Annotated in this window: 57 protein-coding genes, 1 tRNA gene, 1 other RNA gene and 3 pseudogenes (1 of these 62 cut by a window edge); 30 read left to right on the top strand and 32 right to left on the bottom strand. The window is 61.0% G+C overall.

All coding sequences use genetic code 11. From position 1 onward, the window contains the following. From ACXADQ_RS17745 to rnd, 7 genes are all read left to right on the top strand, one after another. Positions 1-267: the end of a cupin domain-containing protein gene (locus ACXADQ_RS17745; RefSeq protein ID WP_475324149.1), read on the top strand. The gene continues 771 nt to the left of window position 1, outside the view; only the last 267 of its 1,038 coding nucleotides appear in the window; its start codon lies off the left edge, out of view; it ends in the stop codon at positions 265-267. Further along, entirely contained in the window at positions 264-962 is a 699-nt protein-coding gene (locus tag ACXADQ_RS17740; protein ID WP_475324145.1) for a fumarylacetoacetate hydrolase family protein, read from the top strand. The genes ACXADQ_RS17745 and ACXADQ_RS17740 overlap by 4 nt, the downstream gene beginning before the upstream one ends. A gap of 84 nt (positions 963-1,046) precedes the next feature. Next, the gene (locus tag ACXADQ_RS17735; protein ID WP_475324142.1) at positions 1,047-1,484 is read left to right on the top strand and encodes a hotdog fold thioesterase; all 438 of its coding nucleotides are present in this window, start codon (positions 1,047-1,049) and stop codon (positions 1,482-1,484) included. Between the two features lie 27 nt (positions 1,485-1,511). After that, positions 1,512-1,901, top strand: a complete 390-nt coding sequence (locus tag ACXADQ_RS17730) for a carboxymuconolactone decarboxylase family protein (RefSeq protein ID WP_420567791.1) — start codon at positions 1,512-1,514, stop codon at positions 1,899-1,901. Positions 1,902-1,971: 70 nt separating this feature from the next. Then, a complete protein-coding gene (gene purM, locus ACXADQ_RS17725; RefSeq protein WP_475324141.1) occupies positions 1,972-3,018 on the top strand; it encodes a phosphoribosylformylglycinamidine cyclo-ligase in 1,047 nt (348 codons plus the stop codon). Continuing rightward, positions 3,015-3,608, top strand: a complete 594-nt coding sequence (purN, locus tag ACXADQ_RS17720) for a phosphoribosylglycinamide formyltransferase (RefSeq protein WP_475324140.1) — start codon at positions 3,015-3,017, stop codon at positions 3,606-3,608. Before purM ends, purN begins: the two co-directional genes overlap by 4 nt. Before the next feature lie 96 nt (positions 3,609-3,704). After that, a complete protein-coding gene (rnd, locus tag ACXADQ_RS17715) occupies positions 3,705-4,862 on the top strand; it encodes a ribonuclease D (protein ID WP_475324139.1) in 1,158 nt (385 codons plus the stop codon). Between the two features lie 18 nt (positions 4,863-4,880). Here the strand turns inward: rnd and ACXADQ_RS17710 are convergent, their stop codons facing one another. Next, a complete protein-coding gene (locus tag ACXADQ_RS17710; protein WP_475324138.1) occupies positions 4,881-5,384 on the bottom strand; it encodes a hypothetical protein in 504 nt (167 codons plus the stop codon). 139 nt (positions 5,385-5,523) lie between these two features. On the opposite strand from ACXADQ_RS17710, the gene ACXADQ_RS17705 reads away from it, so the two are divergent. Continuing rightward, complete coding sequence (locus tag ACXADQ_RS17705) at positions 5,524-5,931, top strand: SufE family protein (protein WP_475324137.1); 408 nt, start codon at positions 5,524-5,526, stop codon at positions 5,929-5,931. A 115-nt stretch (positions 5,932-6,046) separates the two neighbouring features. On the opposite strand, the gene ACXADQ_RS17700 is transcribed toward ACXADQ_RS17705, so the two are convergent. Continuing rightward, entirely contained in the window at positions 6,047-6,685 is a 639-nt protein-coding gene (locus ACXADQ_RS17700; protein WP_475324136.1) for a DUF1638 domain-containing protein, read from the bottom strand. 45 nt (positions 6,686-6,730) lie between these two features. Further along, the gene (locus ACXADQ_RS17695; RefSeq protein ID WP_475324135.1) at positions 6,731-7,432 is read right to left on the bottom strand and encodes a corrinoid protein; all 702 of its coding nucleotides are present in this window, start codon (positions 7,430-7,432) and stop codon (positions 6,731-6,733) included. A gap of 210 nt (positions 7,433-7,642) precedes the next feature. Between ACXADQ_RS17695 and ACXADQ_RS17690 the strand changes: the two genes are divergently transcribed. Beyond that, a complete protein-coding gene (locus ACXADQ_RS17690) occupies positions 7,643-8,731 on the top strand; it encodes a PA0069 family radical SAM protein (protein ID WP_475324134.1) in 1,089 nt (362 codons plus the stop codon). 6 nt (positions 8,732-8,737) lie between these two features. Here ACXADQ_RS17690 and ACXADQ_RS17685 read toward each other — a convergent pair whose 3' ends face one another. The 3 genes from ACXADQ_RS17685 to ACXADQ_RS17675 all read right to left on the bottom strand — a co-directional run bounded on the left by ACXADQ_RS17685 (position 8,738) and on the right by ACXADQ_RS17675 (position 10,664). After that, complete coding sequence (locus ACXADQ_RS17685) at positions 8,738-9,013, bottom strand: hypothetical protein (RefSeq protein WP_475324133.1); 276 nt, start codon at positions 9,011-9,013, stop codon at positions 8,738-8,740. A 135-nt stretch (positions 9,014-9,148) separates the two neighbouring features. Beyond that, on the bottom strand, positions 9,149-10,171 hold the full coding sequence (gene bmt / locus ACXADQ_RS17680) for a betaine--homocysteine S-methyltransferase (protein WP_475324131.1): 1,023 nt from the start codon (positions 10,169-10,171) through the stop codon (positions 9,149-9,151). Between the two features lie 178 nt (positions 10,172-10,349). Further along, positions 10,350-10,664, bottom strand: a complete 315-nt coding sequence (locus tag ACXADQ_RS17675; protein ID WP_475324127.1) for a DUF1476 domain-containing protein — start codon at positions 10,662-10,664, stop codon at positions 10,350-10,352. 179 nt (positions 10,665-10,843) lie between these two features. Here ACXADQ_RS17675 and purC point away from each other — a divergent pair, with 179 nt between their 5' ends. The 6 genes from purC to ACXADQ_RS17645 are packed head-to-tail and all read left to right on the top strand — an operon-like array spanning position 10,844 to position 16,494. Continuing rightward, positions 10,844-11,602, top strand: a complete 759-nt coding sequence (gene purC / locus ACXADQ_RS17670; protein ID WP_475324122.1) for a phosphoribosylaminoimidazolesuccinocarboxamide synthase — start codon at positions 10,844-10,846, stop codon at positions 11,600-11,602. Between the two features lie 26 nt (positions 11,603-11,628). Then, positions 11,629-11,859: a phosphoribosylformylglycinamidine synthase subunit PurS gene (purS, locus tag ACXADQ_RS17665; RefSeq protein WP_475324118.1), complete on the top strand. Its 231-nt coding sequence runs from the start codon at positions 11,629-11,631 to the stop codon at positions 11,857-11,859. A 20-nt stretch (positions 11,860-11,879) separates the two neighbouring features. Beyond that, entirely contained in the window at positions 11,880-12,548 is a 669-nt protein-coding gene (gene purQ / locus ACXADQ_RS17660; RefSeq protein WP_475324115.1) for a phosphoribosylformylglycinamidine synthase subunit PurQ, read from the top strand. A 35-nt stretch (positions 12,549-12,583) separates the two neighbouring features. Then, on the top strand, positions 12,584-14,353 hold the full coding sequence (locus tag ACXADQ_RS17655) for a sensor histidine kinase (protein ID WP_475324110.1): 1,770 nt from the start codon (positions 12,584-12,586) through the stop codon (positions 14,351-14,353). Between the two features lie 7 nt (positions 14,354-14,360). Beyond that, on the top strand, positions 14,361-15,698 hold the full coding sequence (locus ACXADQ_RS17650; RefSeq protein WP_475324106.1) for a sigma-54-dependent transcriptional regulator: 1,338 nt from the start codon (positions 14,361-14,363) through the stop codon (positions 15,696-15,698). Between the two features lie 40 nt (positions 15,699-15,738). Next, on the top strand, positions 15,739-16,494 hold the full coding sequence (locus tag ACXADQ_RS17645) for a hypothetical protein (RefSeq protein ID WP_475324102.1): 756 nt from the start codon (positions 15,739-15,741) through the stop codon (positions 16,492-16,494). A gap of 117 nt (positions 16,495-16,611) precedes the next feature. Here the strand turns inward: ACXADQ_RS17645 and ACXADQ_RS17640 are convergent, their stop codons facing one another. Then, positions 16,612-17,817, bottom strand: coding sequence for a glycerophosphodiester phosphodiesterase family protein (locus tag ACXADQ_RS17640; RefSeq protein ID WP_475324098.1), 1,206 nt, complete (start codon positions 17,815-17,817; stop codon positions 16,612-16,614). A 554-nt stretch (positions 17,818-18,371) separates the two neighbouring features. Between ACXADQ_RS17640 and ACXADQ_RS17635 the strand changes: the two genes are divergently transcribed. The 4 genes from ACXADQ_RS17635 (at position 18,372) to ACXADQ_RS17620 (ending at position 24,830) form a co-directional block, all read left to right on the top strand. Continuing rightward, positions 18,372-21,332 carry an Rne/Rng family ribonuclease gene (locus tag ACXADQ_RS17635; RefSeq protein WP_475324094.1) on the top strand — a complete coding sequence of 987 codons (2,961 nt, stop codon included), beginning with the start codon at positions 18,372-18,374 and terminating at the stop codon, positions 21,330-21,332. Positions 21,333-21,460: 128 nt separating this feature from the next. Next, positions 21,461-22,216, top strand: coding sequence for a cytochrome c biogenesis CcdA family protein (locus tag ACXADQ_RS17630; protein ID WP_475324090.1), 756 nt, complete (start codon positions 21,461-21,463; stop codon positions 22,214-22,216). A gap of 50 nt (positions 22,217-22,266) precedes the next feature. Next, positions 22,267-23,475 (top strand): hypothetical protein, encoded by a 1,209-nt coding sequence (locus ACXADQ_RS17625; RefSeq protein WP_475324086.1) that lies wholly within the window; start codon positions 22,267-22,269, stop codon positions 23,473-23,475. Next, positions 23,472-24,830, top strand: a complete 1,359-nt coding sequence (locus ACXADQ_RS17620) for a cytochrome P450 (protein WP_475324082.1) — start codon at positions 23,472-23,474, stop codon at positions 24,828-24,830. The genes ACXADQ_RS17625 and ACXADQ_RS17620 overlap by 4 nt, the downstream gene beginning before the upstream one ends. Here the strand turns inward: ACXADQ_RS17620 and ACXADQ_RS17615 are convergent. The 8 genes from ACXADQ_RS17615 to ACXADQ_RS17580 form a co-directional block, all read right to left on the bottom strand. After that, positions 24,827-25,045: a ribbon-helix-helix domain-containing protein gene (locus tag ACXADQ_RS17615; RefSeq protein WP_475324077.1), complete on the bottom strand. Its 219-nt coding sequence runs from the start codon at positions 25,043-25,045 to the stop codon at positions 24,827-24,829. The genes ACXADQ_RS17620 and ACXADQ_RS17615 overlap by 4 nt on opposite strands. Then, complete coding sequence (locus ACXADQ_RS17610; protein ID WP_475324072.1) at positions 25,042-25,215, bottom strand: DUF4169 family protein; 174 nt, start codon at positions 25,213-25,215, stop codon at positions 25,042-25,044. The genes ACXADQ_RS17615 and ACXADQ_RS17610 overlap by 4 nt, the downstream gene beginning before the upstream one ends. After that, on the bottom strand, positions 25,215-26,609 hold the full coding sequence (fumC, locus tag ACXADQ_RS17605) for a class II fumarate hydratase (protein WP_475324068.1): 1,395 nt from the start codon (positions 26,607-26,609) through the stop codon (positions 25,215-25,217). The genes ACXADQ_RS17610 and fumC overlap by 1 nt, the downstream gene beginning before the upstream one ends. Before the next feature lie 53 nt (positions 26,610-26,662). After that, on the bottom strand, positions 26,663-27,220 hold the full coding sequence (locus tag ACXADQ_RS17600) for a class I SAM-dependent methyltransferase (protein ID WP_475324063.1): 558 nt from the start codon (positions 27,218-27,220) through the stop codon (positions 26,663-26,665). Between the two features lie 79 nt (positions 27,221-27,299). Beyond that, positions 27,300-27,767, bottom strand: coding sequence for an SspB family protein (locus tag ACXADQ_RS17595; RefSeq protein ID WP_475324060.1), 468 nt, complete (start codon positions 27,765-27,767; stop codon positions 27,300-27,302). Positions 27,768-27,853: 86 nt separating this feature from the next. Next, on the bottom strand, positions 27,854-28,279 hold the full coding sequence (locus tag ACXADQ_RS17590; RefSeq protein ID WP_475324056.1) for an ester cyclase: 426 nt from the start codon (positions 28,277-28,279) through the stop codon (positions 27,854-27,856). Positions 28,280-28,351: 72 nt separating this feature from the next. Next, positions 28,352-28,698: a transfer-messenger RNA gene (gene ssrA / locus ACXADQ_RS17585) on the bottom strand. 12 nt (positions 28,699-28,710) lie between these two features. Beyond that, a complete protein-coding gene (locus ACXADQ_RS17580; RefSeq protein WP_475324052.1) occupies positions 28,711-29,430 on the bottom strand; it encodes a FadR/GntR family transcriptional regulator in 720 nt (239 codons plus the stop codon). A 148-nt stretch (positions 29,431-29,578) separates the two neighbouring features. Here ACXADQ_RS17580 and ACXADQ_RS17575 point away from each other — a divergent pair, with 148 nt between their 5' ends. The 9 genes from ACXADQ_RS17575 to ACXADQ_RS17535 all read left to right on the top strand — a co-directional run bounded on the left by ACXADQ_RS17575 (position 29,579) and on the right by ACXADQ_RS17535 (position 39,411). After that, complete coding sequence (locus tag ACXADQ_RS17575) at positions 29,579-30,094, top strand: DinB family protein (RefSeq protein WP_475324048.1); 516 nt, start codon at positions 29,579-29,581, stop codon at positions 30,092-30,094. A gap of 24 nt (positions 30,095-30,118) precedes the next feature. After that, positions 30,119-31,111, top strand: coding sequence for an acryloyl-CoA reductase (gene acuI, locus ACXADQ_RS17570; protein WP_475324044.1), 993 nt, complete (start codon positions 30,119-30,121; stop codon positions 31,109-31,111). Positions 31,112-31,184: 73 nt separating this feature from the next. Continuing rightward, complete coding sequence (locus ACXADQ_RS17565) at positions 31,185-31,607, top strand: HIT family protein (RefSeq protein ID WP_475324039.1); 423 nt, start codon at positions 31,185-31,187, stop codon at positions 31,605-31,607. Between the two features lie 92 nt (positions 31,608-31,699). Further along, on the top strand, positions 31,700-33,118 hold the full coding sequence (locus tag ACXADQ_RS17560) for a cryptochrome/photolyase family protein (RefSeq protein WP_475324035.1): 1,419 nt from the start codon (positions 31,700-31,702) through the stop codon (positions 33,116-33,118). A 77-nt stretch (positions 33,119-33,195) separates the two neighbouring features. After that, positions 33,196-34,407, top strand: a complete 1,212-nt coding sequence (locus ACXADQ_RS17555) for a class I SAM-dependent methyltransferase (RefSeq protein WP_475324031.1) — start codon at positions 33,196-33,198, stop codon at positions 34,405-34,407. Next, on the top strand, positions 34,407-34,850 hold the full coding sequence (locus ACXADQ_RS17550) for a TrgA family protein (RefSeq protein ID WP_475324027.1): 444 nt from the start codon (positions 34,407-34,409) through the stop codon (positions 34,848-34,850). The genes ACXADQ_RS17555 and ACXADQ_RS17550 overlap by 1 nt, the downstream gene beginning before the upstream one ends. 15 nt (positions 34,851-34,865) lie before the next feature. Then, complete coding sequence (locus ACXADQ_RS17545; RefSeq protein WP_475324024.1) at positions 34,866-35,990, top strand: NUDIX domain-containing protein; 1,125 nt, start codon at positions 34,866-34,868, stop codon at positions 35,988-35,990. Positions 35,991-36,041: 51 nt separating this feature from the next. Then, positions 36,042-37,073 carry a cysteine synthase A gene (locus ACXADQ_RS17540; RefSeq protein ID WP_475324021.1) on the top strand — a complete coding sequence of 344 codons (1,032 nt, stop codon included), beginning with the start codon at positions 36,042-36,044 and terminating at the stop codon, positions 37,071-37,073. 16 nt (positions 37,074-37,089) lie between these two features. Continuing rightward, positions 37,090-39,411, top strand: a complete 2,322-nt coding sequence (locus tag ACXADQ_RS17535; RefSeq protein ID WP_475324019.1) for a DUF3772 domain-containing protein — start codon at positions 37,090-37,092, stop codon at positions 39,409-39,411. Here the strand turns inward: ACXADQ_RS17535 and ACXADQ_RS17530 are convergent. After that, entirely contained in the window at positions 39,408-40,475 is a 1,068-nt protein-coding gene (locus ACXADQ_RS17530; RefSeq protein ID WP_475324015.1) for an AI-2E family transporter, read from the bottom strand. The genes ACXADQ_RS17535 and ACXADQ_RS17530 overlap by 4 nt on opposite strands. Before the next feature lie 208 nt (positions 40,476-40,683). On the opposite strand from ACXADQ_RS17530, the gene ACXADQ_RS17525 reads away from it, so the two are divergent. Continuing rightward, positions 40,684-40,773, top strand: a tRNA-Ser gene (locus ACXADQ_RS17525). Between the two features lie 493 nt (positions 40,774-41,266). Here the strand turns inward: ACXADQ_RS17525 and ACXADQ_RS17520 are convergent. From ACXADQ_RS17520 to ACXADQ_RS17500, 5 genes and pseudogenes are all read right to left on the bottom strand, one after another. After that, a pseudogene (locus tag ACXADQ_RS17520) lies at positions 41,267-42,289 on the bottom strand (recombinase family protein); the annotation flags it as partial. Then, positions 42,286-42,636 (bottom strand): hypothetical protein, encoded by a 351-nt coding sequence (locus ACXADQ_RS17515; RefSeq protein ID WP_475324011.1) that lies wholly within the window; start codon positions 42,634-42,636, stop codon positions 42,286-42,288. The pseudogene ACXADQ_RS17520 and the gene ACXADQ_RS17515, both read right to left, overlap by 4 nt. A 138-nt stretch (positions 42,637-42,774) precedes the next feature. Next, entirely contained in the window at positions 42,775-42,999 is a 225-nt protein-coding gene (locus ACXADQ_RS17510; RefSeq protein WP_475324007.1) for a hypothetical protein, read from the bottom strand. A gap of 20 nt (positions 43,000-43,019) precedes the next feature. Further along, a pseudogene (locus ACXADQ_RS17505) lies at positions 43,020-44,253 on the bottom strand (integrase core domain-containing protein); the annotation flags it as partial. A gap of 22 nt (positions 44,254-44,275) precedes the next feature. Next, positions 44,276-45,435 (bottom strand): IS3 family transposase gene (locus ACXADQ_RS17500; RefSeq protein ID WP_475324003.1). Its coding sequence is split into 2 segments (ribosomal slippage): positions 44,276-45,186 and positions 45,186-45,435, totalling 1,161 coding nucleotides; the frame shifts between segments, so codons are not numbered across the junction. Positions 45,436-45,665: 230 nt separating this feature from the next. Between ACXADQ_RS17500 and ACXADQ_RS17495 the strand changes: the two are divergent. After that, positions 45,666-47,006, top strand: a pseudogene (locus ACXADQ_RS17495) (integrase core domain-containing protein). A gap of 56 nt (positions 47,007-47,062) precedes the next feature. Here the strand turns inward: ACXADQ_RS17495 and ACXADQ_RS17490 are convergent. Genes ACXADQ_RS17490 through thiD form a run of 11 tightly spaced genes read right to left on the bottom strand, consistent with a single transcriptional unit; the run spans position 47,063 to position 55,073 of the window. Next, positions 47,063-47,797, bottom strand: coding sequence for an ABC transporter permease (locus ACXADQ_RS17490; RefSeq protein ID WP_475323999.1), 735 nt, complete (start codon positions 47,795-47,797; stop codon positions 47,063-47,065). After that, a complete protein-coding gene (locus tag ACXADQ_RS17485; protein WP_475323996.1) occupies positions 47,794-48,459 on the bottom strand; it encodes a TenA family protein in 666 nt (221 codons plus the stop codon). Before ACXADQ_RS17485 ends, ACXADQ_RS17490 begins: the two co-directional genes overlap by 4 nt. Then, positions 48,459-49,181: an ABC transporter ATP-binding protein gene (locus ACXADQ_RS17480; RefSeq protein WP_475323993.1), complete on the bottom strand. Its 723-nt coding sequence runs from the start codon at positions 49,179-49,181 to the stop codon at positions 48,459-48,461. The genes ACXADQ_RS17485 and ACXADQ_RS17480 overlap by 1 nt, the downstream gene beginning before the upstream one ends. Next, positions 49,178-49,849, bottom strand: coding sequence for a thiaminase II (gene tenA, locus ACXADQ_RS17475; RefSeq protein ID WP_475323990.1), 672 nt, complete (start codon positions 49,847-49,849; stop codon positions 49,178-49,180). The genes ACXADQ_RS17480 and tenA overlap by 4 nt, the downstream gene beginning before the upstream one ends. After that, complete coding sequence (locus ACXADQ_RS17470) at positions 49,846-50,784, bottom strand: ABC transporter substrate-binding protein (RefSeq protein ID WP_475323986.1); 939 nt, start codon at positions 50,782-50,784, stop codon at positions 49,846-49,848. Before ACXADQ_RS17470 ends, tenA begins: the two co-directional genes overlap by 4 nt. Positions 50,785-50,799: 15 nt before the next feature. Next, on the bottom strand, positions 50,800-51,756 hold the full coding sequence (locus tag ACXADQ_RS17465; protein WP_475323982.1) for a HesA/MoeB/ThiF family protein: 957 nt from the start codon (positions 51,754-51,756) through the stop codon (positions 50,800-50,802). Further along, the gene (locus tag ACXADQ_RS17460; protein ID WP_475323980.1) at positions 51,753-52,349 is read right to left on the bottom strand and encodes a thiamine phosphate synthase; all 597 of its coding nucleotides are present in this window, start codon (positions 52,347-52,349) and stop codon (positions 51,753-51,755) included. Before ACXADQ_RS17460 ends, ACXADQ_RS17465 begins: the two co-directional genes overlap by 4 nt. Next, complete coding sequence (locus ACXADQ_RS17455; RefSeq protein WP_475323976.1) at positions 52,346-53,116, bottom strand: thiazole synthase; 771 nt, start codon at positions 53,114-53,116, stop codon at positions 52,346-52,348. Before ACXADQ_RS17455 ends, ACXADQ_RS17460 begins: the two co-directional genes overlap by 4 nt. 1 nt (position 53,117) lies before the next feature. Beyond that, the gene (gene thiS, locus ACXADQ_RS17450) at positions 53,118-53,315 is read right to left on the bottom strand and encodes a sulfur carrier protein ThiS (RefSeq protein WP_475323972.1); all 198 of its coding nucleotides are present in this window, start codon (positions 53,313-53,315) and stop codon (positions 53,118-53,120) included. Then, the gene (locus ACXADQ_RS17445) at positions 53,299-54,279 is read right to left on the bottom strand and encodes an FAD-dependent oxidoreductase (protein WP_475323969.1); all 981 of its coding nucleotides are present in this window, start codon (positions 54,277-54,279) and stop codon (positions 53,299-53,301) included. The genes thiS and ACXADQ_RS17445 overlap by 17 nt, the downstream gene beginning before the upstream one ends. Next, the gene (gene thiD, locus ACXADQ_RS17440; RefSeq protein ID WP_475323963.1) at positions 54,276-55,073 is read right to left on the bottom strand and encodes a bifunctional hydroxymethylpyrimidine kinase/phosphomethylpyrimidine kinase; all 798 of its coding nucleotides are present in this window, start codon (positions 55,071-55,073) and stop codon (positions 54,276-54,278) included. The genes ACXADQ_RS17445 and thiD overlap by 4 nt, the downstream gene beginning before the upstream one ends. Positions 55,074-55,076 lie beyond the last annotated feature (3 nt).

Below are 55,076 nucleotides of genomic sequence, written 5' to 3'. Positions count from 1 at the left end.
ACGATGGGATTCACGGCGATGATGCTGAATGCCGGGCAGGTGGTGAAACCTGTGCTGCAATCGGCCTCGGCTGCCTTTCATGTGGTCAAAGGGCGTGGCAAGACCACGATTGACGGCGAGACTTTCGAATGGGGTCCCAAGGACACGTTCAGCGCCCCGGTCTTTGCCGAAATCACGCATGAGGCCGAGGAGGAAAGCTTCCTTGTCCGCGTGCACGACCGCCCGCTACAGGAAAAACTAGGTTACTACGAGGAACGCGCAAGATGAGCAGCTATCTGTTCAAGACCCCCGACATTCAATCCATCCCCGTACAGGGAGAGGACGCCCAATATCCGATCAACCGCATTTTCTGCGTGGGACGCAACTATGCCGCCCATGCCGCTGAAATGGGGGTCGAGGTGGACCGCGAGGCGCCGTTTTACTTCACCAAATCGCCCTCGGCCAATCTGGCCAGCGGGGAAACCCTGCCGTATCCGCCGGGCACCGAGAATTTCCATTACGAGATGGAACTGGTGCTGGTGATCGGCAAGCCCGTGTTCCGGGTCTCGGTCGCGGACGCTGACGACGCGATCTATGCCTATGGCTGCGGTCTGGACATGACCCGGCGCGATTTGCAATTGGTGGCGCGCGCCAAGCAGCGCCCCTGGGATCTGGGCAAGGATGTCGAAGGCTCGGCCGTGTTCGCTCCGTTGACCAAGGCCGCTGAGATTGGTGCGCTGGGCGAACAGCGTATCCACCTGGAGGTCAACGGCGAGGTCAAGCAAGAGGCCCAACTGAAAGACCTGATCCACAACGTTCAGGAAATCGTGGCCGATCTGTCCAAATACTATCACCTGGTGCCCGGTGACGTGATCATGACCGGCACCCCGGCTGGCGTTGGCCCTGTGGTGGCTGGGGATGTGATTACTGGCGGTGTGGATGGGCTGGAGCCCATTGAACTGACGATCGGCGCCCCCGAATAAAGTGACGCATGGTCACTTGCCCTTGGTCTTGCGGCTGTACGTTCCGGCGGGAACACTGGTCGCAAGAACCAACGGAGAGCACGCATGACCGACACGATCTGGACCACCCCCATTGACCTCAAGTTTCTCGAGGCGCTGGGCAAGGATTGTGCCAACACCCATATGGGGATCGAGGTGATCGAAGCGGGGCCGGACTATCTGAAGGCCCGTATGCCCGTGGATCACCGTACGAAACAGCCGATGGGCCTGCTGCATGGCGGGGCCTCGGTGGTGCTGGCCGAAACGCTGGCCTCGATTGGTGCGAATTTCGTGCTGGAGGACCGGGAAAACCACGCCTGCGTCGGGCAGGAGATCAACGCCAACCACATCCGCTCAGCCACCGATGGCTGGGTGTATGGGGTGTCCAAGCCCGTGCATATCGGGCGGCGCACACAGGTCTGGGAAACCCGCATCACCGACGAACAGGACCGGCTGGTCTGCATCTCTCGGATGACGCTGGCGGTCGTTCGCCACTCGGGCTAGGCTGCCCCGAAAAACGGAGCCACAACTATGAGCATTTTCGACGAAGACCTGTTCCTGCAAGGCATGGAGCAGCGCAAAGGCACGCTGGGCGCGGAATATGTCGAGAAGAACCTTGCCGCCGCTGATGATTTCACCCGTCCGTTCCAAGAAGCCATGACCGCCTGGTGCTGGGGCTTTGGCTGGGGCGACGATGTGATTGATGCCAAGACCCGCTCGATGATGAACCTGGCCATGATCGGGGCGCTGGGCAAGATGCACGAATGGGAGCTGCACTGCCGTGGCGCCCTGAACAACGGTGTGACCCCCGAACAGATCCGCGCCATCGTCCATGTGGTCGCGATCTATTGCGGTGTGCCGCAGGGGTTGGAGTGTTTCCGCGCGGCCCGCAAAGTGCTGGAAGAGGCCGGACACCTGTAAAGCCAGCGCACCCGTGGACACCGGACGCGCAATGGTCTATCGGGGGCGCGAGAAACTCGGGGATATGCTGATGACCACTGGCAAGAACGGCCTGACCTATGCAGACGCAGGCGTGGATATTGATGCAGGCAACGAATTGGTGGACCGGATCAAACCGGCGGCCAAGCGGACCACACGCTCGGGCGTGATGTCGGGCCTGGGCGGATTTGGCGCTCTGTTCGATCTGAAAGACGCTGGCTATCAGGATCCCATTCTGGTGGGCGCGACCGACGGTGTGGGCACCAAGCTGCGCATCGCCATCGACACCGGCAATGTGGATACGATCGGTATCGATCTGGTCGCCATGTGCGTCAACGATCTGGTGTGTCAGGGCGCTGAGCCACTGTTTTTCCTGGATTATTTCGCGACGGGCAAGCTGGAGCTGGATCAGGCCGCCCGCATCGTCGAAGGCATCGCCGAGGGCTGCGTGCAGTCCGGTTGCGCGCTGATCGGCGGTGAAACCGCTGAAATGCCCGGCATGTATTCCGAAGGCGATTTCGATCTGGCCGGCTTCGCCGTTGGCGCGATGGAGCGCGGCGCAGACCTGCCCGATGGCGTGACCGAGGGCATGGTTCTGCTGGGCCTTGGCTCGAACGGGGTGCACTCGAACGGCTATAGCCTTGTGCGCAAACTGGTCGAGGTCTCGGGCCTGGGCTGGGACGCAGATTGCCCCTGGGGCGAGGGCACGCTGGGCGCGGCCCTGTTGGCGCCGACTCGGCTGTATGTGAAACAATCGCTGGCGGCTGTCCGCGCGGGCGGCGTGCATGCGCTGGCCCATATCACCGGCGGTGGCCTGACCGAAAACCTGCCGCGTGTTCTGCCCGAAGGCATGGGCGCGACCATCGACCTGAATAGCTGGGACCTGCCGCCCGTGTTCAAATGGCTGGCTGCGACCGGCGGCATGGAAGAATCCGAGCTGTTGAAGACCTTCAACTGCGGCATTGGCATGATTCTGGTGGTCGAGGCCGACCGGGCCGCCGCACTGACCGAATTGCTGAGCGATGCGGGCGAAACCGTCACCACGCTGGGCACCATCGGCGCAGGCGAGGGCGTGACCTACGAGGGATCGCTGCTGTGACCAAACGGGTGGCCATCCTGATTTCGGGCGGTGGCTCGAACATGGTGAAGCTGGTGGAAAGCATGGTCGGGGATCACCCGGCCCGCGCGGTGCTGGTGGGCTCGAACGATCCCGAGGCCGGTGGCCTGAAGAAAGCCGCCGAAATGGGCGTGGACACCTTTGCCGTGGATCACCGCCCCTTTAAAGGCGATCGCGAGGCCTTTCAGGCCGAGCTGCTGCAACACCTAAAGGCCGCGCAGCCCGATATCGTTTGTCTGGCCGGCTTCATGCGGGTGCTGACCGAAAGCTTTGTGCGCGAATTCGAGGGCCGGATGCTGAACATCCACCCCTCGCTGCTGCCCAAATACAAAGGCCTGCACACCCATGCCCGCGCGATCGAGGCTGGCGATACCGAGGCAGGTTGCACTGTCCATCTGGTGACACCGGCGCTGGATGATGGCCCGATCCTGGGTCAGGCGCGTGTGCCGATCCTGGCCGGGGATACCCCCGATGCGCTGGCCGCGCGGGTTTTGGTGCAGGAACACCAGCTGTACCCGGCCGTTTTGCGCCGTTTTGCAGCAGGTCAAACCGAAGCTTTGATGCTGGGCTAAGGTGACGCGGGGCATTGGCTTTCCATTGCCGGGGCTTTGGCGTATACGCAGAAAACCGCATACATCCGCACTTAGGCAGAGACGATACCCGCCCGCATGAAAACACTGACGACCACGCAAGAGCTGGCCGATTTTTGCGCCCAAGCCCGCACCCATGATTACGTCACCCTGGACACTGAATTCCTGCGCGAGCGGACGTATTATTCCAAGCTGTGCCTGATTCAGATGGCCATGCCGGGCACCACCGATGACAACGCCGTTCTGGTCGATCCGCTGGCCAAGGACATGTCACTGGAACCGCTGTACGATCTGTTCCGCGATACCTCGGTGGTCAAGGTGTTCCACGCCGCGCGCCAGGACCTCGAGATCTTTTTCATCGACGCGGGTGTCTTCCCCGATCCGCTGTTTGACACGCAGGTCGCCGCCATGGTCTGCGGCTTTGGTGAGCAGGTGGGCTATGAAACCCTGGTGCGCAAGATCGCCAAGGGCAGCCTGGACAAATCGCACCGCTTTACCGATTGGTCGCGCCGTCCGCTGACGGACAATCAGAAAACTTATGCGCTGGCGGATGTGACCCACCTGCGCCAGATCTACGAATTCCTGGCTGCGCAGCTGCAAAAGAACAAACGCGCGAAATGGGTGCAGGAAGAGCTTCAGGTTCTGACCAACAAAAGCACCTATATCGTTGACCCTGAAAACGCCTGGAAGCGCGTGAAAACCCGCACCACCAGCGGTAAATTTCTGGCCATTGTGCGCGAATTGGCGAAGTTCCGCGAAGGCTATGCCCAGTCGCGCAATGTACCGCGCAATCGGGTGTTCAAGGATGATGCCTTGGTCGAACTGGCCTCGACCAAACCGGCCACGCCCAACGATCTGGGCCGTTCGCGCCTGTTGCTGCGCGAGGCGCGCAAAGGCGACATCGCAGACGGAATTCTGAAGGCCGTGAAGGCGGGGATGGACTGCGATCCGGCGACCTATCCCAAGGCGGATAACAGCCGCGACAAGTTGCAGGTGAACCCGGCGCTGGCCGATTTGCTGCGCGTGCTGCTGAAGGCCAAGACCGAACAGGCGGGCGTGGCCTCGAAACTGATCGCGCCGGCCTCGGATCTGGATGCGATTGCGGCGGGTCAACGGGATGTGCCCGCGCTCAGCGGTTGGCGCCGCGAGGTGTTCGGAGAGGACGCCCTGCGCCTGTGCGAAGGTCAGATCGCGCTGGCCGCCAAGGGCAAGACTGTCAAGATCGTCGAATTGTAAAAGAGACGCGCCGCAGGATTAGCGGCGCGATTCCAAGGCGTTAGATGCGGCCTCGACCCGGATTTTGCGCACGCCTGCCAGTTCATTGTCTGTCAGATAGACCGCCGCAGAAATCTGACGGCTGCTGCTCGTCCCGGTCACGCGCTTGCCCGCAGGGGGCACATAGGCGCGGAATTGGAAGGTCTGCACGCCATTCACCGCCTGTTTGTCGGTGGGCGAGGTCAGCTGCACATCAAAGCTTTGCTGGAAATGACCAATGCCGGTGGCGCGCACGATCGCTCCGCCGGGGATACGTTCAACCCGCACCTCAGTGACCTGCGCAATCAAGGCGCCGGCATAGGGGGCCTCTTTCTTGAGCGGACGCCCATTTCGGCCCAGAGGGATCAAGGGGTTGGTCTCTGTGGTGGCGACCACCGGGGCCGGTTGCGCACGTCCGAACCAGTTCATTGGGTTCAGACGGGAATTGCCACAGCCAGCCAAAATCAGAGCGGCCACGGTCAGGGTCAGAAGAGATTTGCGCATCACATTCGCCTTTGTCGCTTTCTCAAACGGGTTACCCTATCCGGCGGGGCTTGAAAAGACGCAAGGCGGGGCTGGACCTTCGGGCATGGGGGCGCTAGGCCATGGACACGCCAATAGCCGCCGCCGGAGAGACATGAAAATGGCCACCGAAGCATTTGAAGAGATTGTCGAAGATTTCGAATTCCTGGAGGACTGGGAAGACCGGTACCGCTATGTGATCGAACAAGGCAAGGCGATGGAGCCGCTGGACGACGCGCTGAAAGTGCCCGCCACCAAGGTGGATGGCTGCGCCAGCCAGGTCTGGTTGCATCCCAAGATCGAAGGCGGGGTGTTTTCCTTTGACGGGGACAGCGATGCGTTGATCGTGCGGGGGTTGATCGCGGTGCTGCGCAGCCTGTTCAACGGGCTGCCTGTGGCCGATGTCGCCGCCGTGGATGCCCATGGCGAACTGGCGCGGCTGGGGCTGAATGATCATTTGTCGGCGCAACGCTCGAACGGTTTGCGGGCGATGATCGAGCGGATTGGTCAGGTCGCCGCCGCGGCGTGATCCAGCGGAGTGGCTGCGCCACGCATGGGGAGCTTCGGCCTGCGCCGAAGCGGATTGGGGCTTTGCCCCCTGCGCCTGCGGCGCATTCCCCCAGGATATTGCCAAAAAGAAGAAGTTATGAGTTTTGTTTTAGGGCTGTTGCGAGCTCGCCATAGCCGGTGAAACGGCGTTCGAAGTCGAGGCCCAGGCGGAGGGCGCAGTGTTGCGCTTTGGCGGTCAGGGCCGGGTCTTCGGTTTGAGCCTGGAAGACCAGCTTGGTGTAGTGGCCGAAATACATCTCTAGCAAGTCGGGATGTCGGTCCAATCCCAGGGGTTTCCACACGAAGGCGTCAAATTGGCGGGTCAGAAAATCAGTGAGGTAGAAGGCTGTGATTTCGTCTTCATGGCTGGCGAACTGATCAACACCTTCGAAAAACGCATAGCAGTGCGGGCCGCGGATCATGGGGACATTGTGCCGGTCACAGATCTGTTGCAGCGCGCCTCCGGTGCCGCAATCGGCGTAGGCGACAAACAGGTGGTCGTGCGAGCCCCGGTGCTTGAGGATGGCCTGTTCGACGGCCCCAGGGATGCGATCGGGGTAATTGTGCAGGATAGCGGGCAGGCAGGTCAGGTCCATATGGGACCAGGCGTTCAGGCGGATCAGCGCCAGAATTTCATGCGCCAGTGCCCCGCAGGCGATAATCATCACCTGGCCTGACGTTTTGGTGGGCGGCAGGCCGGTTTCGGTCAGGCTTTGATCATCGGGGCTTTGCATGATGGAGGAGGGCCCGCGTTGGGGGCGGGCCCGGTCTCGGTTGGATCAGGCGCTAAGCTGGTTGTGCTTGCGCGCGATGAAATCCTTGGCGGTTTCCACGGCCACCGCCGCGTCGCCGCAATAGGCATCGGCTCCGATGGCTTTGCCGAATTCCTCGTTCAGCGGGGCGCCACCCACCAGCACGATATAGTCGCCGCGCTTGCCCTTTTCGGCCAATGCGTCGATCACCGTCTTCATATAGGGCATGGTGGTGGTCAGCAGGGCGGACATGCCAAGGATATCAGCGCCTTCGGTTTCCAGTGCGGTCAGGTATTCATCGGCGTCGGTATTGATACCCAGATCGACCACTTCGAAACCTGCGCCTTCCATCATCATCGAGACAAGGTTCTTACCGATATCGTGGATGTCGCCTTTGACGGTGCCGATGACCATCTTGCCCATGCGCGGCGCGCCGGTTTCGGCCAGCAGAGGTTTCAGGATGGCCATGCCGCCCTTCATCGCCTGAGCGGCCAGCAGAACTTCGGGGACGAACAGGATGCCATCGCGGAAATCATTGCCCACGATGGTCATGCCGCCGACCAGGGCCTCGGTCAGAATGCGGTAGGGTTCCCATCCGCGCTCCAGCAGGATGTCGACGCCTTCTTCGATTTCTTCCTTCATGCCATCATAGAGGTCGTCGAACATTTGTTCGACCAGCTCTTCGTCGTTCAGGTCAGCCAGGATGAGGTCGTCTTGATCTTCTGACATTGCGCAATTCCTTGATGAGGGCGGCGGGCCGCCATGATCTTATTCTAACTCTAGAAATCAGCCGTTTCGCGCGCGTTGACTGCGCAGATTGCGACAGGCCGTGTTCTGGTTCCGACGTATATACGGGAAAGTCAGAAAGGTGGATTGAAAAATCTTCACCATCATTGTGATGTGAATTGCAAATGTTCTTGTTTTGTTCATAATTTGCGGATGAACTGGGATGAACAGGATGAGGTCGAGGCGCAGCGCCGGCGCGCGCGGGGCGCTGTCAGCAATCGGACCGGCCGGTTTGAGGGGCATGCGCGGGTGCGGGCACATGATGGCTGGGATCTGCCGGAAGAGCTGCCTGTCTTTCGGACCGAGGTGCGCAGGGAACGTCCGCGCAGTGTGATCAACTATGTCCGCTCGCCCGATTTGCCGTTTGATCGGACGCTAAATCCGTATCGCGGGTGCGAACATGGCTGTATCTATTGTTTCGCCCGGCCCACCCATGCCTATTTGGGCTTGTCGCCGGGGCTGGATTTCGAAACGCAACTGGTGGCCCGCCCCGAGGCCCCTGTGGTGTTGGATCGCGAGCTGCGCAAACGGTCGTATTCAGTCGCGCCAATCGCGATTGGCACCAACACGGACCCCTATCAGCCGATCGAGCGGGACCACGGGGTGATGCGCGCGTGTTTGAAGGTGTTGCAGGCGTTCAATCACCCGGTGGCGATTGTCACCAAAGGCACATTGATCGAGCGTGACCTGGATATTCTGGCCCCGATGGCGGCGCAGGGGCTGGTGCGGGTTGGGATCTCGTTAACCACGTTGCAGGCCGGGTTGGCGCGCAAGATGGAGCCCCGGGTCCCGTCCCCCAAACGTCGGCTGGCGACAATGCGGGCGCTGACCGGGGCAGGGGTGCCGGTGCGGGTGATGACCTCGCCCATTGTGCCGATGCTGAACGACCATGAAATCGAGGCGCTGCTGGAGGCGGGCAAAGAGGCCGGTGCGGATGCCGCCAGCTGGATCATGCTGCGCCTGCCGCTGGAAGTGTCGCCGTTGTTTCAGGAATGGCTGCACGCACATTTCCCGCAGCGAGCGGACCGGATCATGGCGCGGGTGCGCGATATGCATGGGGGGCAGGACTATGACGCGCAATGGGGGCGCCGGATGCGCGGGGCGGGGCCCTACGCCGAAATGATTGCCGCGCGGTTCAAAATCGCCGCGCGCCGCTTGGGTCTGGATCTGAAACAACCCGATCTGCGCTGCGATCTGTTCCGGCCGCCACCCAAGTGCGGCGACCAGATGTCATTATTTTAGAAAGGCTTAGCAGTTCGAGCAGCACTTGGTCAGTTTGGATCGCGCCGCCGCCTTGCAAGTGGCCGGATCGGGGCTGTCTTTGCATTTTTCGACGGCCTCGTCATAGGCCTCTTCGCATTTACACAGACAATCCATCATGTCGCGCAACTCGGGCAGGTGGGGAAAATCGCCCAGCCGGTCCGCAGGCAATTTCCCCGAGGCGCGCACGGCCTCTAGGATGTCCTGGCGTTTTTCGTCGGACATGCTGGACCAGCGGGTTTGGAAATCGGCGTTTTGTGTCATGACGTCTCCTCCTGATCGTGCGGTCAAATGACATGTGTTCGCGCAGTAGGGAGGATAGAACCAGGGCGGACGGGCCGCCCTGATCTGCGTCAGTTTTTCTAATTCTTTAAGGGCTTAGCGTTGATCCGCTGCGGATCAACCCCGGCGACGGCGCGATCCACGGCGCCCGCCAGCGGGGGCTTCGGCCTGATCGCCGGTGCCATCCGAGGCCGAGGAAAACCCGCCCAGAGTTTCAGCGATTTGATCCAGCGAGGGGCGCGGGCCACGCTCGCGGGTTTCCAGCGCGGCGCGCATGGCCGACAGGTGCTCGGGCATGGTACCACAGCAGCCGCCGATGATCGTCGCACCAGCATCCCGGGCCAGAACGGCGTATTCGGCCATCAGCTCGGGCGTGCCGTCATAGTGGATGTGGCCATCGTGGTATTTCGGAATGCCCGCGTTGCCCTTGGCGATGATAGGACGTTCGGTGCCGTGGGCGGCAAAGCCCAGCACAGTGCGCAGCAGATCCGAGGCGCCAACCCCGCAGTTCGCGCCAAATGCCAGCGGCGGGTTGGGCAGTTTTTCAACGATATCCACCATCGCGGCGCTGGTCACACCCATCATGGTGCGCCCGGCGGTGTCAAAGCTCATGGTGCCACACCAAGGCATGTCGGCCAGGGCAAAGGCCTCGGCGGCGGCTTTGTATTCCTCGGGGGCCGAGATGGTTTCCAGCCACAGAACGTCGGCGCCGCCTTCTTTCAGGCCCTCGGCCTGTTCGTGGAAAATCTCGACAGCGGATTCGTGGGTCATCGGGCCCATAGGGGCGAAAATTTCACCGGTGGGGCCAACAGATCCGGCCACGATCACGGTCCGACCCGAGGCATCGGCGACCTCGCGACCGATCTCGGCGCTGATCCGCGACAATTCGCGCGCCCGTTTTTCGGCGTTGTGCAGCTTCAGACGGGACGCATTGCCGCCAAACGAGTTGGTCAGGAACAAATCCGAGCCCGCATCCACAGCGCCCGAATACAGTTTCTTGATCCGGTCGGGGTGCTCTTCGTTCCAGAGTTCAGGGGCATCGCCCGAGCTGAGCCCCATGTTGAACAGGTTCGTGCCCGTCGCGCCATCGGCCATCAGCCAGTCGCGGGTTTCCAGCAGTTTCGAAAGAGCATTGGTCATTTTCGGATCCTCAGGGTGGGCGGATTTTGCCGCTTCCTGTCACGTTTGCGGGCAAAGCGCAAATTCATATTGCTCAAGAACGTTGTGAGCAGGGCGATAGATTTCAAGAGGCGCGGTTCAAAGAAAAACGCGGCCCCAAAAGACCGCGTTTCCCGTAACCTGTTGAAATCAGAGAAGCTTAGACTTCTTTCATGATCTCGTCTTTGGCGACGGCCAGCAGCTCGGCACGTTTGGCGCGGATGGCGTCGGCGTCGGCCTTGCCTTCCAGATCACCCGCAACCTTGCGCACGACGTCTTCGTGGCCGGCTTCTTCAAAATCGGCCAGGATCACCGATTTGGCATAGTCCTCGGCCTCGTCACCCGATTTGCCCAGCAGCTCTGCGGCCCACAGGCCCAGCAGCTTGTTGGCGCGGGCGTCGGCTTTGAATTGCATTTCTTCATCGTGGGCAAATTTGGCTTCGAATGCGTGTTCGCGATCGTCAAAGGTGGTCATTCCAGTGTCCTCGGCTGACGTTGGTGTTAGAACTGATATGCCCGTATGCCGCGCGCGGCGCAAGGGGCAAGCGGGCCAGAAAGGGGCATTCGGCGCGCGCTCTCTTGCGACAGGGCGTCCCATAGACTAAGAGGGCGCAAAACACCGGGACTCATCCCGGCGACAGCGACGGAGTGGCCATGGCACGGCGCAAGAAAATCTACGAAGGCAAAGCGAAGACTCTGTATGAAGGCCCCGAGCCCGGGACCATTGTCCAGTATTTCAAGGATGACGCCACTGCGTTCAATGCCGAGAAGAAGGACATCATCGAGGGTAAGGGCGTTCTGAACAACTTCTTGTCCGAGTATTTCATGCTGGGTCTGGCCAATGTGGGTGTGCCGACGCATTTCCTGAAGCGTCTGAATATGCGCGAACAGCTGGTGCGCAGCTGCGAGATCATCCCGCTGGAAGTCATCGTGCGCAACTATGCGGCCGGGTCCATGTCCAAACGTCTGGGCATCGAAGAGGGCACGCAACTGCCGCGCCCGATCGTGGAATATTGCTATAAGGACGATAAACTGGGCGACCCGCTGGTCACCGAGGAACATATCGCCGCCTTTGGCTGGGCCAGCCAGCAGGACATGGACGATATCCTCAGCCTGGCGCTACGCGTGAATGATTTCCTGTCGGGCGTCATGTATGGCGTTGGCATCAAGCTGATCGACTTCAAAATCGAGATTGGCCGCGTCTACGAAGGCGATTTCCAGCGTCTGGTCGTGGCCGACGAAATCAGCCCCGACAGCTGCCGCCTGTGGGATCTGGAGACCGGTGACAAGCTGGACAAAGACGTGTTCCGCCGCGATCTGGGCAGCCTGACCGACGCCTATACCGAAGTGGCCCGCCGCCTGGGCGTACTGCCCAAGGGCGCAACCCCCATCAAACCGACCCTGATCAACTGATCAAAGCGCGAGATAAGGAAAGACTGATGAAAGCTCGAGTTCATGTCATGCTGAAGAACGGCGTTCTGGACCCGCAGGGCGAGGCCGTGCGCCACGCGTTGGGCCAGCTGGGCTTTGACGGCGTCGAAGGCGTCCGCCAGGGCAAGGTGATCGAACTGGACCTGGCCGAGGGCACCACCGAAGCCACCGTCAAAGACATGTGCGAGAAGCTGCTGGCGAACACCGTCATCGAAAGCTACTCGATCGAACTGAACTGATCCGGACAGGAGCCCGCGCCATGAAAGCTGCCGTCATCGTATTCCCCGGGTCCAACTGCGACCGTGACCTGGCCGTTGCCTTTGAACAGGCCGGCGCCGAGGTCAGCATGGTCTGGCACAAGGACACCGAATTGCCCGGCGATATCGACATTGTCGGCGTGCCCGGCGGGTTTTCCTTCGGCGATTATCTGCGCTGCGGCGCCATCGCGGCGAACTCGCCCATCTGCAAGTCGCTGATCGCCCATACCGAGCGCGGCGGCTATGCTATCGGCATCTGCAACGGCTTTCAGGTTCTGACCGAGACCGGCATCCTGCCCGGTGCCCTGCGCCGCAACGCCAACCTGAAATACATCTGCAAGACCGTGGGTCTGAAGGTGGAAAACGCCGACACCGCGTTTACCTCGGGCTATGAGGCGGGGCAGGTGATCAACATCCCGATCGCGCACCACGATGGCAACTATTTCGTCACCGACGAAAAGCTGGCCCAGCTGCGCGACGAGGGCCGCATCGCCTTTACCTATACCGACAACCCCAATGGCTCGGTCGCGGATATCGCGGGCGTGATTTCCAAGAACCGGCGTGTGCTGGGCATGATGCCTCACCCTGAAAGGGCAGCGGATGCGCGCCACGGTGGCACCGATGGGGTGGCAATGTTCCGCGCGTTGATGGATCAGCTTGTCACCGCGTGACTTGAGGCTGCCAGCGCCCCATCGTAACTTGGGGCATGGCTGCCACCGACGAGACCCAAAACTTGCCTGAACGCACCGGCCCGATGTCCTGGCGGGTGCGTATGGCGTTGCTGGTGCTGACAGTTCTGGCCGTGGTCACCGTGGTCGTCACCAACAATCTGCTGACGGATCGTTTCACCCAGAACACCCGCAACCGGGCCGAGCTGCGCCTGGCGCTTTATGGCGGCAACCTGCTGTCCGAGCTGCGCCGCAATGCCATCGTGCCTCAGCTGCTGGCGCGGGATGCGGCTTTGATCGGGGCGCTGAACTCAGGCGACTATTCGCAATCCACGCAGCGGCTGATTTCCTTCGTTGACGAGATTGGCGCCGCCAGCCTGATGTTGCTGGACAAGGATGGGCGCGCGGTGGCGGCGACGGATCGCAATCGTCTGGGCTCGCAACATCGGCAGGATGCGTATTTTCTGAACGCCGTTCGGGCCGCGGATACGGTGTTTACCGTGCTCAGACGCGAAAGTGGCGGCTACAGCTTTACCTATTCGCGCCGGATCGACAGTCAGTCAGAAGTGGCCGGTGTGATCCTGGTCGAGGTGGATTTGCAAAAATTCGAGCGCGCCTGGGCCGGTATTTCAGATGCGGTGATGGTTAGCGACAGCACCGGCACAATCATCCTGGCCTCGGAACCCCGCTGGCGTGGTCTGTCCGAGGGCGAGGCGCTGCGCGTTGATCCCCCCGAAAGCGCGATCCAGCGCGCCATTCAGGCCACCGCTGATTGGACGGCGATCCCCGCAGATGCCTATGTGCAGGGCGAGGCCGTGATGCGCATGGACAGCCGTATCCCGTTCCGCGGCTGGCGCATCACCAGCTTCACAACATACGATAGCGTCCGGGAAAAGGTGAACGGGTTCCTGGCGCTTGAGATCATGGGATTCGCCATCCTGCTAGCGCTGGCCTTCTATTTCCTGTCGCGCAAAACGGCGCTGCGAATGGCCCTGTTTCAGCGCGAGTCGGCAGAACTTCGCGCATTGAACGCGCGGCTGCGGCGGGAAATCGCCGAGCGCGAGCGGGTGCAGGAAACCCTGGCCGTCGCCGAACAGACCCTTGCGCAAAGCCAGAAACTGGCGGCCTTGGGCGAGATGTCGGCCGCTGTCAGCCATGAATTGAACCAGCCCTTGGCGGCGATGAAAACCTATCTGGCGGGGGCCAAGCTGCTGCTGTCGCGCAACCGTCCCGAAGAGGCGCTGAGCAGTTTCCAACGTATTGATGATCTGATCGGACGCATGGGCTCGATCACTCGGCAGCTGAAAAGCTATGCCCGCAAAGGCGGCGATCAGTTCCAGGAGGTCAACATGGGCGACGCGCTGTCCTCGGCCCTGTCGATGATGGAACCGCAGTTGAAAAACAGGCATGTGCGCATCAGTCGGGCCGTTCCTGAAAGCCCGGTAAAGGTAATGGCGGACCGCGTGCGGGTGGAACAGGTGATGATCAACCTGCTGCGCAATGCGCTGGATGCGACGCAATCGGTGGACCAGCCCGAGATCGACATCATCCTGGCCGCTGGCGAAACCGCAACCCTGACCGTGCGCGACAATGGCCACGGGATTGATGACCTGGATGAGCTGTTCGAGCCCTTCTACACCACCAAGAAACCGGGCGAGGGCGTGGGGCTGGGTCTGGCCATCTCCTCGGGGATCGTCAGCGACCTGGGTGGGCGGTTAACCGCTCGTAACGCCGAGGGTGGGGGGGCTGTATTCGAGATGCAATTGCCTATTTTAACCAGTGACACAGAAATAGAAGCGGCGGAGTAACCCCCCTATGTCGAAAGTGATGAAGATCGCGATTGTGGATGACGAGCAGGACATGCGTCAGTCCATCAGCCAATGGCTGGCCCTGTCGGGCTATGACACCGAAACCTTTGCCAGCGCCGAGGACGCGCTGAAGGCTCTGGGCCCCGAATACCCCGGCATCGTGATTTCCGACATCAAGATGCCCGGCATGGACGGGATGCAATTCCTGAAAAAACTCATGGGCGCTGACAGCGCGCTGCCCGTCATCATGATCACCGGCCACGGCGATGTGCCCATGGCGGTCGAGGCGATGCGTGTGGGCGCCTATGACTTCCTTGAAAAGCCCTTTAACCCCGATCGCATGACCGAACTGGCCAAGAAGGCCACAAACGCGCGCCGCCTGACGCTGGATAACCGCGCCCTGCGCAAAGAGCTGTCCGATGGTGGGCAGTTGATGTCCAAGCTGATCGGCGCCTCGCCGGTGATGGAGCGCCTGAAAGAGGACATTCTGGATCTGGGCCAGGCCGATGGCCATGTTCTGATCGACGGCGAAACCGGCACCGGCAAAACGCTGGTCGCCCATGCGCTGCACGCTGTCGGCGCGCGGGCCGGTAAGAAATTCGTGCTTCTGTCTTGTTCCGCCTGGGACGAGGACGCGCTGGCCAAACGCCTCTTTGGCCCCATGCTGCCCGAGGACAGCCAGCTGCCCGCCATCGAAGAGGCGCGCGGCGGTACTCTGGTTCTGGAGGACGTCGAGGCCCTGTCTGACAGCCTGCAGGCCCGTCTGCTAAGCGTGATCAACGATCAGGGCACCCCGCCCGAAACCCGCATCGTGGCCATCTGCAACATGCAGGAACAGGACCGCACCTGCGAGGACGCCCTGCGCCCCGATCTGTTCTACCGCCTGGCCGCGCTGCGCATCACCCTGCCACCGCTGCGCCAGCGCGGCGAGGATATCCTGACGCTGTTCACCCGCCTGTCCGAGCAATTTTCCGAGGAATACGGCTGTGACGCCCCCAAGGTCAGCGCCCAAGAGGCCGCGCAGCTGTTGCAGGCCCCGTGGCCCGGCAATGTGCGCCAGCTGATCAACATCGCCGAACGCGCCGTACTGCAATCGCGCCGGGGCAGCGGGACGATCACCTCGCTTCTGATGGCCGATCACGACGAAATGCAGCCCGTCATGACCACCGAGGGCAAACCGCTGAAGGAATACGTAGAAGCGTTCGAGAGGATGCTGATCGACAACACGATGCGCCGCCACAAGGGCTCGATCGCCAGCGTGATGGAGGAACTCTGCCTGCCGCGTCGAACCCTGAACGAGAAAATGGCCAAATACGGCCTGCAACGCGCGGATTACCTGGGATAGAGGTCCTTTTGGACCATGCTGACATGCGGCACCGCTGAACATGTGCGATCAGTGGTGCCACAGAAGTTCGAATGTCTGGTTTGAGCCCAAAGAAACGGGTGCTGCGCAAAACACGAGCGGCGGCTTTTTCTTCCGCTTTGAAACGTGCGACAATGAGTGTATGACTCTATCCAAAGAACAACATACCAACCTGTTGAAACTCGCAGAGCAGCAATTTCGTCTCGCTTGTACCGTTCGAGTTCATGCAGATCTTGAAACTCTGCCGCTCGACGCGCCCATTTCACAATCATATGGAAAACACACTTCAACTTGGGAAGAGTTTGGTCTACGGCAAGATCAAGTTGATTATGCTGCTCCAACACTTGCGTTCGTTGCGACGTTCGTGATGTCGTCAGCAATGCGACAAGCATTCGCTGAACATGTTCCCAACGCGAGAAACCATGAAAATTCAGAGATAGCAGCCGCTTATCAAATCGCCCGGCTGACAAGAAATGCGTTCTCGCACCATATGCTAGTGCCAACTTGGTCCATCGACAATGATTGCAAAAACCGCGTCTTTGAAGTGAAAGATGTAATCAAATTGGCAACGTCAGACCTCGATGGACAGCCTATGCGGTGGGAGCACTATGGCGGGCACCTCGCGATATGGAGGCTGTGCCAGTGGGTCCGCTTCAAAGTTTTGGATGATATCCCTCCTGTTGATCGCGTGCTTCCTAAGCGGCCAACAATAGAGGTGTTCAAACATGGCGAGGTTTTGGCAAGGAAGATTGGAGGCCTTCCCGGCAGCGACGACTGAAGCCGACATTCGCGCAGTCGCAGCGAAAGCTCGCTTCGTCCCGCTGAACCGACGTTCCCCCAAAAAAACACACCCCCGCTGGTTTCAGCGAGGGTGTTTCCTAAAGACCAGTAACGCTTAGTTGGCCTGTTGGGCCATGCAAGACGCGTAGTAGGTGGTGGTGGCGGGCCAGTCCGAGAACATGCCGGCGATGCCGACCTTTTGGGCCAGGGCGTCTAGCAGCTCGAAATAGACGCCATCGTTGTTGGTCACGTCCTTGATCGACTGGAAGTACCAGCCGCCGCCATTCGCCAGCGGGCCCGAGCGTTCCAGGGTCCAGGTGATGATCTCCAGATCGGCCTCTTTGGCTTTGATCGCCAGGGTCGAGGGCACGATCTGGCCGTTTTCGGTGCTCACAAGCATCCACATCGGCGGGGCGATGTAGTTGATGCCCATGGCTTTCAGCTCGGTCATGGTGTTGGGCCAGGTGGCCGGGTCCATCGCGGAATAGCCGTCGATATTGTAGTAATCCATCAGGTACACGGCCTGTGCGCCAAATTCGGGCTCGGCCTGGATCCAGTATTTCACCACGTCCAGATCAAAGCTTTGCGCCCAGACGTTCTTGGGGTCGATGCCGGCGGCTTTGTATTCGTCGATCATCTTCTGGGCGTAGTCGTCCATTGAGAAACCGTCATGCGGCATCTGAACCGAGGGGGTCTTCAGCTCGGGCGTGAACTTGGTGCCCAGATCCTTGAACAGAGCGATCGACTCGGCATGGGTCATCACGGTGCCGGTGGTGGCATACAGATCGGTGCGCCAGCCCGCGGTGCCGTCCATGTAGCCCGCAACATCGGTCGCGGCTTTGTTAGCGGCGTCCATTTTGCCGTTCAGGGTTTTGAACTGGGCCAGGGTCAGCTCGGAGGTGCGGCATTCGGCCGAGGCTTTGCCATCGGCGACAGTGAAGGGCTGCACGCAGGTCTCGGCCAGATCGGAGGCCAGGATATTGGTGGTGGTGTGCAGGTCGTTCTGGGCGTGGCGGCAGACCAGTTCGTGATCCTTGGTAAAGGTCACGTCGCATTCCAGGATGCCAGCCCCCATGCGGGCCGCGGCGGTGTAGCTTTCGACGGTGTGTTCGGGGAACATCATCGCGGCGCCACGGTGACCGATCGAGAAGTCGCTGCGGATCGGCTCCATGTCGGCGCAGGCGGCCAGTTTGGTTTTCAGCGCGCTGTCGGGCATCGCGTCAATCAGATAGGCGGGGCGGGGGCCCAGCTCGATCCGGTCGGCAAGGGCAGGGGCGGTCATGGCGGTCAGGGCCAGAACGCTCAGGCTCAGGGTTTTCATGTTGGACACTCCTGTTGGACTTCAGAATGCACCAGCAGTGCCCACCCGATGTGACGCCCGCGCAACGCCTCGGTGACAGGCGCGCAACGTCAGGATGAAGTTCCCGCGAAAGGGGAATTCAATGATATTCGTCTGCGAACAGTTCACAAAGGTATTTTGCATATTGTCATTTATCCCCAGCACCCCTTATGTTGACAGAACGGCGCTTGGCATAACTGTGCCCGCCGCAATGAGTTTCGCTGCATGACCGGATGGCCGACTGACACCGGCCCCACCTAACCGGCCCGTTCATGCAGACCGATTGGCCTAGACTTAGGCATGATAATCGCCCGCGACCTGACACAGGACAGCTGGGCAACAAATGGGCGGATCGCGCAAATCGCGCGAAACCGTCGGAGAAGAAACGCGATGAGGCGCGCGAGACACCTAAGAGTGAGAGCAGGGGCCGAAACCGGCCAACCCTGCCGTGCGTCCGCACTCGCCCCTGACAGACACCTGCCGCACCGCCCCCGCCCACCGGGAGAGGGGGCTTTGCCGCAGTGCAAACGGATAACATGGCAAAGAAAATGCTCATCGACGCCACCCACGCGGAGGAAACCCGCGTCGTGGTGGTGGACGGAAACAAGGTCGAGGAATTTGATTTTGAATCCGAAAACAAACGTCAGCTTGCTGGCAACATCTATCTAGCAAAAGTTACGCGCGTTGAACCGTCGCTTCAGGCGGCCTTCGTGGACTATGGCGGAAACCGTCATGGGTTCCTGGCGTTTTCGGAGATTCATCCCGACTACTACCAAATTCCGGTCGCCGACCGCGAAGCCCTGATGGAAGAAGAGCGCGCCTATGCCGAGGCTCAGAAAGCCGAGGACGAGGAAGAAGAGCGCAAACCCAGGCGTCGCCGCCGGTCGCGGTCCAAGGCAGCTTCCAGCAATAGCAATGACGTAGTTGCCACCCGCGAGGTGGCCGAAGAAGCCCCCGAAGAAACGGCCGAAACCCCCGCAACCGAAATCGCAGGGATGGAGACCATTGACCTGGGCGAGGGTGAAAACGACACTTTGCCCGTCGAAGGCACCGATGGTGATGTGCCTGCGGACGAGGGTGTGTCCCCGATGGAGCGCGTGGCCGAAACGCCCGTGGAAGAGCCCACCGAAGAACCCACTGAAAAGGCCGCATCTGAAGAGGCGCCCGAAGCAGCGGAAGAAACGGCCGACGCCGTGGCAGAAGAAACGCCTGCTCAAGAGGTGAAAGCGGACTCTGAAGAGGCAACTGAAGAACCGGCAGAAGCCACCGCTGAGGACACCCCTGCCGACGCCTCGGACGAAAGCGATCCCGCGCCTGCCGAGACCGACGTGCAAGAAGCCAAGGCTGACAGCGAAGATGCCGCAGCAGACGCGAGTGAAGAGACGACCGAGGATGCCGACGATGAGGATGCCCCGTCGCAACCCGTCGACAAGGACGCCGATATCGAGGACGTGGCCGAACAGGACGATTCCGAGGAAATCCGTCCGCGCCGCAAACCCCGCCCGCGTCGCTATAAGATCCAGGAAGTCATCAAAGTTCGCCAGATCCTGCTGGTGCAAGTCGTCAAAGAAGAGCGCGGCAACAAAGGCGCGGCCCTGACCACCTATCTGTCGCTGGCCGGGCGCTATTGCGTTCTGATGCCCAACACCGCCCGTGGTGGTGGCATCAGCCGCAAAATCACCAACGCCGCCGACCGCAAGAAGCTCAAAGAGATCGCGAACGAGATTGACGTGCCCTCGGGCGCCGGTCTGATCATCCGGACCGCGGGCGCCAAACGCACCAAGTCCGAGATCAAACGCGATTACGAATATCTGCAGCGCATGTGGGAACAGATTCGCGAGCTGACGCTGAAATCCATCGCGCCCGCCAAGATCTATGAAGAAGGCGACCTGATCAAACGCTCGATCCGCGACCTGTATAACCGCGATATCGATGAGGTGCATGTCGAAGGCGAACGCGGCTATCGCATCGCCAAGGACTTCATGAAAATGATCATGCCGTCCCACGCCAAGAACGTGAAGCATTACCAAGAGGCGATGCCGCTGTTCGCGCGCTATCAGGTGGAAAGCTACCTGAGCTCGATGTTCAACCCGACGGTGCAGCTGAAATCGGGCGGCTATATCGTGATCGGCGTGACCGAAGCGCTGGTGGCGATCGACGTGAACTCGGGCCGAGCCACCAAGGAAGGCTCGATCGAAGAAACCGCGCTGAAAACCAACCTGGAGGCCGCCGAAGAGGTGGCGCGCCAGCTGCGTCTGCGTGACCTTGCCGGTCTGATCGTGATCGACTTTATCGACATGGACGAGCGCAAGAACAACAGCGCCGTCGAAAAGCGGATGAAGGACAAGCTGAAATCGGATCGTGCCCGCATCCAGGTGGGCCGCATCAGCGGGTTCGGCCTGATGGAGATGAGCCGTCAGCGTCTGCGCCCGGGCATGATCGAGGCCACAACGCAGCCGTGCCCAGCCTGCCACGGCACCGGGCTGATCCGGTCCGACGACAACCTGGCCCTGTCGATCCTGCGCCAGATCGAAGAGGAAGGCACACGCCGCCGCACCCGCGAAGTGCTGGTGAAATGCCCGGTTGGCATTGCCAACTTCATCATGAACCAGAAACGCGAACACGTCGCCCAGATCGAGGCGCGCTATGGCTTGTCCGTGCGCATCGAGGGGGACCCGATGCTGGTCAGCCCCGATTTCTCGATGGAGAAATTCAAAACCGCCTCGCGCAACATCGTGGTGCGCGAAGAGCCTGTCGTGTCGGTCGATAGCACCTTGATGGAGGAAATCGACGAAGATGCGCAGGCCGAAGAGGCCGAGGCCACCACGCCCGAAACCGAAGACGAGGCGAAGCCCAAGAAGCGCCGTCGTCGTCGCCGTCGTCGGTCGCGCAGCTCGTATGGCGATACAGCAGAAAACGGTGACACCCAGGCAAGCGCGGACGAGGCGCCCGAGGCCGTTTCCGAAGAAACCACCGAGAGTGCCGAGGCTACCCCGGACGGTGAAGAGCCGACCGAGGAGGAAAAGCCCAAGAGACGTCGCCGCCGCCGTCGCTCGCGCTCGAAAGACAAGACCGAAGAGACCGTTGCGGCCGAAGGCGAAACCGCCGAGGCTGAGCCCGCAGAGGCGCAAGCTCCGGCTGATGCGCCCGCTGAGGACGCGCCTGAACAAGCGCCCGAAGCCGAAGAGGCCAGCGCCGAACCCGAGGCAACGACTGAGGCCACCGAGGACGCCCCAGAGGCCGAGGAGCCAACCGAGCCCGTCGCTGAAGCCGAACCCGAGCCAGTTGTCGAGGCCGAGCCGGTTGTTGAGCAGAGCGAGCCCGAGCCCGAGCCCGAGCCTGTCGCCGAGGAGGCGGTCGCTGAACAAGCTGACGCCGTGCCCGAACCAGAGCCTGAACTGGTCACTGCCGAAGCCGCGCCAGAGCCGGTGGCTGAACCTGCCCCCGCCGAGCCGCCCAAGCCAAAGCGGCGCGGCTGGTGGAATGCAGGTCGTTGATTTGAAACAGGAAACGCCGCTCGGACTAGGGCGGCGTTTTCCTTTTCGGCGCGGGCTGAAATGATCCAGCACGGGCTTGTGACAAACCGTCAGGTGACCCGCCCAGAATTCTCGGCTAAGCAGACCCCATGTTTGGAATCGAAATCCCCTCTTTGATGGATGTGACGCTGTTGCCAGCAATGGCGATTGCCTTGTTTGCTGGCGTTGTGTCGTTCCTCAGCCCCTGTGTGCTGCCGATTGTGCCGCCCTATCTGGCCTATATGAGCGGGATTTCCTTGTCCGAGCTCAACGAGGGGGGCCGCAAATCCGCGCTCGCCCCGGCGTTCTTTTTTGTGCTGGGCCTGTCGACCGTGTTCCTGTTCCTGGGCTTCACGGCCTCGGCGATTGGCAGCGTGTTCCTGACGTATCAAAGCTGGTTCAACACGATCGCCGGGATTCTGGTGATGATCTTTGGTGCGCATTTCGTGGGTGTCTATCGCATCGGTTTTCTGGATCGCGAGGCACGCTTGGATGTGGGCGACCGTGGCGGGTCGGCCTTTGGCGCCTATATCCTGGGGTTGGCGTTTGCATTCGGCTGGACGCCCTGTATCGGGCCGCAGCTGGGCGCGATCTTGTCTTTGGCCGCGTCCGAGGCCTCGATCACCCGGGGCACGCTGCTGTTGGCGGTTTATGCCGCGGGCCTGGGCATTCCGTTCCTGCTGGTCGCGGCCTTCCTGCCGCGCCTGACGGGGCTGATGGGCTGGATGAAGCGCCATATGGAGCAGATCGAGCGCGTAATGGGCCTGTTGCTGTGGACGATTGGCCTGTTGATGCTGACGGGGGGCTTTTCCAGCTTTTCCTATTGGCTGCTTGAAAAATTCCCGGCACTGGCCAGCCTCGGTTAAGCCTTACATCAGCCCAAATCCTGCGCTAGCCTGCGTCCCAAGAGGGCGTCATGAGTGCAGTCGAGCAAAACAAGCAGGTCCGTAAACGCCGGGTGTTCTACATCCCCGGCTATGATCCGATTCATCCGCGCCGTTATCGCGAGCTCTACCGCAAAGAGGGCGCAGCGCAGGCGGAAATCAGCGGCTATCAGATTGATCTGAAACCCAAAACCACCAAGGGCCCCTATGGCTGGCATGTCACCGGCCAGATGGATGGCACGCAGGTCGAGGCCGATTTCGAGGTGCTGGTCTGGTCGGACATCGTGCGCGACAGCATGGAGCAAGGCATCCTGGCCACCTATCTGCAACTGGCGCGCACTGCCTGGACCTATATCGGCTCGGGCGCGCTGCGCCGGTTGATGCGGCTGCGCAAGGGGCCGGTGATTGCGGCGCTCTATCCTGTGGTGTTTCTGCTGGTGCAACTGGTCCTGGCGCTGCTGGTGGCCTGGGGGCTGGGCTGGGCGCTGTCGTTTTTGCATCCGTGGCTGGCCATTCTGGGGCTGGCCGTGGTGCCGCCCATTCTGATGTGGTTTCGCAAGAAGGATAACAAATTCTTCGCCTATTACCTGATGCATGATTACGCCTATTCGGCGGCGTCGCGCGGGGCCAATCCCCCCGAACTCGAGGCGCGTATGGCCGAGTTCACGGCCACCATCCGGGCGGCGCTGGACACGGATGTGGATGAGGTTCTGGTGATCGGCCACAGTTCGGGCGCGCATCTGGCAGTGTCGATCCTGTCCGATCTGATCCGCGCTGGCATGCCTTCTGACGGCCCCGCACTGAACCTGTTGACGCTGGGCCAGGTGGTGCCGATGGTGTCGTTCCTGCCTGATGCGTGGCGGCTGCGCGCTGACCTTGCCTATCTGTCTGAACGCAACGAGATTGCCTGGGTCGACGTGACGGCCCCGGGGGATGGCTGCGCCTTTGCGCTGTGTGATCCGGTCAGCGTGTCGGGCGTGGCTGGGCCGGGAAAAACATGGCCGCTGGTGTTTTCCGCCGCCTTCACGCAAACCCTGTCGCCCGAGACATGGGCCCGCCTAAAGCGTCGGTTTTTTCGGTTGCATTTCCAATACTTATGCGCGTTTGATCGCCCCAGGGATTACGACTATTTCCGCATCACGGCTGGCCCGGTGACGCTAGGAGATCGGTATCGCGGGCGGGGGGCCTCGAAGTCCCGGATTGATCATTCCGTGTCCAAATATACCTCGACCGCGCCATGACCCAGCCCCCAAAACCCCCGGCGCGCCCGGACAAAGTTTCGCTGTGGCGCTACATGAAACTGTTTCGCAAGGACATCCTGTCAGCCCAACCCGCGCGCCTGTACCGCGCCTGGATGGCCGAGTTTCGCACCCCGTTTTTCCGCTCGTATATGTGCAATCAACCGGCCTTGGTGGATCTGGTACTGCGCGAGCGTCCGGATGATTTTCCTAAATCCAATCGCGTGCGCGAGGGGTTGAAGCCTTTGCTGGGGAACTCGGTTTTCGTCACGAACGGAGAGGTTTGGAAGCGCCAGCGGCGCATCATCGATCCGGCCTTCGAGGGGGGGCGTCTGCGCGAGGTCTTCCCGGCGATGGTTCTGGCCGGACAGGCCGCCGTTGCGCGTTTGGCCCCCTTGGCGGATGGCGCCCCGCAAGAAATCGAGGCCCAGACCAGTCACGCCGCTGCAGACGTGATTTTCCGCACGCTGTTTTCGATTCCGATTGAACACCAGATCGCGTCGCAGGTCTTTTCCGAGTTTCGCGAACATCAACGCGCCCAGCCGGTCGTGAATTTGGGCGCTTTGTTGCCGCTGCCGCGCTGGTTTCCGCGGTTCCATGCGCGCCGCACCAAACAAACCGCTCGCACGATCCGCCGGTTGATCACGCAGCTGACCCAGGATCGGGCCAAAGACATTGCCGCAGGCACCGCGCCCGCTGATCTGGCGACAAAAATCATGACCACGGCGGACCCGCAAACCGGCAAAGGCTTTGACGCGGATGAAATGGTGGATCAGGTCGCAATCTTCTTTTTGGCCGGGCACGAAACAAGTGCTTCGGCCTTGGCTTGGGCGCTGTATCTGCTGGCGCTTTACCCGGACTGGCAGGATCGTCTGGCTGCCGAAGCGCGGGGCCTGGCCGAGGATCCGGGTTTTTCGGATGTCTCTAAGTTACGGATTTCACGAGATGTTTTCCGCGAGACCCTGCGCCTGTATCCACCGGTCCCGATGATGGTGCGCGAGGCCTCGTGCCCTGAAACCTTCCGCGATCGCGACGTTCCCAAGGGCAGCCAGATCGTGCTGAGCCCGTGGCATCTGCACCGGCATGAACGTCTGTGGGATCGCCCCGATGACTTCGATCCAGGGCGTTTTCAGACCGAGAATGGCAAGACCTGCCTGCGCGAGGCGTACATTCCTTTTTCAGCCGGGCAGCGGGTCTGCACCGGGGCGGGATTCGCGATGATCGAGGGGCCGCTGTTGCTGTCGATGCTGGTGCGCGCCTATCGGTTTGAGCCCGTCGCGGACCGGCTGGCCATGCCCGTAGCCCATCTGACCGTGCGCGGGGCCGATGGAATCTGGCTGAAAATCACCAAACGTTAACGGTCGCGGTAATACCGTAGCACGAACAGGCGGATTGCGGTCGCAAGTCCGGTTTCCAGATCGCGCGCGGCGTCCAGCTCGGCGGCCAGGACGTTGATGGGTTTGCCCTGTTGCTCAGCGATGTCGCGAAAGCCCTGCCAGAACTCATCCTCCAGCGATACGCTGGTGCGGTGGCCTCGTAATGTGAGGGATCGTTTGACGGGGCGATCGCTCATTCGCGCTTCTTTCCGTCCAGATCGCGGTTGGCCTTGTCCGCTTGCGCGCGGTCCAGCTGCTTTTCGGCCTTGGTGCGGCCGAATTTCACCGCGTTTTGGTCAGCGCGGGCCTTTTTTTCAGCCCGCGCTTTTTGTTTTCGAAACCGGTTCAGGTTGACCGGTTCAGCCATCAGGCTTTGGGGCCGATCATCTGCTCGGGGCGGACAACGGCGTCGAAGGTTTCTTCGTCGACAAAGCCCAGGGCGATGGCCTCTTCTTTCAGGGTGGTGCCGTTTTTATGGGCGGTCTTGGCCACTTTGGTGGCGTTGTCATACCCGATCGTCGGCGCCAGCGCGGTGACCAGCATCAGCAATTCTTTCATCAGCTTGTCGATGCGCGGCTCGTTGGCCTGAATGCCATTCAGCATACGCTCGGTGAAGCTGTCGGCCACGTCGCCCAACAGCTGCATGCTCTGCAGCAGGTTGTAGGACATCATGGGGTTATAGACGTTCAGTTCAAAATGGCCCTGCGACCCGGCAAAGGTCATGGCGGCGTTGTTGCCCATCACGTGTGCGGCAACCTGGGTCATGGCCTCGGCCTGGGTGGGGTTCACCTTGCCGGGCATGATCGACGATCCGGGCTCGTTTTCGGGCAGGATCAGCTCGCCCAGACCCGAGCGCGGGCCCGAGCCCAAGAAGCGGATGTCGTTGGCGATTTTGTACATCGACCCGGCGACAGTGGCCAAAGCGCCCGACATAAAGACCATGGCGTCATGCGCCGACAGGGCCTCGAATTTGTTGGGGGCGGTGACGAAGGGCAGACCGGTGATCTCGGCCATGTTGGCGGCGACTTTCTCGCCCCAGCCGGGCTGCGTGTTCAAGCCGGTGCCAACCGCGGTGCCGCCTTGGGCCAGCTCGTAAATGCCGGGCAGGGCGGCCTCGATCCGGGCGATGCCCTGACGGATCATGTGCGCATAGCCGCTGAATTCCTGGCCCAGCGTCAGCGGAGTCGCGTCCTGGGTGTGGGTCCGGCCGATCTTGATGATGTCTTTGAACTCTTCGGATTTGGCTTCCAGACCCTCGGCCAGCTTGGTCAGGCCGGGCAGCAGCACGTCGCGCACGGTCATGGCGGCGGCGATGTGCATGGCGGTGGGGAAGGTGTCGTTGCTGGACTGACCCATGTTGCAGTGGTCGTTGGGGTGCACCGGGTCCTTCGATCCGATCACGCCGCCCAGGATCTCGATGGCGCGGTTGGCGATCACCTCGTTGCTGTTCATGTTCGACTGGGTGCCCGACCCGGTCTGCCAGACGACCAGAGGGAAGTTATCGTCGAACTTGCCTTCGAACACCTCACCGGCGGCCTGGATCACGGCGTCGGCGATCTTGGCGTCCATTTTGCCCGACTTTTTGTTGGCCATGGCGCAGGCTTTTTTGATCACACCCAGCGCGCGCACGATGGCGACGGGCTGTTTTTCCCAGCCAATGGGAAAGTTCATGATCGAGCGTTGCGTCTGCGCGCCCCAGTACTTGTCGCTGGGGACTTCGAGCGGGCCAAAGCTGTCTGTTTCGGTGCGGGTGTCAGTCATCGGTCAACCTCCTAAAGGGAATTGCCGACTTCATACCTGAACCAGTGGTGAAATCAATGCTGTATACGACGGAATACAAAGACGCGGGCGGGTGGCAAATTGGCCCACACGGTGGCGCGTTTTTCCACACTGACACCCAGCTCGGCCTGCATCTGGTCGGTGATCGGCGAATTCGGGCTATAGGTGAACTGAACGAAGGTACCCCCCGAGGCCATCACGCGCAGCGCGGGTCCGACGATTTGTCGCTGCAGCTGTGGACGCGCCAGCATCGGTACGCCCGAGATCACGGCGCCGATATTGGTCAGACCAATGTCTGCGATCTCTTGCCCGGGGCGGTTCAGGACGGTGACACCGGGAAACTTCTGACGCAGGTTTTCGCAGAAAATCGGGTTCATTTCCAACAAGGTCAACCGTTCCGGTGCGACGCCGCGCTCCAGAATGGCCTTGGTGAAGACGCCGGTGCCCGGACCGATTTCGACGATGGGGCCGGTGGTTTTTTCTAGTCCTTGCGTCATAGCGCGCGCGACGGTCGCGGATGACGGGGCGATGGCGGAAATTTCTCTGGGGCGGCGGATCACCTGGCCCAGAAATACGGCAAAATCACGTGGCAAAATTGAGTCTCCCCACTCGAATCCAACTCGAGAGACGTCATGCCATGTCCATGTTTCAGTTCCGTGTCACCGTTCGGGGCTATTTACGGAATTGGTCCAGGCTGACCACCTCGGCATCATGTTTCTGCGCGACGCTTTCTTCGGCTTCAACAAGAGGCGCCTCGTGGTCATCCTCAGTCAGCTCCTCCTCAGAGTCGGCAGATTCAAACCTTAGGCCGAACTCGACGGAGGGATCAACAAAGGTCTTAATCGCGTCATAGGGGATATACAGTGGTTCGGGCTGATCGCCAAAGTTCAGTGTGACTGAAAACCCGTCATCCGTGACCTCCAAACCTTCATACCAATGTTGCATCACCACGGTCATGTCAGACGGGTAGCGTTCCTTCAACCAGTCGGCCAGCTGTGCCTCGGGGTGGGTGGTGTCGAACGTGATAAAGAAGTGATGCGCGCCGGGCAGCCCGTCACGTTTCACATCTTGCAGCACTTCTTGAATCAGCCCGCGCATGGCGCGGTGCATCAGCTTGCCATAGTCGATGGAGTCCGACATCGGTGGTTCCTTGCTAGTCCGTCCCAGAGCATAGGGGATTCGGAACAAAACGAAAGAGCGCCCGCCGAAATTTTACAGACCCAACCCTAGCCGATGGGGGCCCCGGACATGCAAATCGCGATGGTGTTTTCGGGCAAAAGCTCGAGCTGTTCAAAGAAGCCAACGAAATCGAAGCTGTTATACGCCTCGACGATTTTGCCGTCTTTGAAGCGGCAGAACACCATGGCCGACACCTGAACGGGCTTTCGTTGTTCGATGGTTTCTGAATGCATGGTCATGAAACCGGCGATCCAGTCGTCCTGTTCGATCATCTTGTCGATGCGGATTTTCGGCGGGGTGATCATTTCCTGGATCGTGGCGACCAGAAACTTGAACTCGTCTACGCCCATTTCCATATCGGGCACGATCCCGTTTGCCATCGTATCTGGTACAAACATTTCATCGATTGCCGAAATGTCGCCCATTTCCCAAACGCGGGAGTACCATTCACGTAGAAGATCAGTATTTGCCATAGCGGTGGTCCTTGCTGCATCCGTCTCGCAGGGGTCACGCTAGGGCAAAAGCCTGAATCAAATCTGAAGGAAAATGCAGGTTTCTGTTGCCAGGTACCTGCGAACCCCGCCTAACGCGGCTAGGCGCTAGGGCTTAAGTTTCGGTTACTCCGACTGCTTACGCAGCCATTGCGACCGGAGCACGATTGTCATTTGCAATTGTACAGTTTGAACCGATAACGGTGGTATCTCACCGAAGCAAAGCTACATCTTTACGCGTTCGTCGATCCTGTTTCGGCCCCATGATCCCCAAATGAAGGATATTGGTGGAGCCGCCGGGTACCGCCCCCGGGTCCGATCCGTTTATTACATGCGCGTTTATGCCCATAGTCCCGAAGGACAGGGGTTATATAGGGGGTGCCGGGGCAAAGGAAAAGCCCCCAGTTCGCCTCTTAGCGCGGATTGGCGCGTTTTGCGGCCAGCTCTTGGGTATAGTTTTCCAGCTGTGTCAGCAGGTTAGAGGTGGTTTCGCCATCCTGCGAGTCCAGCGCATCCGCGATGCCGGTATGCAGCGCGATGATCTGCGTGCGCGAGCGCTGGGAAAAGGTGATCATGTTCATCAGGGGCTGCATAGCCTCGACCGCACCGGCCAGTTGGTAGGACAGCACGGGGTTGCCCGCCGCATCCACCAGCGCACGGTGAAAGGCCACGTCCGAATCGCAAAAGCTTTCGTCAGACAGGCCCGGCTGGCCCTGACGGTGGATCTCGGCGCGCATGGTGGCCAGGTGATCGGCCGAACGGCGCTGTGCGGCCAGATGGGCGCAGGCGCGCTCGAGCGCGAACCGCGCCTCGCAGGCCGTGTCAAAACTGACATCGTTCATCGTCAGCAGCAGGGTCGAGGTGGTGACCTGCTGACCATAGGCCTCTTGGAAGCTGAGCCAATTCACGAACGCGCCCCCGGTGGCACCGCGCTGGGTGCGAATCAGGGATTGGGCCGCCAGACGCTTCAGCGCCTCGCGCACGGTGGGGCGCGAGACCTGGAATTGCTCGGAGAGCTCGGCCTCAGATGGCAGACGGTCATCCACGATCAGTGCACCGCTGACGATGGCAGTGCGAATGGATTCAGCGATTTGCGCGGACAGATCGGCCTTGGAGCTGCGATCGGATTTCATTTGTCTGACATTTCCTCTTGGCGGCGGCGCATTTATTTGTCAGACATTTAAAAGAGCATAGCGCCAACACACAAGCCCCTTGCTCTTGAACGGATGCCAGCCGCGCGGCTAGCCTGAACGCAAAAGGAAATGGAAAGGGACCCATCAAATGATCTCACCTGACTATTGCGTGATGATGGCACGGTATAACGCCTGGCAAAACACCCAGATGAAGGACGCGCTCGAGGCATTGGACCACGAGACCCTGATCGCGGATCGGGGCGCGTTCTTTGGGTCGATCCTGAACACGGCGAACCATCTGATCTGGGGCGATATGATCTGGATGGCGCGGTTTGAAAACACCGCCCGCCCACAAGGGGGCATCGCCGACAGCACCAGCCTGACCCCCACCGTTGCGGCCTGGGGGGCGGAACGGTTCCGTATGGATGCGCGCATTTTGCGGTGGGCCGAGGCGCTGCACACGGTCGATCTGATCGGGGATCAGACCTGGTATTCGCAATCGGCAGAGGCCGAAGTCAGCAAGCCCATCGCGCAGTGCATCACCCATTTTTTCAATCATCAAACGCATCACCGGGGACAGATCCACGGGATGGTGACAGCAGCTGGCGGGCGGGGCTGGACCTCGGACCTGTTCATGCTGCCGCAAGACGGGCCATGGCTATAGGCCCCTAAATCGGAGGAGTAAGGGATGTTCAACGCACTGATCGTGGACAAGGACGAGGACGGCAAAACCCATGCCGAGGTCAAGCAGATCACCGACGCGGATCTGCCCGAGGCCGAGGTCACGGTGGCCGTGGAATACTCGACCGTGAACTACAAGGACGGGCTGTGCCTGGGGCCGGGGGGCGGTCTGGTGCGTAAATATCCTCATATCCCCGGCATTGATTTCGCTGGCACGGTCGAGAGCTCCTCGGACGATCGGTATAAACCCGGCGATAAGGTCGTGCTGACCGGTTGGCGCGTGGGCGAGGCGCATTGGGGGGGATATTCGCAAAAGGCTCGGGTCAAGGCCGATTGGCTGGTGCCGTTGCCCGAGGGGCTGAGCACGCGTCAGGCCATGGCCGTGGGCACCGCTGGCTTCACCGCGATGCTGTGCGTGATGGCGCTGGAAGATCACGGGATGGAGCCCGGCCACGGCCCCGTACTGGTCACCGGCGCTGCGGGGGGCGTGGGCTCGGTCGCCACGGCAATTCTGGCCAATCTGGGCTACGAGGTGGCCGGTGTCACCGGCCGCCCGGAAACCGATGACTACCTGCGTGGCCTGGGGGCCACCCAGATCGTCCCGCGCGAGGACCTGACCGAGGTGACCCGCAAACCGCTGGAATCAGAAACCTGGGCGGGTTGCGTGGATGCCGTGGGCGGCGCCATGCTGGGCCGGGTGCTGAAACAGATGAAATACGGCAGCTCGGTCGCTGCGGTTGGTCTGGCCGGGGGGGCTGCGATCGAGGGCGCTCTGATCACGCCCTTTATCCTGCGCGGTGTGAACCTGCTGGGCATCGATTCGGTGATGCGCCCCTATGCGGATCGCGTGCGGGCCTGGGAACGCATCGCCAAGGACCTGCCGATGGACAAGCTGGAGGTGATGGTGAACCCCGCCGCGCTGTCCGACCTGCCTGGGCTGGGCAAGGATATCCTGGCCGGTCAGGTCAAAGGCCGTGTCGTGGTGGACGTAAACGCCTGATGTGATCGGAAGGTGCTGGAACCTCGTGGGGCAGGGCGCTAGCCTTGCCCCAAAGCGATTCAGGAGAGCCCAGATGGCCTATGACAGTGACAATATTTTCGCCAAGATCCTGCGTGGCGAGATTCCTTCGGAAAAACTTTACGAGGATGACGACACCTATGTGTTCATGGACATCATGCCGCGCGCGGATGGCCATTGCCTGATCATCCCCAAAACGCCCTGCCGCAATATGCTGGATGCATCGGATGAACAGCTGGCCGCCTGCCTGCGCACCACGCGCCGGATTGGCCATGCGGTGATGAAGGCCTTTGAGGCCGGTGGCGTCACCGTTCAGCAGTTCAACGAAGGGGTCGGCGGCCAAGAGGTGTTTCACCTGCATTACCACGTTCTGCCGCGTCACGAAGGTGTTGGCCTGCGCCCGCCGGGCAAGATGGAGGACATGGCGGTGCTGAAGGCCAACGCCGACAAGATCCGCGCTGCCCTGGCCGAGATGTAATTCAAACGCCGCCCCATGATCCGGGCGGCGTTTTTCTTTGATCCGAGTGGTGCGATCCCTCGTATGAAAATAGCACCACACAGGACAATGATATGACGACCACCCCCGTTACAATTCTTTGGTTACGCCGCGATCTGCGTCTGTCGGATCATCCCGCCCTGACGGCGGCCTGCGCACGTGGTGCCGTGATTCCTGTATTTATCCGGGATGAGCTGGTGGATCAGCTGGGCGCGGCCCCCAAATTCCGGTTGGAACTGGCGCTGGATCACCTGGCGGATCGGTTGGCGCAGGTGGGCAGCCGGCTGATTTTCCGCTCGGGGCCGGCGCTGACGGTTCTCAGCGATCTGATCCGTGAAACCCGCGCGGATGTGGTGTTTTGGTCGCGCAACTTCGATCCGGCCTCGATTGCGCGGGATAGCGCGGTAAAGTCAGAGTTGAAGGCGCGCGGGATCGAAGCGCGCAGCTTTGGCGGGCAGTTGTTGTTCGAACCGCACACGGTGCAGACCGGGCAGGGCGGGCCCTATCGGGTCTACTCACCCTATTGGAAGGCCGTGAGGGGCCGCGCCGTTGATGCGCCCTTGCCTGCGCCGAAATCCATTCCCGCGCCGGATCGCTGGCCCGTCAGCGAAAACCTGGCTGATTGGCGGCTGAGCGCCGCCATGAACCGGGGGGCGGATGTCTTGCGCCCCTATCAGCGTGTCGGAGAGACAGCCGCGCTCTCGCGTTTGGCCGCGTTTACCGACACCTCCATGGACGCCTATAAAGCGCGTCGTGACCGACTGGCCACAGATGGCACCTCGGGACTGTCGCAAAACCTCGCGCTTGGCGAGATTTCCCCGCGCCAGTGTTGGGCCGCTGCGCAGGATTTGTGGCATCAGGGGGCTGCCGGGGCCGAGACCTTTCTCAAGGAACTGGTGTGGCGCGAGTTTGCCTATCATCTGGCGCATCACACGCCGCATATGCTGACCGAGAATTGGCGCGACGGGTGGGATCGGTTTCCCTGGCGCACTGATCCGAATGCCCCCGAGGTCATCGCCTGGAAACAGGGGCGCACCGGCATTCCCGTCGTCGATGCCGCCATGCGCGAGATGTACGTGACGGGCCAAATGCATAATCGGGCGCGGATGGTCGTGGCCTCGTTCCTGACCAAGCACCTGATGATCCATTGGCGGATCGGGCAGGCGTGGTTCGCTGACTGCCTGACCGATTGGGACCCGGCGGCAAATGCAATGGGCTGGCAATGGGTGGCGGGCTCGGGCCCCGATGCCGCGCCATTTTTCCGGATTTTCAACCCGATGACACAGGCCAAGACCCATGATCCCGATGGGGACTATGTGAAAAAATGGCTGGCCGAGGGGCAGCGAACTCCGGCCAAAACGGCGCTGGCCTTCTTTGATGCAGCCCCCCGCAGCTGGGATTTGGCGGCCTCAGATCCCTATCCCAGCGCGATCATTGACCTGGCAGAGGGCCGAAAACGCGCGCTTTTGGCCTATGAAGCCCGTGATTTCTAAGGGGTTTGCACGAAAAACTTGCCCGACGGGAATTTTCTTGCCAGCCTGTTTGGGAAAAACCGCAATGGGAGATGCGGATGATCCTGACCGAAACGAAGACCGAGAAAGACCTGCCACGTTATTTTCCGGCCGTGTTCCAACTGGCCAAAAGCATCAAGCGTGGACGCCTGGATTTCGTGCTGCCCGACGGGCGCACCTTTCGCGCCGAAGCGCCCAATCCCGGCCCCGTGGCGGCGCTGCATATCCACAATACCGACACCTTCACCCGGCTGATCCGCGAGGGCGACCTGGGCTTTTGTGACGCCTATCTGGAGGGCTGGTGGGACAGCCCCGATCTGCAGGCCTTCCTGGATTTCCTGCACTCGGACAATGATGAACTCTATGAAGGGTTTCCCGGCATGTTCCTGGTGCGCGCCTATGAACGTCTGCGCCATTGGATGAACGCCAACACCAAGAAGCAGGCCAAGAAGAACATCAGCTATCACTATGATCTGGGCAATGATTTCTACGGGTTGTGGCTGGATGACACGATGACCTATTCCAGTGCGCTGTTCAAAACCGGACAAGAAAGCCTGGAGCAAGCCCAGACCCAGAAATACGAATCCATGGTGGATCAGATGGGCGCTCGGCCCGGCGATCATATCCTGGAAATCGGCTGTGGTTGGGGCGGGTTCGCGGAATATGCCGCCAAAGAGCGCGGGCTGCGGGTGACGGGGCTGACGATCTCGAAGGAGCAGCTTAAGTTTGCACGGGAACGTATTGAAAAGGCGGGACTTTCCGAAATGGTTGACCTGAAGCTTCAGGACTATCGCGATGAAACCAACCAATATGACGGAATCGCCAGTATCGAGATGTTCGAAGCCGTCGGCGAGAAATATTGGCCCGTCTATTTCAACAAAGTGCGCGACTGCCTGAAACCGGGCCGCAATGCCACGCTGCAGATCATTACGATCCAGGAAAAGCGTTTCGAAACATACCGTAAGGGCGTGGACTTCATCCAAAAATACATCTTCCCTGGTGGCATGTTGCCCAGCCCCAGCGCCTTGCGCGAAGAAGTCTCCAAGGCGGGCTTGCAAGTGCAGCATTCGATCGAGTTTGGCGACAGCTACAGCCAGACCCTGCGGCGCTGGTACGACACCTTCAATGACAAATGGGATCAGGTCGAGTCTATGGGGTTTGATGAGCGCTTCAAACGGATGTGGAATTTCTATCTGACCTCTTGTGCCGGTTCGTTTCAGGGTGGAAACTGCGACGTGACTCAGATCACGATTAAAAGGCCTGCCCTCTGATGATGCCCACTGCCGCCCGGCTGATCGCCGCCCTGGTTCTTGCTGCGACGGCGTGGTTTACGTCGCAGATGGTCAAACCCTATCTGCCCGAAGGCACCAATTTCGGCTGGTTTGATTACCTGAATGTCGCTCTTGGGCTGGTGGTCGGATGGATTGTCATCGGGCGCCGCGCGGGCCGGGGCCAGTCTGCTGCCGTAGGAAACGGTCTGACCGCTGCCGCCGTGTTGGCCTTTTGGGCGATTTTTCTGCAAGCTTCGAACGAGATGCTGCGCCAATCCCTGAACCGGCGCTATGATGGCCCGACCGAGGCCATTCTGGACGTCTTTGAAATGTGCCTGGAATACGGGGCGCATCTGATCAATCCCGACGTGATCGGCCCCCTGTTGGTGGGCGGAATCCTTGCAGGCATCCTGGCCGAACTGGCCAATAGAATTTGGCGATAACGCGAACACCCGTTTATGAAAAACCTGTTTTTTTACGGCACATTACAGTGCGAAGCTTTACTGCGAACCGTTCTGGGCTGCGCGCCTGATTTTCGGCTGATCCCGGCCAAACTGCCCGGTCACGGAGCCTTTATGGCGCGTGGACAGCGATTTCCGTTCATCGAACCGGATCCCCAGCTGGACTGTCCAGGCCTGCTGGCGATCGGTGTGACCGGGGACGCGTTCGAGCGGCTGACCTACTATGAGGGTGGGTTTGGCTATGATCTGGTTCCGGTTAAGGTCGACACCGAAGAAGGCCAGATGCAGGCCGAGGTCTGGATGACCACTGCGGACCGGTTCGAGCGCGGAGCCGCCTTTGATCTGGGTGATTGGCAGGCCGCGCAGGGGGCGGTGAACATCCGGGCTGCGGGCGAGGTGATGCAGTGGCGGGGGCGCAAAACCGCGCAAGAGGTCGCCGCGATCTATCCCATGATCGAAATGCGCGCGGCCTCTTATGTGATGGGGCAGCGTGAACCGGTGCCGGATGCGCCCAGCGGCCTGACCCGCGAGGATGTGCAGGTGATACAGCACAGCTATCCCTATGCGGACTATTTCGCGGTCGAGACCTATCGTCTGAAATTCCGCCAATATGACGGGGCGTTTAGCGACGAGGTGAACTATTCCTCGTTTGGGACGACAGACGCGGCGTTGGTGCTGCCCTATGACCCCGTGCGCGATCGCGTGATGCTGGTCGAGCAGTTCCGCATGGGCCCCTGGACGCGCGGAGATCGGGTGCCCTGGCAGCTGGAACCCATCGCGGGCCGGATTGATGCGGGCGAAACCCCGGAAACAACCGCGCTGCGAGAGGCCAAAGAAGAGGCTGGGCTGGACCTTTTGGGCTTAGAGCTGATCTCGCGCGGATATCCGACGCCCGGGTGCAGCAACGAGTATTTCCATGTCTATCTGGGCCTTGCGGATTTGCCGGACGGGGCCGAGGGCGTCGGTGGTCTGGACACGGAAAACGAAAACATCCGCAGCCATGTTCTGGGCTTTGACGCGGCGATGCAGATGCTGTCGCGCGGGGAAATTCGGGTGGTTCCTCTGCAAATGGCGCTGTTCTGGTTGGCAAATCATCGTGATCGTTTGCGCACAGGTGCTTGAGTTCCCCACGCTGGCAACATAGAGCTAGGGGGAACCGGAAAGGGAAAGACAATGCAATTCGCTCGTGATCTGGCCGAGGCTGTCGGCAACACTCCTCTTATTCGCCTGAAGAAGGCCAGCGAAGAGACGGGATGCGAAATTCTGGGTAAGGCCGAGTTCATAAATCCGGGCCAATCGGTCAAGGATCGCGCGGCGCTGTACATTATCAAGGATGCCGTGGCTAAGGGTCTGTTGAAACCCGGCGGCACAATTGTCGAAGGCACCGCTGGCAATACCGGCATCGGCCTGGCGCTGGTGGGGGCCTCGATGGGGTTCAAGACGGTGATCGTTATCCCCGAGACGCAGAGCCAGGAAAAGAAGGATATGCTGCGTCTGGCCGGGGCTCAGCTGATCCAGGTGCCTGCGGCGCCCTATAAAAATCCGAACAATTACGTGCGCTATTCTGGTCGTCTGGCCGAACAGCTTGCCAAAACCGAACCAAATGGGGCGATTTGGGCCAATCAGTTTGACAACGTCGCCAACCGTCAGGCGCATGTGGAAACCACCGGTCCCGAGATCTGGAGCCAGACCGGCGGCAAGGTTGATGGTTTTATCTGCGCGGTCGGTTCGGGCGGAACCCTGGCCGGTGTCGCCGAGGCGCTGCAATATCGCGGCGTGAAGATCGGCCTGGCTGATCCGATGGGCGCGGCGCTGCATTCGTTCTATACCACGGGCGAGCTAAAGGCCGAGGGTGGCTCGATCACCGAGGGCATCGGGCAGGGGCGCATCACCGCCAACCTCGAAGGCTTCACGCCCGACATGTCCTATCAGATTTCGGACGGCGAGGCGCTGCCCTATGTATTCGACCTGCTGCAAGACGAAGGCCTGTGCCTGGGCGGCTCGTCCGCGATCAACGTGGCTGGTGCCATCCGCATGGCCAAGGAAATGGGGCCGGGCCACACCATCGTGACGGTGCTGTGCGATTACGGCACCCGCTATCAGTCGAAACTCTATAACCCGGATTTCCTGGCCTCGAAGGGGCTGCCCGTGCCGGGTTGGCTGGCCAGCGAACCGCCCGCCGTGCCCACGGTTTTCGAAGACTAAGACCATGACGGGGGGGATGGCGCGCCTGATCCTGTCCCTCTGGCTGGCGCTCTGTCTGGCGCTGGCCGCACCTGTTGGTGCGCAAGTCTCTGCGCTGCCCAGCGAGGCCGCGACCCAATCCACCATTGATTATGCGCTGTGGGAGGCCACGGCCACCCGTGCCGAAATGGCCGTTGAGGCGGGCAAAGCCTCGAACGCTGCGCTGGAAACCCTGCGCAGCGAAATCACCCAATGGCGCGACACGTTTTTGGCCGCGCAGAACACCAACCAGGCACGTATTCAAACGATCCAATCGCAGATCGCTGCCTTGGGTCCCGAACCTGAAACCGGCGAGGAAGAGGCCGAGATCGCCAACCGCCGCGCCGAATTGCAGGCTCAGCTGGCGCGGCTGCAAGCCCCGGTTCTGGCCGCCGAAGAGGCCCACACCCGTGCCGCAGGTCTGATCGCCGAGATCGACCGCATCATTCGCGAACGTCAGGCCGAGGCGCTGGTGTCGCTAAGCCCGTCGCCTTTGAATCCCACCTATTGGGCGCCCAGCCTGGAAGAGCTGTTCTGGACCTTCCGCGTTCTCTGGACCGAAGTCAGCGAGAATTGGGACAATGACGTTCGACAGGCTGAGTTTCGCAACTCGGCCCCAGTCTCGCTGGGGATGGCCGCCTTTGGCCTGCTGCTGATCGCGCGGGGCCGGCGCTGGTTTACGCATCTGGGTCTCAGGGCCCGCGAGGCCTCGGAGCGGGGCGGGGATGTCTGGCAATTCCTGGTGTCGCTGGGCAAGGTTCTGGTGCCGATGGGTGGCGTGCTGCTGGTCTGTCAGGCTCTTATCGAAACCGGTTTTGTCGGCCTGCGCGGCGCGACCCTTCTGAATTATATCCCGGCCTGGGGGCTGGGAATCTTCTTTGCACGCTGGTTGGCGGATCGTTTGTTCCCCGACACTGATGGCCCCGCGCCGCTGCGTGTCGAACCCGAGCGCCGGGCCGAAGCGCGCAGCTATACCACGGTTCTGGCAGTCCTGGCGGTGCTCAGCTCGGTGGCGGAAATCCTTGGTTCTGTTGGGAATTTCACCGCCGAGGCAGATGCCGTGATCGGGTTCCCCATCGTCTGTATGACCGGATTGGTGCTGTTCCGAATGGGGCAGTTCATCGCCGGTCAGATCAGCCACGATGTCGAAGACGATCTCGAGATCGGCTATCGCAACCGGATCGCGCGGGCTCTGTTTCGGGCGGCGCAGGTGGTGGCGATCCTGGGCCCGGTGATCTGGGCGGTGGGCTATATGCGCGCGGCGGCGGCGCTGGTGTATCCGACGGTGCTGACCTTTGCGCTGCTGGGCTTTGTGGTGGTGCTGCAAAAGCTGGTCAGCGACATCTATCGCATGGTCACGCGCCCGGATGATGACGTGGCCGAGGCCCTGTGGCCGGTTCTGATCGGGTTCTTCCTGACGCTGCTGGCGATCCCGGCTTTGGCGCTGATCTGGGGCGTTCGTGTGGCCGAGCTGACCGAGCTGTGGGCCACGTTCCGCGCTGGGTTCACGCTGGGGGACACGCGGATCTCGCCGACAGATTTCATCATGTTCGTGATGGTCTTTGCCTTGGGCTACATGCTGACACGTGTGGTGCAGGGGGCGCTGCGCAGCTCGATCCTACCGAAGACAAAGATCGACAAGGGTGGGCAGACCGCGATCGTGTCTGGCATCGGGTATGTTGGCGTGTTCTTGGCCGCGATCGTGGCAATCACCAGCGCGGGAATCGACCTGAGCTCGATCGCGATTGTCGCGGGTGCGCTGTCGGTAGGCATCGGCTTTGGCCTGCAAAACATCGTGTCGAATTTTGTGTCCGGCATCATCCTGCTGATCGAGCGCCCTGTATCCGAAGGCGACTGGATCGAGGTAGGCGGCAAGATGGGCTATGTGCGAGATATCTCGGTGCGCTCGACCCGGATTGAAACCTTTGACCGCACGGATGTGATTGTACCCAACGCTGATCTGGTCAGCGGCATGGTCACCAACTACACCCGTGGCAACACGATTGGGCGGATCATTCTGACTGTCGGCGTGGCCTATGGCACAGACACGAAAAAGGTCGAAGCCATCCTGCGCGAAATCGCAGAGGCTCATACCATGGTGCTGCTGAACCCGCGTCCGGGGGTCATCTTCACCGGGTTCGGCGCAGACTCGCTGGATTTTGAGATCCGCGCGATCCTGCGGGATGTGAACTGGGCGCTGTCGGTGAAATCAGATCTGAACCACGAAATCGCGCGCCGTTTCACCGAAGAAGGCATCGAGATCCCCTTTGCTCAGCGCGATCTGTGGCTGCGCAATCCCGAGGCTCTGAAGGGCGATTAATCGACCTTCTGGTCCAGCGCGTCCTTGGGTTCGGGCAATCCCTGACGACTGAGCAGCACCGCCATTGGTCGCAGGGCAGGAACCTGTGAGCAGATGATCAGCATCGCCACCATGATCGGCACCGACAGGAACATGCCAGGCACGCCCCAGACCGCGCCCCAGAAGGCCAGGCTGATGATGATGCCAAAAGACGACAGACGCAGCGCGCGCCCCATCAGCAGCGGGTCAATCACGCTGCCGTTCAGGAACTGGATCATGCTGATCACGATGAACACCGCCAGGGTCGAGCCCGGATCAGCCGTTTGCACAAAGGTCACCAGCGCCACCAGAATGGTCGCCACGATCGAGCCCACATTGGGAATGTAGTTCAGCACAAAAGTCAGAATGCCCAGGGGGCCGGCCAGTTCGAGCTCGAACAGGGTTGCAACGCCAAACACCATCAGGCCCGTCACCGCACTGACCCCGGTTTTTACCAGCAGGTAATAGTTCACCCGGTGGATGATCGTCGCGATGATGCGGCTGACTTTCTGGGCCTGGGCCTCGTCCCCGTCAAACAGGTTCTCCAGCTTGGTGGCGAACCAGATGCGCTCGGCAAACAGGAAGCCGACGAAAAGGATCACCAGCACCGTGGCTGACATCAGGTTGCCCGCTTGCCCCGCGGCGGTGCGCAAATAGCCAGTCAGCTCGATGGAGCTGACCGAGTTGAACACCGCCGTCTGCACGTCCTCGCCCAACCACGCGAACATGGCCGCGATGGCAGACGGGGCGCTCTCGGCATAGCTGACCGTGGTGGCCAGAACCGTATTCACCTGGCTGAGGATAATCGAGGTCAGCGTCAGCAGCGCCGCCGAGATCATCGCAAGCGCCGCGATTGACGCCAGAAAGTTCGGAATACGGAAGGGACCGATTTTTTGACGCGCGATAAAGTTGATCGCATCCGAGGTCAGGCTGAACAGAACAATCGCCGTCGCCAGCGAGATCAGCAGAAACCGCGCCTGCACCAGCAAGAACAGCACCACCGCAAAGGCAATGATGATCAGGGCTGCGGTTTGCAGACGGTCCATTTGGCCGCGTCCCTGTGGAGGCAGGACCTGCCGGGGAGGCGCCGGACGTCGAAAGGATTTGTTCATTTTACCAGACATGATCGCGCGTGAGAGTGACCCGCTGATTATGGGCGAAGCCCGCCCAGGTTACAACGGGGGCACAAAGCTTTGATTTGAGCGCGTTTGAGGGCTTGCATTCCCCGCCCGGTCTTGGCTAGAAGGGCCGAACGGAGAGGTGGCCGAGTGGTCGAAGGCGCACGCCTGGAAAGTGTGTAGGCGGGAAACCGTCTCCAGGGTTCGAATCCCTGTCTCTCCGCCATTAAACAATTTTGCATTTCATTTCCTCCTAACACTTTGAATGGTATGGATAATTCCGGGGTTCGAAGTCCTGTTTTCCGGCTGTAGTTCAGGCGCTCTGTGAAGGCCAATCTCAGCACTGTGCGGCGTAGGGCCAGATGCCCATAACCCCATATTTTACAAGGGTTTGCGAGGAAAGCTTGGGCGAGTTCGAACAATTCGTCGAAGGTAGCCTTTGGTTTTGGCCCGGTTTCGAGCTTTTCCTGCAAAACGAGCTTTTCCCGTTCCATTTTCGCAATCCGCTTTTCATAGGCTGAGATCACCGATGGCGTGCTGGCCTCGACAATTCGGTCCAAGAGGCCGTCGATTTGCTTTTCGACCTTTGCAATGTCGCGCTTGAGCGTGGCGAACACGGCACCAGCACGCGCAATGCGTTGGTCCCATGCATTGGCAAACATCGCCGTTGCGGTCGTCAAAAGGCTCTGAGAGGGCTGCATGCCTTCCAGAAGCTCGACAAACTCACCTTCCAGCACATCGCGTCGAATGGACTTACGATAGCTCTCACAGCCCTTTGTGAAGCACATGTAATAAGGATGTTTCTTGCCCGTCTTGCTTTTGGACCAGTTTGCCGTGAGGGGATTGCCGCAATCGTCACAACAGATGAAGCCACGTAGCGGGAAGTCCTCATTGATATCCGAACGCGCAGGCGCACGCACAGAGCCGTTCAGGCGCTCTTGTATGGCGTTCCAAACCTTAAGGCTGACAAGCCCCTCGTGCTGCCCTTTGCGCAGCGTTACGTCCCATTCCGGCACTTCAATATGGCCCGCATAATGCGGACGACGCATCAGACGAATGACCTCTTCATAACGCACTTCGCCGCGCCCATTCTTGGGGAACTTCGGGCAGGATTCGAGGAAACGTTTCACTTCGCCTTGGCTTTCAAACCGGCCAGAGGCGAAGCCTTCAAGCGCTTCCTGCACATAAGAGGCGTTTGGCTCATCCCGGACCAGCAGTTTGCCATGACCGGCGACACGCTCGTACTTGAAGCCCACGGGCGCGTGGAACACCCAATATCCATTCATGGCGCGGGCGCGCATGCGGTTTTTGGTTTGCGCTCCATTCTTTTGCCGCTGGTGCTGTGACACCGAGGCCAGAAGGTTTTCGACCAGTACCGAATCCGAGTTGTCGCCAAATTCCAGCGAGGGGCTTTCCAGCTTGCCGCCTGCCTCGGCGATCAGGGCACGTAATTGCCAATGCACCTGCACATCACGCGAGAAACGGTTGATATCGTCGATAAGTACAACCGTGTCGTCTTTGCGTTTCTGCAAGAAGGCAATCAGCGCTTTCATGGCCGGGCGATCAATTGCCCCGCCAGTCATATTGTCGTGGAAGACCTCGACAATGTCATAGCCCCGGAACTTCGCGTGTTCACGACAGCGGGTTTCCTGACTGGCAAGGCCATCGCCCTTCTTTAACTGGGCGACGGAGGACACCCGGCAGTAAATCACTGCTTTTGGGATGTTTTTTTTATCACTCATGGTGTTGGCTCCTTCTGTTTGGGTTTGCGGTCATTAGCTTCTTGGACAGCCGCCGACTTTAACACGGCAGCTTCCAGCAGCATTTTGAGATCGAGATTTTGTCCACAGCTTTTTTGTTCAGCTTGCTGATGAGGGTTCAGATCGAAACCGAGATCGACAAAAGCGACGATGATCTGCCACAGTGTTTCGATCAGTTCCCGCTTTTGCGCCTCTGGAATGTCCTGATATTCGAAATAGGGCAGCCAGTCCCGCCAATCGAAAGTCAGCCCCGGCGTGTTGTTCGATGTTTTTACGGGTGGTTGGTCTTGGTTTTTGTTGGTGTCATTTGGTGGGGTTGGACGGGACATGGTTACTCCTTCCTGCTCGGAAGTACTCGACATTGTGGCCTGCTCCACGAATGCAATTCTATCATAGGGCGAATCTTTAATTCAAATTTCGCCATCATTTTCAGCGGATTACATGCCATGGCATGTGAATGCGGTGCATCATCGCTCTCGCTTGATCAGATGTTGCTGGGATTGATTTGCGGCTTTGAACTGCGGGGCGAGTCCTGACTGGCGTTGTTCTACCAATTGCTTGACCTCACGGTTTTCCTGCACATCAATCTTGGCCAAGGTCTGGTGATGGGCGTAGTGCACACGCAGATGGGCTTGGCGTTCAATCTGATCCTTGTTGAAGCGATCCTGCCGCGCGGCTTGGCGTGCCCCCATCGGGTGGTCCGGTTTGATTGTTAGTGCATGGTGGGCCTCTGGTCCATTGGCACGATGCTTTTGGGCGCAGGCGGACGGTAGCCCAATGAGCTATGCGGCCTGACTGTGTTGTAGTGAATGCGCCATTGCTCGATCAGGATTTGCGCTTCCCGCAAGGTGTAGAACAACTCGCCATTCAGGAGCTCATCCCGGAACCGGGCGTTGAAGCTTTCACAGTAGCCATTCTCCCATGCCCTGCCCGGCAGGGCATCGCATGGCGATGTCCCGAGAGGGGTGATCCTGGTTCGATGTATGCGGTCTTGGCACCAACGGCGGCGATCCAGTCCCTCACCTTTTGAGCGATAAATTCTGGCCCATTGTCGGATCTTATGTATTCCGGTGGTCCACGCAGGATGAACAGGTCTGTCAGCGCATCCAGCACGTCCGTGGAGTTGAGTTTGCGATCCACGCGGATCATCCATTGCCCGGCAGGCGATTTGCCTTGCAAATCTGCCGAGAGGGGGGCCTCTCTGGTGTATTCATCGATGATGTTGAGCGTCCGATAAACCCGGCCGTCAGCGGTGCGGTCCTGGACGAAGTCATAGGACCAGACGTGGTTGGGGCGCTCGGGTCGTAGACGCACGCATGATCCGTCCACTGCCCGGCAGGGCATTGCGCAGCAATGTCCCGAGAGGGGCTCAGCCAAAGCCGTCCTGTTCGCCTGTTCTCTCGAACCGGTGGCGTTCACAGGCTCACTCTTCTGCTTTTGCGGGACCTTCAGCCCTTCACGCCGCCATATCCGTTCAACCCGCTTATGGTTCACACACCACCCAGCATTGTTCAGCAAACCTGTCACCATGCGATACCCATAGCGCCCGTATTGATCGGCCAGCTCGATAATGTCGTCGGTCAAACGCGCTTCATCAGCACGGCCTTGGGGGACCTTGCGCTGCGTGGATCGATGCTGACCGAGTGCGCGGCAGGCGCGGCGTTCAGACACGCCAAGCTCCTGCCGTACATGGTCGACGCATTTCCGGCGACGCGAAGGGCTTAGGGGCTCCGCCCGTTCAGGCCTGACTTGATCCACAGGATCAAGTCCTAGACGGCCATCACTCCCTTTGCGGCTTCAGTCAAGATGAGCTTATCCAAGGTCAAATCGGACACCGCCCGTCGCAGCCGTTGGTTCTCTTTCTCCAGATCCTTCAGGCGCGCAAGCTGAGACCCCTGCATCCCGCCATAGAGCTTTCGCCATCGATAGAACGTCTGCTGCGTGACCTGCCCCCCGAGGCTCCCTCATTCATAACGAGAGTTTGCGGGTCTGGTTTTCATAGTCTTGGTCGTCAATTTGGGCAAGCGCGCCGGACGCGGAGCTCTCAAATTGCTCAAGCGTTCGGCGCGCTTCTGCGGGCGTTTTGTTTCCGAGAGATGAGTGCGGCCTGACGTTGTTGTAGTCGTACCGCCAGAGCGCCAGTTTTCGACGCGCATCATCCAGACTTTCGAACATCTCTTCATTTAGACATTCGTCGCGCAAGCTGCCGTTGAATGACTCGATGAAGGCATTCTGCTGTGGCTTGCCCGGATCAATGTAGTGCCAGTCGACGCCGTTGTCGTTCGCCCATTTCAGGATTGCCCGGCTTGTGAACTCAGTCCCGTTATCGCTGACAATGCTGGCAGGCTTGCCATAGATACGCACAAGCGCATCCAACTCACGCGCAACCCGGGCACCCGAGATGCTGGTGTCGGCCATCAGGCACAGGTTCTCACGGCAGAAATCGTCATTGACGGCCAGGATGCGGAACCGGCGTGATGCCCCGAACGTGTCCGACAGGAAGTCCATCGACCAACGTTCGCCTGGCCTCAAAGCCTCTGGCATTGGTGTTCGAGACCCACGCGCCCGTTTCCGTCCACGCCGTCGCCGAACGCCCAGCTTCTCCTCGGTGTACAGCCGATACAGCTTCTTGTGGTTCATCACGTATCCTTCGCGCTCCAGCATCACGCCGATCCGGCGGTAGCCAAACCGACGCCGTTTGGCCGCGACGGCCTTCATCTCCTTGCGTATCTCAGGATTGTCCGGCGGGCGTTCACGCCGGACCGTCTTCGGATCGACACCGACAAGTCGGCAGGCCCGGCGTTGCGAGATGTCATGATCCCGCATCGCCCTGAGCGCTGCCTCTCGCCGCTCATTCGGCGTCGTCAACTCTTTCCCAGCAAATCCTTCAGCACAACGTTGTCCAGCATGGCATCGGCCAGCAGACGTTTAAGCTTGGCGTTCTCGTCCTCCATCGCCTTCAGCTTGGCCGCATCAGACACTTCCATGCCGCCATACTTGGATTTGAATTTGTAGAACGTGCCCTGGCTCAGGCCATGCTTGCGGCACACCTCCGCCGTCGGAATCCCGGCTTCTTGTTCTTTGATCATCCCAATGATCTGGGCTTCAGTGAAACGGCTCTTTCGCATTTGTTTGCTCCTTCAAGAGGTTGAGCAAACTCTACATTAAAGTGCGGGAGATTTCGGGGGGCAGGTCACCGCCCCAAACCTGACGGTGCGGAACAAATTCATACCAATTACTCACCGGGAACTGTCTTTCGTAGCTTTCGGGTGAAAAGTCGAAAAAATCAAAATGGAGTAGCCCCCTGAAAGTGGTCCACCAACTGGGATAGAATATCCCGCAAATTGGAGGATCAGCGATGGCTGGAAAACGAGAGAAGCCCGAAGAGATTGTATCGAAGCTTCGGCAGGTTGAAGTACTTCAGGGGCAAGGCGCGACGATTACCGAGGCAGTGCGCCAAATCGGCGTGACGCAGCAGACGTTCTATCGATGGCGAAAGCTCTATGGCGGGATGCAGGGGTCTCAGCTTGCGCGCCTGAAGGATCTGGAGAAAGAGAACCAACGGCTGCGACGGGCGGTGTCCGATTTGACCTTGGATAAGCTCATCTTGACTGAAGCCGCAAAGGGAGTGATGGCCGTCTAGGACTTGATCCTGTGGATCAAGTCAGGCCTGAACGGGCGGAGCCCCTAAGCCCTTCGCGTCGCCGGAAATGCGTCGACCATGTACGGCAGGAGCTTGGCGTGTCTGAACGCCGCGCCTGCCGCGCACTCGGTCAGCATCGATCCACGCAGCGCAAGGTCCCCCAAGGCCGTGCTGATGAAGCGCGTTTGACCGACGACATTATCGAGCTGGCCGATCAATACGGGCGCTATGGGTATCGCATGGTGACAGGTTTGCTGAACAATGCTGGGTGGTGTGTGAACCATAAGCGGGTTGAACGGATATGGCGGCGTGAAGGGCTGAAGGTCCCGCAAAAGCAGAAGAGTGAGCCTGTGAACGCCACCGGTTCGAGAGAACAGGCGAACAGGACGGCTTTGGCTGAGCCCCTCTCGGGACATTGCTGCGCAATGCCCTGCCGGGCAGTGGACGGATCATGCGTGCGTCTACGACCCGAGCGCCCCAACCACGTCTGGTCCTATGACTTCGTCCAGGACCGCACCGCTGACGGCCGGGTTTATCGGACGCTCAACATCATCGATGAATACACCAGAGAGCCCCCCTCTCGGCAGATTTGCAAGGCAAATCGCCTGCCGGGCAATGGATGATCCGCGTGGATCGCAAACTCAACTCCACGGACGTGCTGGATGCGCTGACAGACCTGTTCATCCTGCGTGGACCACCGGAATACATAAGATCCGACAATGGGCCAGAATTTATCGCTCAAAAGGTGAGGGACTGGATCGCCGCCGTTGGTGCCAAGACCGCATACATCGAACCAGGATCACCCCTCTCGGGACATCGCCATGCGATGCCCTGCCGGGCAGGGCATGGGAGAATGGCTACTGTGAAAGCTTCAACGCCCGGTTCCGGGATGAGCTCCTGAATGGCGAGTTGTTCTACACCTTGCGGGAAGCGCAAATCCTGATCGAGCAATGGCGCATTCACTACAACACAGTCAGGCCGCATAGCTCATTGGGCTACCGTCCGCCTGCGCCCAAAAGCATCGTGCCAATGGACCAGAGGCCCACCATGCACTAACAATCAAACCGGACCACCCGATGGGGGCACGCCAGGGGCACGCCACGTATGCGGATCTATTCCTTTTCCAACAGTATCCGCGCCAAATGGTGGACGGCCGTGTGCAGCAGCACCGAAAACAGCGCCAACACAATCAGCGCAGCGAACATCAGATCAATTTTCGCCCGTCCATTGGCCAGCAACATCAGGTATCCCAGGCCTTTACTGGCGCCGACCCATTCGCCGATCACGGCCCCGATGGGGGCATAGACCGCCGCCAGTCGCAACCCCGAGGCAAAGCCGGGCAGGGCCGCGGGAATGCGGATATGCCACATGATGCGCCAGGGGCTGGCCCCCATCACTTTGGCCAAGCCCAGCCAGCCACCATTGGGCCGCATCAACGCGTCAAAAAACGAGGACGTGACCGGGAAATAGATGATGATCAGCGCCATCAGCACTTTGGACCACAGGCCAAAGCCGAACCACAGCGTCAGGATGGGCGCCAGTGCGAAAACCGGGATCGCCTGACTGAACACCAGCATGGGCCGCACCAGCGCCCGCGCCATGGGTGAGGCGGCCAGCGCGATGGCTGACAGCCCGCCCAGAACGGCCCCCAAAGCCAGCCCGATCAGCACCTCGGTCAGGGTGACGAGGCTGTGTTCCCAGATCAACGCGCGGCTTTTCCACAGCGTCTCGGCCACCAGCAGGGGACCGGGCAGGATAAAGCGCGGCAGCTCGCCGATCCAGACGATGGCCTGCCAAAGCGCGATCGCGATCAGGGCCGAGGCCGCACCGGCCTGCCAGGGTTTCATGCGGGCTCCGTGACGGCGACGGGAAAGCCCGCCCAGGCCGCATCAAAGAACGCGCGTTCCAGCCGGACGGCCGTTTGAAAGGTCTGTTCGACCTTGGATTTTGCGCTGTCATCCAGGCTGGGCCAGACCTGATCCAGCTGGCCGCGCAGGTAGTCCACAACGCCGGTGAAACCCTCGCCGGCGTGCAGCGTGATCCATTCGCCCAGCCAAAACGGCAGCGCATCAGCGCGGTGCTCGACCGGGGTGGCCCACTCCAGGTAGATCCACTCGGCCACGACCAGAACGGCCAGCATCTGTTCGTATTGGCCCGACTGGCGGGCCTCGGCCATCAGCTGTTGAAAGGCCCGAGTTTGTGGTTCGGGTGATGCATTAGGTTCGGCGCTCAATTCATTGAAACTGCGCAAAAAATAGGTGTTCTCCGGCCCGGTGATGACAGCCAGAAATTGCGCGGCAGGCACGCTGTCGGCAAGCGTGGGCGCATGGGCAATGGCCGAGGCCAGAAGCCGCACAAACCCGTCGATAAATAGGTAGTCCTGCTGCAGATACCCCACCATCCGGTCGCGTGGCATGGTGCCATCGGCCAGCGCGTTGGTGAAGGCATGAGTGGTCGCGGCCCGCCAATCCTCGGCGGCCAGGGATTTCAGGTGGTCGGTCGGGCGCATCAGTCGTCCTCTCTTAGGCGCGTCAGCAGACGGGCCTGGGTTTGCAATACGTCGGGCGCGTCTACGGCGCGTGGGATGGGGCCGGAGGGCGGCGGGAAGTCCTGCATCGCATCCGCGCTCATCAACAGGATTTGGTGGCCCAGGCGCGCAGCCTCGGCCGGGTCATGGGTGACCAGCAGAACGGTGCAGCCCTGCAACAGCTCGGCGGCCAGTTCCTGCATCCGAGCGCGGGTGCGGGCATCCAATGCAGAGAATGGCTCGTCCAGCAGCACAACCGGACGGTCCTCCATCAGAGTGCGGGCCAGGGCGACACGCTGGCGCTGCCCACCGGACAGTTGTTTGGGCTTGGCCTCGGCGCGATCAGCAAGCCCCACACGGGCCAGCACGTCCGATACACGCGCGGGATCGGGCGCCTTGCCGCGCAGTTTCGCGCCCAGGCCTACATTGCCCGCGACAGTCAGCCAAGGCAGCAGCAGATCATCCTGCGCCATCAGGGCGACGCGCCCGGCCAAGGCGCCATCCGTCGCGCCAAGTTCCCCGTCAAAGGTGATGGCCTGCGCCAGATCGGCGAACAGGTTCAGCACCGTGGATTTGCCCACCCCGGACGAGCCCAGCAGGCAGGTCCACTGGCCAGCGGGAACGGACAGGTCCAGCCCTGCGAACAGCGGCGTGCCGTCATACCAGGCGGAGCCGCGCAGGAAGAGGCCGGGGGGCTGGGTCACGGGGCCATCCCCATGTCCCAGAACCCGACCTCCAGCCGGGTTGCGGTGGCAAAGCGGTCGCACAGCGCCTGCCAGCGGGGCGATTGTTCGGGGGCCTCGCCGATCCGGTTGGCGACGGCCATGTCGATCAACGCGCCGACCTCTTTGCAGACGTCCTGATATTCTGCGCCGCCATAGGTTCTGATCCACTCGCCATAGGTGGAGGAGTCAGCGTGTGGCATCAGCGTCGCGCCGATCTCTCCATAGCCCAAAACACAAGGGGCCAGCGCGGCCAGCAGGTCCAGAAAATCACCCGAATGGCCGGCGTCCAGCACATAGCGCGTATAGGCCAGGTTTTCGGTGCGTTCCTCGGTGGCGAATAGCTGATCCTCGGAGATGCCAGCCGCCGCACAGGTCTGGATATGCAGGGCAATCTCCTCGTTGATCAGCGCGTTCACCGTGCCCGCGCACAGGCGCATTTCCTCGACCGTTTGGGCCTTGGTGATGGCCAGCGCCCAGGCGCGCGAGAAATGGATCAGGAACACGTAATCCTGTTTCAGGTAGTGCAGAAAGGCCGCTTGGGGCAGCGATCCGTCCTGAAGCCCCTGAACAAAGGCATGGCGAGTGTAGGCGGGCCACTGGGGACCCGCCGCATCGCGCCATTTCGGGAAGATGGCGCCGTAGGTCATTCTGCCCCCAGATCCACGGCCAGCTCGGATACCGGGCGGGTGCCCTCGACCAGACCAGCCTCGGCTAGGAAAGCCTCGAACCGGGTATAGCGGCCTTCGTCCAGCGCTTCGGGGCGCAGGGCAAAACGGGGCAGGGTGTCAGCCCAGGCCATCTCGTTTAACTGGTCTTGCAGCTCGGTCGAGGTGCCCGAGAATATCTCCCAGCTTTCCTGCGGGTGGTTGACGATGAACTGGGTGGCCAGCTCGGTCGCGCGCAGGAAGCGGCGCAGCTGGTCGGCGTCCATTTCGTTGGGGTTGGCGACATAGATCAGCTCGTCATAGGTGGGCACGCCTTCCTCTTCGATGTAGAAGCATTTGCCCTCGACGCCCTCGATGGTCATCTGGTTCAGTTCGAAATTCCGGTAGGCGCCCAGAACGGCGTCAACCTGCCCGGACATCAACGAGGGCGACAGCGACCAGTTCACGTTGACCAGTTCGATATCGCCCATGCTCAGCCCGTGCTTTTCCAGGATGGCGGTCAGCAGGGCCTCTTCCACGCCAGCAACCGAATAACCGATCTTGCCGCCTTTCAGGTCGGCGATGGTTTTGATCGGGCCGTCCTCGAGCACCAGCAGACAGTTCAGCGGGGTCGCAACCAGCGTGCCAACGCGTTTCAGCGGCAGACCCTGGGCGACTTGCAGGTGCAATTGCGGCTGATAGGAAATGGCCAGTTCGGCCTTGCCTGCAGCCACCAGTTTCGGGGGGTCCGAGGGATCGGCGGGGGCGACGATTTCAACCTCCAGGCCCTGATCGGCGAAATAGCCCTTTTCCTGCGCGACAATAATGGGCCCGTGGTCGGGGTTCACGAACCAGTCCAGCAGGACGGTCATTTTGTCGGCCGCAAAGGCCGGGGTCGCGGCCAGCAGGGCGGCGCTTGTCAGTAGATGTTTCAACATGGGGTCTTCTCCTGTTTAGTCGGCGCTGTCGCCCAAAGCGATCAGCGCGATATGTCCATTCCAGTGTTTGCTCAGCCGATCCGCCGCCTGCCAGGCCCGAAGGCCCGAGCGGCAGGCCAGAACGGCGCGATTGGTAGTGGGGATCAAATGGTCGAAATCCGTGACCACATGGCGGTTGGCATCGGGCAGATTGGGGCCAGGTTCGTCAGCGGCCCGCAAATCCACCAGAAAATCCGTTTCGGTGATGTCCTGAGGGGCGATAAAGCGGTGGCCCGAGGCCGGTTCTTCGGCCTTGTCAAACCGGAAGCCCCCAAAACGCAGGGCAGCGGCGTCATAGCTGACCAGCTTGCCCATCGGGGTGCGATCGCCCGTCAGAACGGCCATGGCCATCTGGGCTTGCAGGCTGCCGATCACCCCGACCGAGGGGCCCAGAACGCCATCCAGATCACAACTGCCCAGACGCTCGGGCAGGTCAGGAAACAACGCCCGCAACGAGGGCGCCCCGGCGCAAAACCCGCCGCAATAGCCCTCGGTTCCCACGACCGAGGCACTGATCAGCGGCGTCTGCGTCCTAAGGCAATGGTCCGAAGCAACATAGCTGGCCGCGAAACTGTCGGCGCAATCCAGCACCAGATCCATGCCCGCACACAGATCGGCGGCATTGGCAGGGGTGAAGGCATCGACAATGGCGTCGAGGCTACAATCCGGGTTCAGAGCCTGCATATGACGGGCCGCAGCCTGGGCCTTGGGCTGGCCCAGATCCGCGTCGCGAAACAGGGTTTGACGGTGCAGATTGCTGAGCTCGACCCGGTCAGGATCGACCAGCCGGATATGGCCCACGCCCGCGCCGACCAGATATTGCAGCACCGGCGCGCCCAGCCCGCCCGCGCCGATCACCAGCACATGGGCGCGGCGCAGGGCGTCTTGCCCATCCGGGCCAAGTACGGCGATCTGGCGGGCATAGCGGCTCATGACGTGGCCTCCAGCCAAGCGCGCACGCGGCCCTCGGGGTCGTCATTCAGGGTGATGTCGGTCACGGCCGAGACCACGTCGGCGCCCGCGTCGAACGCCCCTTGGGCGCGCTCGACTGACATGCCGCCGATGGCGATCAGGGGGATGTCACCGATGACCTCTTTCCACTCGGTCAGCTTCTCCAAACCCTGCTGGTGCCATTTCATTTTCTTCAGGATCGTCGGGTAGACGGGGCCAAGCGCCACATAATCGGGGGACAGGGCCAGCGCGCGGTCCAGCTCGGCCCGGTCATGGGTCGAGATGCCCAGCCTCAACCCCGCCGCGCGGATTGCGTCCATGTCGGCCTCGTCCAGATCTTCCTGACCCAGATGCAGCCAGTCGCAGCCCAGCTCGATCGCCAGTTGCCAATAGTCATTCACCACCAGAATGGCGCCATATTGCGCGCACAGATCCCGCGCCTCGGCCAGCTGGGCGCGCACCACGTCCATGGGCTGATCCTTGATCCGCAGCTGGACCAGTTTCACGCCCAAGGGCAGCATCCGGCGCAGCCATTTCACATCATCGAAGATCGGATAAAACGCAGGCAGGGTCATAGGAAGGCCTTTCCCAGAACGGGGGTCGAGGGCGCGGCCATGTCGCGCGGGGTCATCGGATCGGCCTGATAAGCCAGCCGACCCGCATCGACGGCCCGCCCAAAAGCCTCGGCCATCGCGGCGGGATCACCGGCCTTGGCGACGGCCGTGTTCAGCAGCACCGCGTCAAAGCCCATCTCCATCGCGTGGGCGGCCTGGCTGGGCAGGCCCAGGCCCGCATCAATCACCAGGGGCACGTCCGGGTAATGCGCGCGCAGGCTGCGCAGCCCGTATTTGTTGTTCAGCCCCAACCCGGTGCCAATCGGCGCGCCCCAGGGCATCAGAACCTGGCACCCTGCCTCGAGCAGACGATCACACAGGACCAGATCCTCGGTGCAATAGGGGAAGACCTGGAACCCGTCATCAGTCAGGATTTTCGCAGCTTCGACCAGTCCGAACGGATCGGGTTGCAGGGTGTCGGCATGGCCGATCACCTCGAGCTTGATCCAAGGCGTGTCGAACAGCTCGCGTGCCATCTGGGCGGTGGTCACGGCCTCGCGCACGGAATGACAGCCGGCGGTGTTGGGCAGAACGGCGACGTCCAAGTCCTTGATCAACTGCCAGAAATCCTGACCCGCGCGGTCGCCGCCCGCTTCGCGCCGGACCGATACCGTGGCAATCCCCGCGCCCGAGCGGCGGAAAGCATCGGCCAGAATTGCAGGCGAAGGGTATTGCGCCGTGCCCAGCATCATGGGCGATTGGATCGTGGTTCCGTAGAATGTGGGCATGTTAACCTCCTTGTCGCGGGGCGACGATTTCCACGCGATCCCCGGGTTCAATGGGGGTGTCGGCGCGGGCGGTGGCGGGGACGAAATCCTCGTTCAGGGCGGTGGCCAGTTTGGCGTCACCGTGACCCAGTTCGACCAGCAGATCGGCCATATTCGTGGCCGCAACCACGGTTTTTTCACCGTTAATCGTGATCTTCATGCCAAATCTCCGGGGGTTTGCCGTCCAGCTGCCAATCGGCCAGCATCACCGCCAAGGCGGGCGCCAGCAGATAGCCATGGCGGAACAGGCCGTTCACGTAAATCACCCCGTCCTTGCGGCGGATGCGGGGCATGTTGTCGGGGAAGGCGGGGCGCGCGTCGACACCGATTTCCAGCACTTCGGCCTCGCCAAAGGCCGGGTTCAGCGCATAGGCGGCGTTCAGCAGCTCCATCACCGAGCGCACGGTGGCGCGGGTGCGTTCGCCGCTTTCGATCTGAGTGGCGCCCAGCATGAACACGCCGTCACCGCGCGGCACGATATACAGCGGAAATCGCGGGTGCAGCAGGCGCACCGGGCGGTCCAGCGACACGTCTGGGGCCTTAAGGATCACCATCTCGCCCTTGACGCCGCGCAGGTCAGGCAGGACATCCTTGGAGGCCAGCCCGCGACAGTCAATCACCTGACCCGAGGGCGTGCCCGCGTGTTGTACATGCACGCCGCGCGCCTCCAGCTGGTCGCGCAGATGGGTCAGGGCCAGGCGCGGGGTGACATGGCCCTCGGCCACCATGTGCAGGGCGGTACCGAAGCGTTCGCCCAGTTGCGGTTCCAGTTCAGTCAGGCCGGCGCGATCCAGCGTCACGTGGTTTTCGGTGCGGCGCTGGAACCGCTGCAATTCCGATGTGTCGCGCGACAGGGCCACCACGACCGAGCCGTTATACGTGACCCCGACCCCCTGGTCCTGCCACCACGCGGCGGCGTTGCGACCATGGGCAACAACGGGAGGCTCGGCGGCCTCGCCCTCGCAATCGGGGGCTAACATGCCGCCCGCCCACCACGAACAGCCATGCGGGCCGGGCCCGCCATAGGGGTCGATCAGGGTGACGCTGGCACCGCGCCTGGTTAGCTCGGTCGCGACACACAGGCCCGCGACGCCCGCGCCAAGGATGGTGAAATCGGTGCTCATGACCAGACCCCGTGGAAATGGTGCACGGGGCCGTGCCCGTGCCCGACATTCAGCGTGTCCGCGTGCAAAATCGCCTGATGCAGCCAGCCATGGGCGGCATGCACGGCCGTTTCCAAAGATTTGCCGCGCGCCAACCCCGCCGCGATGGCCGAGGACAGGGTGCAGCCGGTGCCGTGGGTGTTCTTGGTGGTGATCCGGTCCGCTTTCAGCGCCTGAGCGCCCCCGGCAGTGATCAGCCAATCGGTACAGACATCGCCCAGCCCGTGCCCGCCCTTCATCAGCACCGCGCCGGGGCCCATGTCGAACAGGGCCTGACCTTGGCGTTGCAACCCGCAGGCGGTCAGCTCTTCGGGTTGGTCCAACAGTTTGGCGGCCTCGGGGATGTTGGGGGTCAGCACGGTGGCCAGCGGCAACAGGTGGGTGCGCAGGGCCTCGAGCGCCTCGTCCGCCAGCAGGGTGGCGCCGGACTTGGCCACCATCACCGGGTCCAGCACGATGGGGCCTTCAAAACCCTGCAAGCGCGCGGCCACCGCGCGGATCAGATCAGGGGTGCCCAACATGCCGATCTTGATCGCCTTGACGTCCAGATCGCCCAACACCGCATCAATCTGCGCCTCGACCACGTCGATGGGCACGGAATGCACGGCGGTGACGTCGCGGGTGTTCTGCGCGGTGATGGCGGTGAGGACGCTGGCGCCATAGACATCAAGCGCCGAGAAGGTTTTCAAATCCGCCTGAATCCCGGCGCCGCCGCCGCTGTCAGATCCGGCTATGGTCAGGGCAATTGGGGCCACTGG

The sequence above is a fragment of the Thalassovita sp. ABM4_323 genome (genome assembly GCF_056158665.1).
Note: the sequence above shows the minus strand (reverse complement) of the source record. Positions and strands in the feature narration are given on the sequence as shown.

Coding starts and splice junctions, on each gene's coding strand:
- ACXADQ_RS17630 (WP_475324090.1), top strand. CDS start 21,461: ATGTTTGGAATCGAAATCCCCTCTTTGATGGATGTGACGCTGTTGCCA.
- ACXADQ_RS17565 (WP_475324039.1), top strand. CDS start 31,185: ATGGCCTATGACAGTGACAATATTTTCGCCAAGATCCTGCGTGGCGAG.
- thiS (WP_475323972.1), bottom strand. CDS start 53,315: ATGAAGATCACGATTAACGGTGAAAAAACCGTGGTTGCGGCCACGAAT.
- ACXADQ_RS17465 (WP_475323982.1), bottom strand. CDS start 51,756: ATGAGCCGCTATGCCCGCCAGATCGCCGTACTTGGCCCGGATGGGCAA.
- acuI (WP_475324044.1), top strand. CDS start 30,119: ATGTTCAACGCACTGATCGTGGACAAGGACGAGGACGGCAAAACCCAT.
- ACXADQ_RS17635 (WP_475324094.1), top strand. CDS start 18,372: ATGGCAAAGAAAATGCTCATCGACGCCACCCACGCGGAGGAAACCCGC.
- ACXADQ_RS17710 (WP_475324138.1), bottom strand. CDS start 5,384: ATGCGCAAATCTCTTCTGACCCTGACCGTGGCCGCTCTGATTTTGGCT.
- ACXADQ_RS17595 (WP_475324060.1), bottom strand. CDS start 27,767: ATGTCGGACTCCATCGACTATGGCAAGCTGATGCACCGCGCCATGCGC.
- ACXADQ_RS17615 (WP_475324077.1), bottom strand. CDS start 25,045: ATGAGCGATCGCCCCGTCAAACGATCCCTCACATTACGAGGCCACCGC.
- purC (WP_475324122.1), top strand. CDS start 10,844: ATGGCACGGCGCAAGAAAATCTACGAAGGCAAAGCGAAGACTCTGTAT.
- ACXADQ_RS17735 (WP_475324142.1), top strand. CDS start 1,047: ATGACCGACACGATCTGGACCACCCCCATTGACCTCAAGTTTCTCGAG.
- ACXADQ_RS17590 (WP_475324056.1), bottom strand. CDS start 28,279: ATGGCAAATACTGATCTTCTACGTGAATGGTACTCCCGCGTTTGGGAA.
- ACXADQ_RS17655 (WP_475324110.1), top strand. CDS start 12,584: ATGGCTGCCACCGACGAGACCCAAAACTTGCCTGAACGCACCGGCCCG.
- tenA (WP_475323990.1), bottom strand. CDS start 49,849: ATGACCTACGGCGCCATCTTCCCGAAATGGCGCGATGCGGCGGGTCCC.
- ACXADQ_RS17705 (WP_475324137.1), top strand. CDS start 5,524: ATGGCCACCGAAGCATTTGAAGAGATTGTCGAAGATTTCGAATTCCTG.
- ACXADQ_RS17625 (WP_475324086.1), top strand. CDS start 22,267: ATGAGTGCAGTCGAGCAAAACAAGCAGGTCCGTAAACGCCGGGTGTTC.
- ACXADQ_RS17730 (WP_420567791.1), top strand. CDS start 1,512: ATGAGCATTTTCGACGAAGACCTGTTCCTGCAAGGCATGGAGCAGCGC.
- ACXADQ_RS17515 (WP_475324011.1), bottom strand. CDS start 42,636: ATGTCCCGTCCAACCCCACCAAATGACACCAACAAAAACCAAGACCAA.
- ACXADQ_RS17470 (WP_475323986.1), bottom strand. CDS start 50,784: ATGTTGAAACATCTACTGACAAGCGCCGCCCTGCTGGCCGCGACCCCG.
- bmt (WP_475324131.1), bottom strand. CDS start 10,171: ATGACCAATGCTCTTTCGAAACTGCTGGAAACCCGCGACTGGCTGATG.
- ACXADQ_RS17740 (WP_475324145.1), top strand. CDS start 264: ATGAGCAGCTATCTGTTCAAGACCCCCGACATTCAATCCATCCCCGTA.
- ACXADQ_RS17695 (WP_475324135.1), bottom strand. CDS start 7,432: ATGTCAGAAGATCAAGACGACCTCATCCTGGCTGACCTGAACGACGAA.
- fumC (WP_475324068.1), bottom strand. CDS start 26,609: ATGACTGACACCCGCACCGAAACAGACAGCTTTGGCCCGCTCGAAGTC.
- ACXADQ_RS17700 (WP_475324136.1), bottom strand. CDS start 6,685: ATGCAAAGCCCCGATGATCAAAGCCTGACCGAAACCGGCCTGCCGCCC.
- rnd (WP_475324139.1), top strand. CDS start 3,705: ATGAAAACACTGACGACCACGCAAGAGCTGGCCGATTTTTGCGCCCAA.
- ACXADQ_RS17610 (WP_475324072.1), bottom strand. CDS start 25,215: ATGGCTGAACCGGTCAACCTGAACCGGTTTCGAAAACAAAAAGCGCGG.
- ACXADQ_RS17650 (WP_475324106.1), top strand. CDS start 14,361: ATGTCGAAAGTGATGAAGATCGCGATTGTGGATGACGAGCAGGACATG.
- purQ (WP_475324115.1), top strand. CDS start 11,880: ATGAAAGCTGCCGTCATCGTATTCCCCGGGTCCAACTGCGACCGTGAC.
- ACXADQ_RS17455 (WP_475323976.1), bottom strand. CDS start 53,116: ATGCCCACATTCTACGGAACCACGATCCAATCGCCCATGATGCTGGGC.
- ACXADQ_RS17645 (WP_475324102.1), top strand. CDS start 15,739: ATGTGCGATCAGTGGTGCCACAGAAGTTCGAATGTCTGGTTTGAGCCC.
- ACXADQ_RS17490 (WP_475323999.1), bottom strand. CDS start 47,797: ATGAAACCCTGGCAGGCCGGTGCGGCCTCGGCCCTGATCGCGATCGCG.
- ACXADQ_RS17575 (WP_475324048.1), top strand. CDS start 29,579: ATGATCTCACCTGACTATTGCGTGATGATGGCACGGTATAACGCCTGG.
- ACXADQ_RS17485 (WP_475323996.1), bottom strand. CDS start 48,459: ATGCGCCCGACCGACCACCTGAAATCCCTGGCCGCCGAGGATTGGCGG.
- ACXADQ_RS17530 (WP_475324015.1), bottom strand. CDS start 40,475: ATGGACCGTCTGCAAACCGCAGCCCTGATCATCATTGCCTTTGCGGTG.
- ACXADQ_RS17545 (WP_475324024.1), top strand. CDS start 34,866: ATGAAAAACCTGTTTTTTTACGGCACATTACAGTGCGAAGCTTTACTG.
- purM (WP_475324141.1), top strand. CDS start 1,972: ATGACCACTGGCAAGAACGGCCTGACCTATGCAGACGCAGGCGTGGAT.
- ACXADQ_RS17535 (WP_475324019.1), top strand. CDS start 37,090: ATGGCGCGCCTGATCCTGTCCCTCTGGCTGGCGCTCTGTCTGGCGCTG.
- ACXADQ_RS17555 (WP_475324031.1), top strand. CDS start 33,196: ATGATCCTGACCGAAACGAAGACCGAGAAAGACCTGCCACGTTATTTT.
- ACXADQ_RS17510 (WP_475324007.1), bottom strand. CDS start 42,999: ATGGGGGCACGCCAAGCCGCGCGGCAGGATCGCTTCAACAAGGATCAG.
- purS (WP_475324118.1), top strand. CDS start 11,629: ATGAAAGCTCGAGTTCATGTCATGCTGAAGAACGGCGTTCTGGACCCG.
- ACXADQ_RS17620 (WP_475324082.1), top strand. CDS start 23,472: ATGACCCAGCCCCCAAAACCCCCGGCGCGCCCGGACAAAGTTTCGCTG.
- ACXADQ_RS17640 (WP_475324098.1), bottom strand. CDS start 17,817: ATGAAAACCCTGAGCCTGAGCGTTCTGGCCCTGACCGCCATGACCGCC.
- ACXADQ_RS17685 (WP_475324133.1), bottom strand. CDS start 9,013: ATGACACAAAACGCCGATTTCCAAACCCGCTGGTCCAGCATGTCCGAC.
- ACXADQ_RS17675 (WP_475324127.1), bottom strand. CDS start 10,664: ATGACCACCTTTGACGATCGCGAACACGCATTCGAAGCCAAATTTGCC.
- ACXADQ_RS17460 (WP_475323980.1), bottom strand. CDS start 52,349: ATGACCCTGCCTGCGTTTTATCCGATCTTCGATGATGTGAAATGGCTG.
- ACXADQ_RS17445 (WP_475323969.1), bottom strand. CDS start 54,279: ATGAGCACCGATTTCACCATCCTTGGCGCGGGCGTCGCGGGCCTGTGT.
- ACXADQ_RS17550 (WP_475324027.1), top strand. CDS start 34,407: ATGATGCCCACTGCCGCCCGGCTGATCGCCGCCCTGGTTCTTGCTGCG.
- ACXADQ_RS17540 (WP_475324021.1), top strand. CDS start 36,042: ATGCAATTCGCTCGTGATCTGGCCGAGGCTGTCGGCAACACTCCTCTT.
- ACXADQ_RS17690 (WP_475324134.1), top strand. CDS start 7,643: ATGAACTGGGATGAACAGGATGAGGTCGAGGCGCAGCGCCGGCGCGCG.
- ACXADQ_RS17580 (WP_475324052.1), bottom strand. CDS start 29,430: ATGAAATCCGATCGCAGCTCCAAGGCCGATCTGTCCGCGCAAATCGCT.
- ACXADQ_RS17560 (WP_475324035.1), top strand. CDS start 31,700: ATGACGACCACCCCCGTTACAATTCTTTGGTTACGCCGCGATCTGCGT.